A 57,671-nucleotide genomic window follows, 5' to 3' on the forward strand; every position below is an offset into this window, starting at 1 on the left:
GTGTCAGGAAAGGCGTCCCAAACGTGATGTGATGCCCCCAATCGGCGTGCAGCACCGCCGGAGAGAGGTTCGCCGCCTTCTCTCTCAGCCGAAAGCCCGGTTCACCCGACGTCATGACGATGGTCTTCTCGATTAGCAACGGCATCGTGCGCAATCGATTGGCGAATGTAACGGCGATCTCTTCCGGCGTATTTTTGACAATGGCATGCGTCCACCGCGTGAGGCTGACCTCGCCGTAGCTCTCCATCTGGATGCCTTGGTGCATATGCTTGCCCGCCAAATTCGGCAGAATCTCCTGCCAGCCTCCCTCGTATTGCCCTTGAAAATCGTTGAATGCCGCTTCCCTTCCGCGCAACCCCATCCGGGTCAGCCAACAAAAATCCATATCCGTCGGCTTGTACAGCAATTCGATCACGTCGCTCCCTTTGCCAGGAAGCATCATCAGGCGGAAACTCTCGTTCTCCATGATCAGCGCGTCGTAGCCCTTGTACGTCAAATCCGTCTTGATTCTGCACCCATAGTTTCGATCGCTCATACCTTTACTATAGCGTCCCTGGCCGTCTGGCAGGGAGTTGCCTGTATGGCGGGATGCAGCGATTTTCTTGCATGTTCGTCCGCCTGGAACAAACGATTCGCCCCTTTCAGAAATCCTGTACCCCTATCGCGCGCGGCGGTTATTCCGGTTCCGGCGCGGAGGCGATCAGCTCCGCCAGCGCTTGTACCCCCGCGGCACGACTGACTTTGTCCCCCGGAGCCGTACCGATACTCCCCGGAAGGTCAGTGGCAAGGAGAGCACGGCATCGCTGAAGCTGGATCTTGGCGACGCAGGAACTTACACGGAATCCCTAGAGGGAGAAGACGGCGATATCGCGATTTACTACCTCGACATGGCAGAGATGAGCAGCGCCGGTAATCCGCTGACTTTGACGAATCTGATCGATGCGCAACCGTCGGACATCGACGCGTTCTACTTCTACCCTGTGCAGACCGCTGCCGGTATCCGCTTGTCGGACGGACGCGATTACGATCATCACTTGGTGTATGTATCGTGGCGACTTCCAAAACATTTAGATCGGACAAAATGATGTTGGTCATATCCTCTGATTGATATAATTGGAATTGGCCACTCACCTGATCAGCTGCATGTTTTGTCTATATCCGAGTAGCGAATGAGGCTGTTTCGGAGGAACTTCTTGATCGCATTGCGCTGTTTCGTTAAATACAGCTAAATAGAAGCAAGCGTCTGATTCCGTTTATTCTCATTTACTATAACTTTGTGCTTCACAAGTTTGAGCAACGAGAATAGACCGCGTAGAAAACACGCGGTCTCAATTTCGATGATAATGGTATTAATGGATCTATGTATTCTTGACCTCGCAAGAGAGCTCATCCTCGATCGGACCAAGAAACTGTAATGGAACTTGAAGCTGAACAAGTTCGCATTGAAGCACCAAGCTCATGCGCTGCTTCATTAAACCCTCGTCTTATTTCCGTGGCCGTTATATACAAAAGAACGGGAATGGCTGTGAGCCATCCCCGTTTCTGCTTCTTCATCTGAAGTTAAATATGTGCCGGTGTCTTGTTACCCTTATGAACGGCAGCGCCGCCATTCTTGTCTTTCTTATGGAACAGCTTGCGAAGCAGCGGAAGCAGGTAATAGTCGACACCGAACTTGCCGGCATTGAGTCCGCCTGCCAGGATGATTCCGCCAAGCAGGAGCATCCAAGGGTTCGTGCTTACCGTGCCGGCAAACAGGAACATGAAGTTCATGAGCAGTCCGAAGAATGCCGCCGCGGCCGTCAGGCCGCCTAAGATGAGACCTAAGCCAACCAGGGTTTCGCCGATCGGGATGATGAAATTAATCAGCTTCGCGTTCGGCAGTGCGAAGTGTTCGAGGAACCGCGTAAAGGTTGGATAGACGAGTTCATTCGTCGCTTTGTCCATCACCGGATTCGTAACAGCACCCTTCAAATATCCCGTGGCGTCGAAGCCGCCCGTCAGCTTGTGAATCCCCGCCGTCATCCATTCCCATCCCAGATAGACCCGGAGGATAAGCAATAAGCCAGCTGCATACACATTTTCTTTCCAAAATCTCATCATGTTCATACACTCCTTGTATTAGAAAGTCGCATTGCTTGAGCGTTAATATTGGTTCCTGTGATTCTCTTAACCACACTTTCACTATACCCCCGAATACAATTCTTGGATGTGAGATTGATCACAGTGACGTAAATTTATGAGCCTATCTTGTAAATCTGCCCCGCCTGATGGAGTCCGCCATACGACAAAAAAAGCTTCGGAGATGAACATCCATCTCGCGAAGCTGTTTACAACCTACTATTAGCTTGTTCTGCCGGATACCAACAGAATGGGTGATAACCCAGTGGCGTCTCAGCCATCCAGTGCCCTGTTTCCTGCAGCGGCAGTAGAACTCCGGATGACCAGATCCGGCTTTAATACGGTACGCTCCAGCGCCGCTGATTCTCCCTCTGACAATCGTATTAATATCTCCACTGCCATGCTGCCCATCATCTCCGTAGGTTGAGACAGGGTTGTAAGCGCCGGCTCCGTCACCGCTGCCAGTATCGTGTTATCGAAACCGATGATCGACAGCTGCTCAGGCACCCGGATCCCCAGCTCCTTGGCGGCTTGAAGCGTACCGATGGCGATCATGTCGTTACAGCAGAATATGGCCGACGGCGGATTGGAGTCCGTAAGCAGTTCTAGTGCCCGGCTCTTCCCGTCCTTCAATAAATTCTCCCCGGTCTTCTTCACCATCTCATCCGGCAGCTCGAAGCCTCTGGACAGGATAGCATCGCTGTAACCGCGCAGTCTTTCCCGGCTGCTGCTGACTTTAGGCTGCTCCGTAATGATTGCCATACGCTGATGATGAAGCTCCAGCAGATGCTCAGCGGCTTGCTTGCCGCCCGCATAGTCGTCAACAATGACGGTCGGCAGCTGAACACCCGGCATTTCCCTTGCGATCATGACGACTGGAATCGATTTGTTAAGCAGCGGCTTCAAAATGCCGATATCCTCGAGTCCGGTACCGATGATGATTCCATCGACACTCTTTTGCTGAAGCAGCTGCAAATATCCGCTCACTTTGTCATCCTTGTTATCCGTGCTGCAGATGACAAGGCTGTACCTGCTTCGGCTGCCGCAATCCTCGACGGCTCTGGCCAACTCCGCGAAGAAGGGATTCGAAATATCTGGAATTAACAATCCGAGCGTGAACGTTTTTTTACCGGTTAATGCCGATGCGATCACGCTGGGGCGATAATTCAATTCCTCGATGATGCGATAAATTTCTTGACGGCGTTTATCGCTGATTTTTCCTTTACCGTTAATGACCTGCGACACCGTTGCGATCGACACGCCGGCCTTACGGGCTATATCGTATATGGTTGCATCTGACATCTCATCCACCCGTTCATTATTCCAAATCAAAGCATCTTCTCATTATGTGGGGATGGACGCCAAGTTGCAACCCGCCCTTCACCCCCGCGGCTTCATGATCCAGGCATGGTCCGGGTCATTATGGAACTTCCATGTGCGCGTCGGCCCGGCCATTACATTCAAATAATACACTTCATAGCCAGGAGGCGCACATACCGGGTGATAGCCCTTCGGCACCAATACGGCTTCGCCGTCTCTCACAATTAAGGTCTCGTCTAACGTCCGGTCATCGGTATAGACGCGCTGCATAGCAAAACCTTGTTCCGGCTGCACATGATAATAGTAGGTTTCTTCCAACAGGGACTCATCCGGAAGCGCATCCCGGTCATGCTTATGCGGCGGGTAGCTCGACCAATGGCCTTCAGGGGTAAATACCTCTACGACCAGCAAGCTGTCGGCCTGCTCACTCTCCGGCAAAATATTATGAATTTGTCGCTCAATATGGCCGTATCCGCGCATCTCTACACCAACCGCTGCCGGCGGAATCAATCTCGCTTCACCGCCGCTCTGGCCGGGAGCGGTACATACCGCCAGCTCCAGCTCCGTCAATGCGCTTACCTCAAATTGATCGCCCGCAGGGATATAAACGGAATAAGGAGGAATTTTCTCGAACACGCTCATTCGCTGCCCGATATTATTCCACATGGCCTTCGCGGTCTTGATATCCGCTCTGCCGCTTAGCAGCACGAGGCAAACCTCCTGCCCGCCAGTTTCCCGCAGCAGTGACTGTCCTTCCTGCAGTTTCACAACTTGAAAGCCTACATGGTTCCATCCTGCGGTTACTGGAGTCACCGTAAGCACGGCCCCGTCCGGATCAGGACTTACAGACGGCTTAACGATCAAATCTGACATGTCACCCCTCCTAGCTCACTCAATTTGACCGGCCGGTTCGACCGGCTGGACAGCTTGGCCGCCAATGCGATCCGTTCCGCTTGCAAAGCATCGTGGCCTGTTACCGGCAGCGGCTTGCCGCTCAGCAGACTTTCAATAAATAGCCTTGTCTCCAGCACATAGGCTTCATTGTAACGCTCAAGGAAAAAGTGAAGCGGTTTGTCGCGCATGATACCCGCCGACGTACTGATCTCTGCCGTATTCGGATGATCGTTCGTCACGTTGACGCTGCCCTTGGAGCCGAAAACTTCGACGCGCTGATCATAGCCATAGACCGCCTGCCGGCTGTTATCGATGACACCTAACGCGCCTCCCCGAAATTTCAGCGTCACGATCGCCGTATCCACATCGTCATGCTCGGCGAACGCCGGATCGATACGCACCGCACCTTGGGCGAACACCTCTTCCACCTCGTCGCCGGTCAAGAACCTGGCCATGTCGAAGTCGTGAATCATCATGTCCATATAGATGCCGCCGGACACCTTGATGTAATCGGCATGAGGCGGATTCGGATCGCGCGACGTAATCTTCACGATATGCGTATCGCCTACCGCTCCGGTCTCTACAAGCTCGCGCACGCGCCGAAAATTATGGTCGAACCGGCGGTTGAAGCCAACCTGAAGCTGGACGCCCTCTCGTTTGACCGCTTCCATCGCTTCCTCCGTTTGCGTGAGATCCAGACTGACCGGTTTCTCGCAAAAAATATGCTTGCCCGCAGCGGCGGCCTGTATAATAAGCGGTACATGCGTGTCCGTGGAGGAGCAAATAAAGATGGCGTGAATGTCAGGATCCGCAATAATCGAATCGCTATCCCGGGTAACCCGGGTTATTCCCCGGGCGGCTGCCCACGCCGCCAATTCAGGACCTGCGAATAGATCAGTGATGGCTGCGACCTCTGCTTCGGGCAATCGAAGCAAATTATCGGCATGAATTTTACCGATACGGCCGGCTCCGATAATGCCAATTTTGATTTTCTTCATGTCTTTCCCCTCCCGTTTGTCCGGTACTGCCGATGTTGACGCTGCATTACCAGCGGGCGGTCACCATTTTTTTGCGTGTATAAAATTCAACCCCGTCACTGCCATTGGCGTGCAGGTCGCCATAGAATGATTTCTTCCACCCGGAGAACGGGAAGAAGGCCATGGGTGCCGGAACGCCTAGATTGATCCCGAGCATGCCCGCCTCAATCGTTTCACGGAACTGACGAACGCTGCTTCCGCTTGATGTGAACAGGCAGGCCCCATTGGCGAATTCCGACTGATTGGAAATCTCAATGGCTTCCTCCAAGGAATCTGCTCGTACAATAGAAAGTACGGGGGCGAATATTTCATCCTTCCATATTTTCATATCCGTCTGTACATGGTCGAACACGGTCGGCCCGACGAAATAACCTTCGCCGTCAGAAGCCGGGTCCTTACGCCCGTCGCGCAGCAGAAGCGCGCCTTCCTTTTCACCGGTTTCGATGTAGCTCAGCGTCCGCTCTTTATGGGATCCGCGGATAACGGGGCCAAGAAACGTCCCCTCTTCCAGTCCGTTCCCGATCGTAATCCCATCAGCGGCTTCCTTCAGCTTGTTCACCAGCGCATCGCCGATCTCACCAACCGCAACGACGACGGAGCAGGCCATGCAGCGTTCGCCGGCGGATCCGAATGCCGCATTGACGATTTCCTTGACGGTCAGATCCAAATCGGCGTCCGGCATAATGATCGAATGGTTCTTCGCTCCAGCCAGTGCTTGGACGCGTTTGCCATGCGCGGAGGCCGTTGTATATACATATTCCGCAACAGGCTGCGAGCCGACGAAAGAAACGGCTTTAATGTCCTTATGCGCTAGAAGCCCATTCACGACTTCATGTGCGCCGTGTACGATATTCAGCACGCCGCTGGGCAAACCCGCTTCATGGAACAGCTCCGCCAGCCGGCCTGCGAGCAAGGGGGTGCGCTCCGAGGGCTTCAGCACGAATGTATTCCCGCAGGCAATTGCAAGGGGGAACATCCAGCACGGTACCATCATGGGGAAATTGAATGGCGTAATGCCCGCTACAACGCCGATCGGATAGCGGTACATGCCCGATTCCAGATTCGATGCGATATCCGGCAGCTGCTTGCCCATCATAAGGGATGGAGCGCCTGCTGCGAACTCCACGCATTCGATGCCGCGCTGCACTTCGCCATGCGCTTCCGCGTAGCTCTTTCCATTCTCCCGGGTAATCAGCTTCGCGAGCTCTTCCCAATTGTCGACCAGCAGCTGCTGATATTTAAACAAGATGCGCGCGCGGCGCGGAACGGGCGTACGGCTCCAAGTGCGGAAGGCATCCTTCGCCGCTTGAACGGCGCTGTCCACGTCTTCCGATGAAGACAGCGGAACATAGGCGAGTATCTCTTCCGTCGCCGGATTGTACACGGCCTCGGTACGTTCGGACACGGCTTCCGTCCAAGTCCCATTAATCCAGTTTTTCAGTATGGCAGTCATTCGCTTCATCCCCTTATGTTTGTCTGCTTGCTTCAAGATGCTGTAATTTCGCCGCGTTCGCATCGCAGGATGTAATCCTGCACCTGATCGGCACCCGGCATGGCGTCCGAGCAGCTATGGCTGGATATGACGATACTGGCTGCGGCGCTTCCGAAAGACATGCTCCGCTTGATATCCCATCCCTGCATAATGCCGTAGAGGAATCCAGCGGCATAGGAATCTCCCGCTCCGAACGTCTTGACCACTTTAGCCGGATAGCTCTCCGCCCGATGGCTTGCGCCGTCTGGCGTATAGGCGATCGAGCCTTCCTTGCCGTGTTTAATAATGACAATGCCGGCCGCATGATTAAACCACTTCGCAGCCGTCACCTGATCGCTGCGCTCCGGGTTGTGCTCGAAGCGCTCCATCATGTCGAATTCCTCCCGCGTGCCGAGGATGATGTCGCACCATTCTGCCGCGAGATTATAATAGACCGCCGTCTCTTCCGGCGAGACCCACGTATAAGGCCGGTAATCCAGATCGAATGCGATTACGGCTCCATGCTTGCGGGCGTACTGAAGCGATTGAAACACGGCTTCGCGAGAAGGACTCTGTGCCAGAGCCGTGCCGGAGATCAGGAGCACCTTCGTGCCGGCAATGATTTCTTCACTCACTTCCGCTGCCGTCAGCAACAGATCGGCAGCGTTATCGCGGTACATCAATATGCTGCAATCGGTCGGGCTTTTAATTTCGGTGAAGGCCAGCCCCGTTACGGCTCCCGTCCGATCCGTCACAACCCCTGAAGCATCAATGCCGTTCTTATCCAAATAATGGATAATAAAGCGCCCCATCTGATCGTCAGCGATCTTCCCTATGAAAGAGGTCTTCATGCCCAGCCTCGCCATTCCGATCGTTATATTCGCCGGGGAACCGCCGACATATTTCGTGAAGGTCATCGTCTCTTCCATCGGACGGTTAATTTCATTCGCGTTGAGATCAATACATAAGCGGCCGATGGCAGCGAAATCGATCGGCTTGCCCGCCGGAAAAGCAATCGGGTTCATTCCGTCTCGCCCCCATTCCCTCTAACAATCGAATCCATGTAGGCTAGCGACTGCTTCGCATAGTCGTAAGCCGGATGCAGCGCTGGATCCTGCTCTCCCTCCAGCATCGCCCATCCGCTATAACCCCGCTCGATCAGCTCGTTCAGGATCGGGCCGAAATCGAGGCATCCGTCTCCGGGAACCGTGAATACGCCCTCTCGAATACAGGTAACAAAATCCGCGCCATTCGCACGCGCACGGTCCAAGACGTCCTGCCGTATGTCCTTCAGGTGGACATACGCGACACGGTCATAATGCTTGCGCAGCACCGTGAGCGGGTCTGCCCCGCCATAATAAGCGTGGCCTGAATCGAACAGCAGATAGACGAGTGCCGGATCCGTTACATCCATCAGCCGGTCGATTTCCTCCGGACGTTCGATAGCCGTTCCACCGTGATGATGATACGTTAATTTAAGCCCATGCTCGCGAGCGATGGCACCTGCGGCATTCAAGCCTTCGGCCAGACTGCGCCAGCCCTCCTCATCCAGCGGTATAATAACCTTCTCATGCGGAGTACGGCGCGGATCAAAATGGAGCGAGCCGCCGACTTCACATGTGCTGATGACCGTGCTGCCCATCGATTGAAGAAACGCCGCATGCTTCCGATAGGCCTCAAGCTCTGTTTCACGGTAGGACGGATCGGAGAATAATACCGACTTCCACTGGGACACAAGCTGAATCCCCCGCTTGCTGAGCTCTTCCTTAAGAAGGGCAGGATCCTGGGGATATTTGCGACCCATCTCCGTGCCTGTCAGCCCAAGCAAACGGATCTCATCAAGTATTTGTTCGTATGTCGTGTCCGCACCATGTTCTCGTACGTCTTCGCCTACCCAGTTGATGGGATGAATGCCTAATTGGAAAGGAAGCTTTCTCACTTGAATGATCCCCTTTCGAATATTAAATGAGTGTAGTCGCTTTAATCCGTTTATCCATTTCTTCATGGGCCTGCAGCACTTTAGCAGAAACCGAGACTTCCGGGACGCCTACATTCCACCATGATTCATAGCCGTCCGTATTCGTGCCGGGGACGACTGGAATTTCGATCAGCGTCGTGACCGTCTCCTGCTTCGCGGCCTCAAGCGCCTGCTTCAACTCTTCCGCCGACTGCACTTTATATGCGTTCGCACCCAGACTTCGCGCATGTGCCGAGAAGTCGATCGGCAAATATCCGCCCGTCAGCTGCCCGCTCTCTTCCGAGCGGTAACGGAATTCATTGCCGAAGCCGTCACTGCCGTGGCCACGCTGCAGGTTATGAATGCACTGGAAGCCATGATTGTTGAATAAGAGAATCGTAATCTTCCGCTTCTCTTGAAGACTGGTGACCAGCTCGGAATGCATCATCAGATAGCTTCCATCTCCAACGAATGCATACACCTCGCGGTCCGGCTCGGCAATTGCAACTCCGAAGGCTCCTGCAACCTCATAGCCCATGCAGGAAAAACCATATTCCATATGATAGGTCTTCAGCTCAACGGATCTCCATACACGATGCAGGTCACCCGGGAGACTACCTGCGGCACACACAATAACCGAGGAGGGGTCAATGACTTCATTAATGACGCCGATCGCTCGTGTCTGAGCAATCCCAGCCGGATGGTCAAAGGTATACAAACGTTCCACTTCCCGGTCCCACTGCTCCTTCAGCTGTGAAACATCCTGCTCGTATCCGGATTGGTACCCTGTCTCCGTGAGCAGCTCCTGCAGCGATTTCAACCCTTCCCTCGCGTCTGACGTAAGGGCGACGCCATTTAATTTATAGGAATCGAAGCCGCTGATGTTGATATTAATAAATTGAACGTCCGGATTCGCGAACGCCGACTTTGAGGCTGTCGTAAAGTCAGAATAACGCGTTCCTACCCCTATAATCAGGTCGGCCTCCTTGGCGAGCAGGTTCGCGGCGAGCGTTCCCGTTACACCGATCGCGCCAACATGGAGCGGATGGTTCCAAGGCATAGCGGACTTGCCTGCCTGCGTCTCCGCAACGGGAATACCGAATGCTTCAGCGAACGAGGCAAGCTGCTTGGACGCCTCCGAATAGAGAACCCCACCTCCGGCGATAAGGAGCGGCTTGCGTCTGCCGACCATCAGCTCTGCCGCACGGCGAATTGTATCTGCTGCCGGTGGACGCCGATCGATGTAATGCACGCGTTCTTCGAAGAAGGCAAGCGGGTAATCATAAGCTTCCGCCTGGACGTCTTGAGGAAGGGCCAGCGTGACGGCCCCTGTTTCCGCAGGATCGGTCAGCACCCGCATCGCTTGAAGTGCCGCTGTCATGAGCTGTTCCGGGCGAACGATCCGATCCCAGTAGCGGCTTACCGGCTTGAACGGATCCGTAGCGGAAATCGTATAATCGACGGGCGATTCCAGCTGCTGCAGGACCGGGTCAGGCTGGCGGGAGGCAAAGTTGTCACCAGGCAGAAGCAGGACCGGGATCCGGTTAACCGTTGCGGTTGCCGCTGCCGTCACCATATTCAAAGCACCGGGACCGATGGACGACGTGCAGGCGTAAATTTGTTTGCGGTTTGACTGCTTCGCGAAAGCGGTTGCAGCATGAACCATGCCTTGCTCATTCTTGCCTTGGATGTAAGCGAGCGAGCCCGGGCTTCGCTCCAATGCTTCCCCAATCCCCGTTACGTTGCCATGGCCGAATATACCCATAACACCCTTCACAAACTTTGTTTTCTTTCCGTCCATCGAGATGTACTGGTTATCCAAAAACCGAAGCAGGGCTTGAGCCATCGTTAAACGAATGGTATTCATTCAGCAGATTCTCCTTCCGTCCGATAAGTTAGGTTGAGTTGAGTGTTAAGATAAGCAATAAGGTGAAGCGCTTAACCAATGTGCAAATATATGGCGCTCCAACAAGTGAAGCGCTTAACCTTAGCTTACTATGCCACCTATGAATATGCAATCAGAATCTTTCTTATTCATCGGCTTTATTCAGACGGATAAGTGAAATTGTAGTAAGATGGCTTCCCTCACCATTTGCAGCCGGTTTAGGGCAGGAGGGCATGGTGGCCATTGAATATATCGAGGTGCAGGAGAGCCATCGCGGGAACCGGCTAGGTCAAGCTGCCCTGACCGAAGCAAGCCGGTTAATCCAATCGTACGGATTCCATCGTTTCATGCTGTGGACGCAAGACTTACGGATGGATAAACTGGCCGGGCGGACTGGATTTAGAAGAGGACCGACGTTCTTTTGGATCGATTCCATGCTAGGAGAAGTTGAGACTTAGAACAAAATAATACCTGCCAGTCCGGACGCAACAATAATCGTGACCGGATGCATTTTATATTTGATAATCCCAAATAGAGCACCCGCACATATAACCAAGGTCGCCAATGTGGACCAGTCCAGCAGCGGTGCGCTTTTTCCCATAAAGCCGAAATGGATCGCGGCATAAGCGATCAGACTTGCAATAATCGGTCTCAACCCATAGAAGGAGGACTTTACCCATTGGTTGTGATGAATGCGGGACAGGAAGGTTGCGATGATGACAATAATGAAGAAAGATGGGAATACTACACCTAGCGTGGATATAACCGCCCCAGAGATTCCTCCGATATGATAACCGATCAGTGTCGCACTATTCGTCGCAATGGGTCCGGGCGCCATGCCGGCTAAGGCTACGATCTCTTGAAACTCCGGTATGGACATCCAGTTATGCGATTCCACCTCATATTGGATCAAAGTAATGGCAGCATAACCGCCGCCAAAGGAACTAAATCCGATCTTCAGGAAGGCAATGAACAGCTCCCATAACATGATAAATAGCCCCTCCCTCTAAATGTAATATTCCGGATACACAATCTCTTCCTTGGATCGACGCGGCTGCTTCTCCGTAAATACTTTGATGCCAAGCAGCATCTTAATTCGCACAAGTATGATGCCGATGAATAGACCCGAGACGATCGCAATGATCGGATTAATTTCGGTCAACAGCAGCACGGCGAGCGCGCTCAATGCGATCGTGACCGTTGTTTTGTCGAAAACCGAGGATTTTGCCATCTTATATGCGGCTATGAGGATCAGAGCGATAATCGCTCCGTGAATTCCTTTGAGAGCTGCTTCAAGCTTCGGATTATCCCCGAATTGGACATAGAAGAAGCTTAGTATAAACACAATCAGGAAGGTGGGCAGCGTAATACCGATAATCGCAGCGATCGCACCCCCGATTCCTCCGAGCCGGTGTCCGATAAAAGCCGATGCATTCACGCCCACCCCTCCCGGGGCCGAGCCTGCAATCGAGATCAAATCGCTCATTTCCTGCTTGTCAATCCACTTGCGCTTGGTCACAGTTTCCCGCTCGATAAGCGGAATCATTGCATAGCCGCCCCCGAAGGTGGCAGGTCCGATACGAAAAAAAGTCCAAAATAATTGGAGAAGAATCTGTAGTCTGTTCGTTGTTGTTGGCATGCTGTTGTTCTCCTCCCCTTGTCTGCTCTTCTTATTATACCACCTTTATTTCATTTTGGATAAAAGTATTCGAAAAATGGATTATAAATTTTGTTTATGACTGTTTTATGCCAGAATTATATTCATAAAACCAATTAATTCAACAAATTCCGATATTTAAAACCCAAATCGAATTAAAGTATCTTAGCGCTCATGTTTCTGGCAATGAAATACGTACTAGAGTATAATGTAACAATATTTCCTATCTGATTTTGTTGGACAAACGAGGTTATCGCATGGAAAAACGAACGAAATCCATTCCAACGCCCAAGAGGCTTCTATACGATCGTATTGCGGAACAGGGCATAGTCTCCAAAGCGGAGTTATTGTCCGCCTTTTCCATGACCAGCAGCACGCTTACGCGCGTGTTAGACGAAATGTTGTCGGAGCAGCTTCTGCTGGAGTCCGGCCTCGGACATTCCAGCGGCGGAAGAAGACCGATTCTCTATCAAATTAATCCGACGTACGGATATATCTTCGGGCTGGAGATTTCAAGACTTTACTCCTCCCTGGGCTTGTTCGATATGCAGATGAACCCCCGCTCCTTCACGCGCTGGCAGATGGATGAAGCGATGACGCCGGATTTGTTTATTGATCATGTGAACAGCAATATGAAAGCCTTCCTGCGGGACCATCATATCGATCGGGAACAAGTGTTGGGGGTCGGTATTGGAGCGGTGGGACCGCTTAATCGAGATAAAGGCATCATTATGAAGCCGCTTCATTTTCCGGCTAACGGCTGGACGGATCTTCCGATCTGCGAGCTGATGGAAGCAAGAACGGGCTTCAACGCCTATTTGGAGAATGGCGCGAATACCGCGCTTATCGGGGAGCAATGGGCGCATCGGCAAGAGAACGTTCAGCACATGCTCTACGTGCATGCCGGCGCCGGACTTCGGTCTGCCATGATGTCACAAGGCCAGATCGTTCATGGAACGGTTGACATGGAAGGCTCCATCGGCCAGATGATCATCCAGACAGACGGCCCAAGGCTGCAGGATTACGGCAATTACGGGGCTCTTGAGGCCTATGCATCCGTACAAGCCTTGGAGAAGCAGGCACGCTCGCAGTTGAAGCGGGGCAGAGCCGATCTTCCGGACTATTTGCAGGTGCCGCCGGAGCATCTCAATTTCGGCCTTCTTGTCAAAGCATTGGCGCAAGATGATCCCTTCGCGAGAGAGCTGTTCATTCAGTCTGCCACCTATTTCGGGATCGGGCTCGCCAATCTGATCAATGTCTTTCATCCCGAGAAAATCATTATCGGCGGCGCTTTAATCAATCACGATATTTATTACCAAACCGCCATCGAGGTTGCACAGAAAAATACCTATTATGCATCTGAATATCACCCTGTCTTCTCTAAAGGGGAGCTGAAGGAGGATGCCGTTGCGACCGGCGCCGCCATCATGGTTTGGAAGGGTTTGAACCTGTAAGAAACCTCTACCTCCCATCAACTTTATCAATCACTTCTCTCAGAAATCACTCCATTGAACAGTCAAAACAAAAAAAGCCCACGAATTGCATCGTGGGCTTGATGGATACTATGCTGAACATAACGCGACCTCTTCATGTCCGTCTGCAGAGAGCATCCCCTTGATTCTCCAGGTATAACTGCATCCCTCTGACAAAACTATGGACGTTTTAATTCCGGATGCGTGCGGTAAAACTGTGCCCAGCGCTCCAGCTCATTGGTCGTAATGAGCGTCGTCGGGTACTTCTTCGCGATGATCTCCATATCGGCCAGCGAATCTACCGGCCAAGGGCCGACCTCAATCCCATGCTCGATAATCATGCCTGCATACTCCTCCGTCATCATTTTCATCGGCACACCCAGCAGCTCGCATCTGTATGCCTTCATCCACGGGAACACATACGGCAGGCTGTTGCTCGTTGTAATCCCTAACCTGACATCCGGGCTCAAGGCTCTTAGCCGTTGTATGCAGAAATGGTCAAAGCTGATGATGATCGATTGCTCGAAGGTATCGGTTTGCTTCAGAATATCGAGCGCTTTCTGCTCCAGTCCCGGATACAGATCGCCCGCCTGCTTCAGCTCCACCATCACATTCAACTTACCGCGCAGCAGCTTCATCGTTTCTTCCAGCGTCGGAATGGTCTCATGATCGCGAATCTTCATCCGCTTCAGCTCGGCTAACGTATAATCCTTCACATTCCCCCGATGATCACTCATCCGGTCGACCGTATAATCATGAATGACAACCGGCACACCATCCTTGCTTAGCTGCACATCTAGCTCGACGTAGGTGTAGCCCAGATCCACAGCCGCTTGGAACGATGATAACGTATTCTCCGGGTATTTCACCGGGTACCCGCGATGGGCAATTCCTCTAATCTGCATACGAGTTAGCTCCTTTGCCGTTCATGGCTTGATTGAAACGATTGTTCTTGACTGGTTCTGCATGAAGCCGCCCTATTCCTGCATTAATTTCTCTGCTTCCTTCTTGAACGAATCCAATGTTGAACGGATATCGGCGTTGTCGTACATGATCGCTTCCGTCGCTTTCAGGAAGATTTGGTCGACCGCTGCGAATGCCGCATCGTTATTCGTATCGAGCGCATGCTCCAATTGCTCGTAGGCCACCTTACGCGCCGGCACCTTCTCCCACTGGGCTTTCATTTCGGCCGACTCCGCCATTTTCTTCGTGAACGGCACATAGCCCGAATCGAGGATGAACTGCTGGCCGCCCTTCGGATCATTGAATACCCAGTTCATGAAATCCCAGGCCGCTTCTTTATTCTTGGAGCTCTCGAACATCACTAAATTCGCTCCGCCTGTCGGCGAGGAATACTGATCCTTCATCGGCAAATATGCCGTCACATAGTCGAAATCCACCACGCCTGCATGGCGGCCGATAACCCCGGTCGATTCCATCATCATCCCGATCTGCCCGCTTGCGAACATCGAATTGACGATGTTACCGCTATCTTGGGCCGGCGGGTAGTACAGCGCGCCAGTACTCTGCATTTTCTTCAAAAACTCAAACGTCTGGACGCCTTCCTCATCAAAGCCCATTCCGGTTCCTTCTGCATGAAAGAACGCACCCTTCAGCTGTTGAATCATCGCGATCGGATACCAGCTAGCATACGGCATCGAGTAGCCGTAACGCTTGAATTCGCCGTTCTCCTTCACCACGAGAGCATTCGCTACGGCCTCCAGCTCATCCCAAGTTGCAGGCACCTTCAAGTTCTTCTCATCGAGCAGCGTTTTATTAATGTGGAGCAGCGGTGTGGAACGATTGAACGGCAGCGCATTCAGCTGTCCGTTGAATTTCACATTCTCCAGCAGGCCGGGCAAGAAGTCCTCCTCGCTCATCCCCGTGCTCTCCAGCAGCGGGTAGAAGTCCGCAAGCACCTCTGCTTCTGCAAGCAATGGGACAAACGCGCGCTCCAGCATCGAGATGTCCGGCGCTGTGTTCGCCGGTACCGCTTGCTGCAGCTTCGTCAGCGTTTCCTGGTAGCTTCCTTGGAACGTGCCAACGACCTCTACATTGTCTTGCGACTCGTTGTAGGCCTTAATCATTTTGTCGATATACTCACCGTTATTACCGCCCATAGAATGCCAGAACTGAATCTTCGTCTTGCCTGTTTTCCCTTCACCGCCACTTGCACCCGCTGCGGGCTGGTCATTAGCAGGCTGGTTATTATTGGTTGAGCAGCCCATTACCAAACCGAGCAGCATCACCATGACTAGCATTGACCCTACCACGCTCTTCTTCACACGTAACCCCTCCATCATGTTTTTTATCATTCAAGGAATTCATTATTTGATTCCTGAATAAACGAATGCTTTGACAATTTGCTTCGAGCTGAACAGATACGCCAGCAGGATCGGCAGGACAAGCACGACGTTGCCCGCCATAATAATGTTCCAATTGCTGATGCCCTCGGTCTCCCGCAGCATCGCGATCCCGATCGTGAGCGGCCGCACATTCATCGAATCGGTCATGACCAGCGGCCAGAAATAATCGTTCCAGTGGCTGACGAAGCTGAACAAGCCAATCGTCGCAAGGGCCGGCACCGACATCGGCACCATAATTTTCAGCATGATCTTAAACTCGCTCGCATTGTCCAGCCGCGCCGACTCGATGATTTCCGTCGGTACCTGCATAAAGTATTGGCGCAGCAGGAAGATCCCGAAGGCATTCGCGGCAAACGGCAAAATCTGCGGCAGCAGCGTGTGGATGATCCCCCAGTCCGCCAGCATCAAATAAACCGGGATAAACGTGACCTGCCCAGGAATCATGAAAGCGAGCAGCACCAGCGCGAACAGCAGGGGCTGCCCCTTGAACTTATACTTCGCAAAGGCATAGGCGGCCGGTATCATGATGACCATCTGGAGGATGATAATGCTGACCGTAACAATGACCGAGTTGATGGTATAGGTAACAAAGGGGCCGGACTGCATCGCTGTCACAAAATTGCTCCATTGCGGCATGGCCGGCAGCAGCCTCGGCGGAAATACCATCGTTTCCGGAAAGGTCTTCAGCGCCGTCATAATCATCCACAGAAATGGGAATATAAAGATCAGCAGCACAACGCCTTTTAGCGTATAACTGGTTCCAGATTGGATTAAACGCCATTTCGAATGCATCGTTTCCTTCCTTTCTTCACTTTTATTGATAATGAATTTTCTTCGAGAGCATACGGAAGTAGACGAAGGTCAATATGGCGATAATCACCATCAGCACAATCCCCGTTGCAGAGGCATAGCCCAAATTGTTGGAGCGGTATTCATAGATGTGATACACCAGGGTCGAGGTCGAGTTGTTCGGCCCGCCTCCGGTCATAATCCGCACCGTATCGAAAACCTTAAAGGAACCAATCGTCATAATTATCAAAATGAAAAATAATTGCGGTGAGATCATCGGCAGCGTAATCTTGTAAAAGGTTTTAAACCGGCTCGCATTGTCCAGCGCTGCCGCCTCATAAATCGTCGGCGGCACGCTTTTCAGCGCAGCTAGAATAATCAAGGCGTAGTAGCCGACGCCATGCCAGATCGATACCAGAATGACCGACATCATCGACGTGCTGGAGCTTTGCAGCCATTTGGACGGCGGCAAGCCAACTAACTTTAAGAGAAAGTTCAGAATCCCGTGATTCGGATCCATCAGCAGCATCCAGACCAGGGCGATCGAGACGATCGAAATAATATGCGGGGTAAAGATGCCCGCTTGCAGCAGGGCGTTAATCTTCTTCCCCTTCTTCTGGTTGATCCATAGCGCCAATAACAAGGCGATCAGCATCGTCAGGGACACCGTTGCGATTGTGTACCAGACCGTGTTCGTTAAGGCGGTGTAGAATTCATCCTTGGCAAACAGCTGCTCGTAGTTGTCGACGCCCACAAACTTGCTCTTCGCCTTGTTCAGAAGGTTGTATTTGTAGAAGCTCAGCTTCAGCAGGTAGAACACCGGATAGATCACGAAGCATAGAATCGCCAGCATCGCCGGCAGGATCATGACATAGGGACGCAGTGTTTCCCAGATTTTTCTCCTATTCATCGACTTGTCTCCTCAGCCAGTCCAAATACGCCTGATAACCGGGCGCATTCTTGGCTATCCGTTTCTCATCGGCCCCGAAGAAGAACAGCTTGTCTGCCGGCACTCCGACATAGACCGGCTCATCGACGGCGAAGAGGTCTTCATAGCACTTAATCATGAAGGTATAGCGGTCGCCTTTCACGTGGTAGATCGTTTCCGAGCCCAGCATTTCCCGGGTCATGATGACGCCCTTATATTGAAACCAGGCATCTGTGGCCGATCTCGTAAGCGCTGCCGATTCGGGCCGGAAGCCGAAGGAGGCGCCGTCCTTGCCCAGCGGTGCCGTATTCATTGGCGGTACCCCGACAAACTGCGCGGTAAACAGATTGTTAGGCTCACGGTAGATCGTATCGGGCGATGCCTCCTGCTGGATTTCCCCTTTGTTCATCAGGACGATGGTATCGGCCATCGACATCGCTTCGACCTGATCATGCGTGACGTAGACGAAGGTAGAGCCCAGCTTTTTGTGCAGCTCAATCAGCTCGATCCGCATATGCACCCGCAGTTTGGCATCGAGATTCGACAGAGGCTCGTCCATCAAGAACACGGCGGGCTTCTTCACCATTGCTCTTGCAAGCGCCACGCGCTGCCTTTGTCCGCCTGAGAGGGTGGACGGCTTGCGATCCAGATAGTCGCTCAGTCCGACTGTTGCGCTGATGCTCTCCACGAGCTCCTTGCGCTCTTCCTTGCTGACCTTATTGTTCTTGAGCCCGAATTCGATATTCTCGCGCACCGACATCGTCGGGTAGATCGCATAGTTCTGAAACACCAGCGCGACGCCGCGCTGTCCTGGAGCGGTATGGCTCACATCCTTGCCGTCAATGAGAACGGCTCCCGAGGTCTGCGGATCCAGCCCGGCAATCATCCGCAGCAGCGTCGTCTTGCCGCATCCGGACGGCCCGACCAGCACGGTGAACTTGCCGTCTTCAATCATTAAATCCAAATCCTCGATCACCGTACTGTCCCCGAATGATTTCGTTACCTTCTTAAATTCGATTGATGCCAAGAATAATGCCTCCTTTTACGAATCGCGATGATTACCAGTCATTCAATAGATTTCCTTTTTAATGGAAAGCGCTATCATAATGCATCGTAATGTTTCATTGCTCTGCGCATAATAACCAAGCAATAATAAATAACCACGCGTATAAATAATAATTAAAATTCAATAAAAAACAAGCAAACATCACTATTTCCTAATTCGTAACGCGATTCCTTTACATGTATTTCCTGAATGTAATATGCACCCTGCTCTTACTCTCACATCTTACGACTAACGGCGCTGTTACTTCTATCTTGTGCGACTGTTTAAATGTACAGCATGGATGTATAATTTATCTGGCACTGTCTGTACAAAGCCAGCCGCGGTTCGCTATGATGAAACCATTAGATGGTTTGGAGGGGATTCTGAATGGCAGAACTGGAAAACCAAAGCTTATTCGCTGAGCTGCTCTATTCAGGAGTAGCTTCATTAAAGTCACACCCCGATTACAAAACAAAGAGAAAAAAGAGAGAGCTGCAATCCAGCGGACAGCATTTCTCTGAATCCTATATAGATAAAATCGCCAATCAATTAGGCATATCACCGAATACACTTAAGAGCTGGATTGGGCAAATGGGCCATAAATATGTGCCAAGCAGGATCGAAGACGGCAAGCTGTTCGCGATTCTCTGGCTCATTCTGAAGCATAGCGATATGCAGGTCTCTTGGTTTATAGACATTCTAAAAACGACCTCCATCCCGGTGCTGGATCCGCCTTCGCCCCCTTGGATTAAAGCCTGCATGACGAAAGCAAAGCTGCAGTTGGATAATCAAACCTTCGGCTCGCCGGATGAAAGCGATATCGAATGGCTCGTCAATCGGATGTTCGACCAAGAAACGCTTCCTGCGGCCGATTCCGAGCCTTCAGCTTCGAATATAGGAATCAATCTGCTCCTACATCATGCAGCGCATAATTTGCCTACCCGATGGGCGAATATTTTTGTAGGGAGAAGAATGAAGCTTGAGCTTCTAAACAAATGGATGCATTCAGCGTCTCCGATGTGTCTGATAACAGGCTGGGGCGGTATGGGAAAAAGCACGCTTATTCTGGAATCCGCTTATGCATGTCTTGGAGAGGCTAGAGGAGAAGCTGCCAGAATCGGATCGTATTGGCCCCGCTTTGCCAGCATCATATGGGTTAGCGCTGATTTAAAAGGGATGAGCTTTAATTACTTTTTAGATACGATCGCCTATCAGCTGGGCCGTGTGGAGCTGCTGGGGCACGCAATCAATGAAAAGCAGTTCATCGTGAGAAATGCGCTGGCAACCTCATCGTTAAACGGACAAATCTTAATCATTGTCGATAATATCGATGCAAGCAATCTCGACATCCTGTCCTTCTTGTCCAATTTGCCGCAAAAGGTGAAAGTCATTCTAACCTCCCGTGAGCATGAGCAGCAGCTCTACCAGCAAAGCTCGCGCGATCTCTTCGTCATTCAAGTGGATGGCCTGGATAAGGAGGACGCCCTGCATTATCTCGCGCAGGAAACGCAGTACCATCTGTCCACGACACATGATGAATCCAAGAAAAAACATCTTGCAGGCGTCCTTGGAAGCGATCAGGACACATTAATGGAACTGGTGGAGGTTACGGCGGGAAATCCGAAAGCGCTGGCCTTGAGCATCGCTTATATCGCTGACGATGCGGTGCCTCTAGAGATCTTAATTGAGGAGATTCGATCGGCCAGCTATTCGCTTACCTCTATATTTGATTACTTGTTCGGTCATACGTGGAATCGCTGCCTGGAGGATGTACAGAAGGTATGGATGGTTCTCAGCTTCTTTCATACTCCGCCTGATGAATATAGTTTGGCGGCAGCAGCCGGCTTAGACCGCCGCAGATTCCACCTTGCCATCGATCAGATGAGAGCCTACACGCTAATCGCAACGGAGCGATTCGAGAGCGGGCTCTATTATCGCGCGCATCAGACTGTTATCGCGTATGGAGAGCAGAAGCTTCAGGAGAATCAACCGTTTCGAATAGAGGCAGAGAACCGGTGGGGAAGCTATTATATTGCGTTCGTAGACCGGCAGCTGCAGCATGAAGAACTGACTCATCCTTATTGGAAATGCCTGCCTGGCGCCGATCTCACGCTTGTTAAGAAAGAGTGGCCCAATTTATTCAAGCTGCTTCAATGGACCGTAGAGCGGAAGCATCCGGCCGTCTTGATCGAATTGATGCTTCGTCTATCACACTTTCTCAGTCGAGTCAGCCTCCCGCTTCGCATTGAGTATGGATTGAAGGCGGCGGCTGCAGCAAGCGAGGAACAGCAATGGCTTCTCGAAACATTATTTCGAATTGATACGATCGGTTGGGCTTGCTTTGAGCTCGGCGACATGGAGCTTGGACTTCAGCAAATTCATAGGAGTCTGGCAATTCTGGAAGAAAAGCAGCATGATGTGGTTCCATCCCAGAAGACGGAATACCATGATTTGCTTTCTCTTGCCTATCAATCCATAGCCCGCTATTATGTAGCCAAGAACGATATCGGCCATGCGAGCGAATATATTCGGCAGACCTTGTCGATCGAAGCATCGCCGGTCATCTTCCATCGAACCTTATTAATTCAAGGTAATATTGCGATGCTTGAAGAGAAGTATGAGCTGGCGAGCGAAGTATTGGAGGAAGCACATCGGGTCAGTGCCATTTATGGCGGAGAAATGTCGATCGAATCCTTCTATTTCCTTGGCGTTGCCTATTTAAACTGCCGGCAATTCGAGAAAGCCGAGAACGCGTTCAATCAATTGCTGTATTACGAGCATAACGCGAATCAAATCGAATTGATCTACTACCAGTTTGCGAAAGCGCAGCTGCTCTGCAGCAAGGGGAAAATTACGGAAGCCGTGCAGCAGCTGCAGCAGACCCTCTCGCGCATTGACTCTTGGGAGCAAGGGATTCGCATCCGCCGAGAGGTTGAGAATCTTCATAACAAGCTGCTTAGCTCAACTGCGCTCGATAATCAAGCTTAAATACACGGGTCCCTATATAAAAGGATGTGCCGCATCAGTTAAGCATGCGGCACATCCTTTATTTTCTATTATTTCGAAGTTACAAACGCGATTACCTCAGCCAGAGACCGTTCCTCCATCGAATTCATGCGCAGCTTATGCGGACCGAATGTTAATCCTTCCGTAATGGCATTGGGTACAATAACGACATTCAAGCCTGCTGCATGCGCGGCTTTGGCTCCATTCGGAGAGTCTTCGAAGCAGACCGCCTCCTCCGGCTTCAATTCCAGCGCAGCCAGCGCTTGCAGATAGAGCTCCGGATCCGGCTTTACCTTCTGCACAAAGTCTGCTGTTCGGATACAAGAGAAATAGCCTGCAATATCGAACAAATCTACGAATCGCTGCACCCAGGCAAGATGCGAGCTGGAGGCAATGCCGATTCGGAGGCCCAATTGCTGTGCTTCGTTTAAATAGTCCAACACACCAGGCCTTAACACACGCCGCTGCATGAGATAATCATGCTTGACTAAGGCAGTCTTCTTAATCTCCTCTATATTGACCGGTCGGTCTGCGATCTCTGCCAGGTGCAAATACGGATCAAATGCATCATGACTGGTCCCTACGCATTTCGTCCACGTCTCTAATGGAAGATATGCGCCATGCTCATTATAAATCTCTCCAATCGCTTCAAACCAAGCGCTTTCGGTATCAATAATCAATCCATCAAAATCGAAAATAACGCCTTTAATCAATGCTTTCTCCTCATTTCCGGATCATTAGTTTGGGTAAATCATGATCTTCATGCTGCTGTTTTTGTGATGAATCGAGACATCCAGCGCCTCTTGAATATCGTCCAGCTTATATTTATGGGTGATCGTATCTTCGATTCGCACCTTAGATGACCGCAGCGCCCGTATCGCAGCAGGATACGTATTGGCATACCGGAAAACGCCAAGAACATCAAGCTCTCCATCAATGATTTCATTCACATTCATTCCGACGCTGGCGGCGGCAGGCAGCCCGATGAACACGATTTTGCCGCCTCTCTTGATATGAGCGGTCGAAGCGGTAATGACGCCGGCGTTGCCTGATGTCTCAATCAGGACATCGACCCCCTTGCCTTCTGTCCAAGCGCTGACTTGGTGTTGAAGAGACGCTGTCATGGGGTCGCACACATCTGTAATTCCCATTGATTTCGCAAGATCTCTCCGATATTCGACAACATCGCTGCCATACACCTCAGTCACACCGAATAAACGAGCGGCGACTACCGCCATCTGACCAATCGGGCCCAGCCCGGTAACAAGCACGCGATCATGCGGCTGAACTCCGGCACGATGCATCGCATGGAAGCCAACGGATAAGGGCTCCAGGAGAGCTCCTTCCTCAAAGCTCATTTCATCCGGTATCGGAAACAGAAAATCCGACCGGATGGCCGCATATTCCGCCCATGCGCCATTAATGGGAGGCGTAGCCATAAACACAACATCCGGGCAAAGGTTATAACGCCCGCCTTTGCAGTATTCGCAGCGTCCGCATGCTACCCCAGGCTCAACGGCTACACGGTCTCCAACACGAAGATGCTTTACCGCTTCGCCGACCTCAGCTACAACACCGGCAAGCTCATGACCAAGAATAAGGGGCTCCTTCACCTCATAACGCCCAATTTTTCCATGCTCGTAATAATGGACATCTGAACCGCAAATGCCGATACACATCACTTTCACTAATGCTTCGTCCGGCTTCAGCGAAGGAACCGGCACCTCCTTCACCTTCATATGACCTGGGCTTTCTAGGACGGCCGCTTTCATCATGGGCATATCGATTCTCACCTTCTCCTTCTATTATTCGTTATACGTTCATTCTTGCCTGCACTAGAGCACCCTTCAAAGCTGAGAACTTCCCCAGTCCGGGAGGAACGATCCAGTCCTCCGGGAGCTCCAAATAATCTTGCATCAGATGCTTCACCTGCTCGCGAATGTAAGGGAATAATTGCGTCTGATTCATAACGCCGCCGCCCATAATGACTTTTTTCGGCATTAAGACTAGAGCGATGTTAACGAGAGCCTGAGCCAAATAGTAAGCCTCCAATTCCCACAGCTGATCTTCCCGATCCAGCAGCGCGCCCTTTCTCCCGCTTCTCGCTTCGATCGCAGGACCGGCCGCCAAGCCTTCCAGGCAATCGGTGTGAAAGGGGCAATTGCCATTGAAGGTGTCCTCCCGATGCTTGCGAATCAGCAAATGTCCCATCTCCGTATGGGCGAAGCCGTGTACAATTCTGCCCTTCATGATCGCGCCTGCTCCAATGCCCGTCCCGACTGTCATATATAAACAGCTATCGAGGCCAACCGCAGCTCCCCAGGTAGCCTCGCCCAGAGCCGCCATATTCACATCTGTATCGACCACAATCGGCATTTGCAATTGCGTCTTGAGATAGGATAACATAGGAAACCCGGCCCAATGAGGCTTAGGTGTATTCAACATTTGGCCATAATTGGATTTGTTGGGATCTGTCCCAACGGGTCCGAAGCTGCCGAAGCCAATTGATTGAACGTCAAATTGAGCAAAATACTGCATGACATGTCCTAACGTTTGCTCGGGTGTCGTTGTCGGAATCGAAATGGAATCCAGCAGATGGCCGTCAGCGCTTCCAATACCGCAAATAAACTTCGTGCCGCCGCCTTCAATGGCGCCTAGCTTCATCTTCCTTCCTCCCATCCTCTGTTTTCATCTTCATTCCTAGTATAGGGCAAGAGGTTTCAGACATTCTATCCATTCAAATCATTCAAAAGTACGGCGTCACTGTACGTTTATCTCGCATTTCTACTTCTTATAAGGTTCAACAGGATAAATAGGTTAGTCTAAAATGCTTACTTTGAGCTCCTTGCCTGTTGTACAGTTAATTTACAATATCTTAATGAGGAGGTTGAAAGCATTGAAACATATGAAAGCCTTAGTGATAGACGCCCCTTTTCAAGCTTCCATCAAGGAGGTTCCATATCCCGCGCCCGGCAAGGGAGAAGTTACGATAAAGGTTGAACGGGCAGGCATCTGCGGTACCGACGTTCACATCTTTAAGGGAGAGTATCTATCCAGCTACCCGATTATTCCCGGACATGAGTTTTCAGGCAGCATTCATGAAATTGGCGAAGGAGTTGAGGGCCATGCAGCGGGAGACCGCGTAACCGCGGAGCCAAATATCTTTTGCGGGAAATGTGAGTACTGTTTAACGAATCGCGGTAATCATTGTGATCAATGGCAGGCAACTGGCGTTACGCAAAATGGCGCAATGGCTGAATATGTCGTTGTTCCCGCAAGCAATGTATTTCGCATTCCTGATTCCATGAGCTATGGCGTAGGCGCATTTATTGAGCCTATGGCGTGTGTCGTTTATGCGATGAACCGGCTGAAATTAAATGTAGGCGACCGTACGCTCATATTTGGTGCAGGCGCAATGGGACAGCAGCTCATCCAATCGCTCGCGCATGCTGGAGCATCCGAGCTTGTCGTTGTCGATCTAGCCCCTGACAAGCTCCAGCTTGCGAAGCAATGGGGTGCGACCAAGACTGTCCTGAGCCATGAAATTGAACAGCAATTGGGCGCCGAGCACTATCCCCGCGGCTTCGATGTTGTCGTTGACGCCACAGGCATCCCTGCCGTCATTGAACAGGCCCTCCGTTATCTCGGACCTACAGGGAAATACTTGCAATTCGGCGTAACTGCACAAGACAGCAAAATCTCCTTGAGCCCGTTCGATCTTTATCAGAAGGATTGGACCTTAATCGGCTCCATGGCCATCAACCATACCTTCTATCCGGCATTGAATTGGGTGAAGGAGCGTCGGGTCCAGTTGGAACACTTGATTACGAGCGTACTTTCACTGGATGAGGTACCTGCGCTGCTGGCAGAGGGCGCTGACTCCAGCCAGCTGAAGATACAAATCCAGATCACATAGCGATGAATATTATTGATAACTGGCTGAGCTCAACCTTTCAGGATTTTGAATGGCTGCTGCGTATATTTATAAGCGCTTTGCTTGGGTTTTTCATAGGACTAAACCGCACGCATAAGCATAAACCGGCAGGAGTAAAAACCTACATGTATGTCGCTACGGCATCTACGCTCATCACGATCGTCTCGATTCAAAGTGTCCTTCTGTACGCCGGTGTAAGAGAGCACACGATGATGGATCCCATGCGTTTAGCCGCTCAGATTGTTACTGGACTAGGCTTCATAGGCGCAGGAGTTATTTTGAAGGATGGGGCGAGAGTGATCGGCTTAACGTCTGCCGCTATGATTTTTTATGCAGGCGGCATAGGAATTGCGATTGGAGCCGGGCTCTATACCTTTGTTCTTTTTTCATTTATGGTAACCAACCTATTTGTTTGGGTCGGGGAATGGATTGAGAAGCGCCAAACCAAGAAAACGAACACGCCAAGTTCGACTTTGCTGGAAATATCAGAGTAGCGGCCCGGTTATTTATACGAAAAAGCGGCGATGAGGGAGTTGCTCCTGCATCGCCGCTTTTTGTTGATAATCGGGTATTGCTGCATAAGTATGAATCTGCCGACATGACCTACCCGTTAGAAGGCCAGCTTGTTAAACTTGCTATAAGTAATGGTGTTAGGACGAGTTTTTGATGGTTACGTGGCAGACGGCGCTCAAGATAGATAACGCCGCTGGCGAAGCGCTTCATACAGCACTACCGTTGCCGCCATGGCGACGTTGAGCGATTCCGAGCGCCCGTGCATCGGGATGATTATGCTGTCATCAACTTGCACGAGCGTCTGATCTGACAAGCCGCTTGACTCATTGCCGAGCAGCAGCCAGGCTGCCCCGCGCCAATCATAGCTGTAACAGGTATCCGATGCCTGCAGGCTTGTCCCGATCAGCCGAATGCCATGCTGCTTCGCTTCTGGCAGCAGCTCGGCCAGATCGCCTTCCATAATGGGCAGATGGAACAAGGAGCCCATGGTCGAGCGTACCGTCTTCGGGTTGTACAGATCCACGCAGCCCCTGCCAAGAATGACCGCATCCGCACCGACGGCATCCGCGCTCCTGATAATCGTGCCGACGTTGCCCGGATCGCGAACCCCGTCCAAGACAACGACCAATGAATCCTCCCCGTACAAAGTCTGCCTGTCTACATCCGGCTTGGCTACGATGCCGAACACAGGCGGAGGCGTGTCCGTAGCTGTGCATTTAGCCATAACCGAGGGCGATGCTTCCACCAGCTCGCAGCTTGACTCCGCAAGCAGATCCTCCAGTTCATTCGGTATGCCGCGCTCAGCATCGAATACGACCGTCTCCACGGCCGCACCCGCAAGAAGCGCTTCCTGCACCAAATGAACCCCCTCAATCAGGAATTTACCGCTGCGGTCGCGATGCTTCTTCTCCAATAGAGAAGCAAACGCCTTTACTTTCTCATTCTGGACGGAGGTTAAGGTTAGGATACGATGATTACGCACGATATATGTTCAGCCTTCCGCATAAGTTATTTCTAAATTAGACAAATCCTCGTTTTTGCCAACAATAACGAGGGTATCATTCTCATGGATGATATCCTCCGCATACGGGGAGATATTCATTTTATCACCTGTTTTGATGGCCAGGACATTGCATTTGAATCGCGCACGAATATCGAGCTGCTTCAAGTTTTTGCCGACTACTTGGGCAGGCGCTTTAATTTCCAGAATGCTGTAATCGTCTGAAAGCTCGATATAATCGAGTATGTTGGGTGAGATCAAATGATGCGCGACACGCAGTCCCATATCACGTTCGGGGAAGACAACTTTATCCGCTCCGATCTTGCTTAGCACCTTGCCATGAAGCTCATTCTGCGCTTTGACAATCAGCCTCGGTACGCCGAGCTCCTTCAATATGAGCGTCGTGAGGATACTTGCTTGAATATCCGCTCCGATCGCGACAACGACGACATCGAAATTCCGCACCCCAAGCGCGCGAAGCGCTTCCTCGTCCGTGGTATCGGCCGATACCGCATGTGTGACGATATTGGCGATCTCTTGAATCTTCTGCTCGTCCGAATCGATCGCCAGCACCTCGAAGCCAAGGTTGGATAAAGCTGTGGCCACGCTCGAGCCGAAACGTCCCATTCCGATGACTACATACTGCATTTTCCTCATGGGGCGCACATCCTTTCTTGGTTATTCGCAACTTTGTTATTATACCATAATTTCCGCATGCACTTTCGCTCCCGCTATACGGGATGAATGACGGACAGCGGGGACATATTAAACGCGAAAAACGTGTGATGGAGGGATTTTAGTTGAACAATCTCGATTTGCGGCAGGCAATCATTCAGCGCGTACAGAATAAATCCGGCATTGAGCTCACGGAGGTCATTGAAGATTCCATCGGCAATGATGAACGTACTCTGCCTGGGCTTGGCGTGTTGTTTGAGATCATCTGGCAGCACAGCTCAGGACCGGATCAGAACAAAATGGTGAATGCTCTGCACAGTCATCTGCAAGGCGGCGAATCCGCCCCGCCAAGTCCAAGCTAACGCACTCCGCCAGCATATACCAACATTCCGCCAACAAAAGCATGCGTTACCCATGGATGTTTCTCATAGCGATCCACAATAATAAGGTCTGCCGCTTTCCCTTCGGCGATAGTACCCAATCGCCCTTCAATCCCGAGTACCGCTGCCGGATAGAGTGTAGCCATTCGCACCGCTTCAGGCAGTGACAGAATCCGATCGTCCACTAGCTTGAACAAAGACGTCAGCAGTGAGGACGGATGGTAGTCCGAACAGAGAATATTGGCGGCGCCAGCAGCAATCGCATCGGCTGCCCGCAAATTGGAATCGTGGGAGATGCCGCGCACGACATTGGGCGCTCCCACGCATACATACATGCCCCGCCTTGCCGCATATCTGGCTGTCTCGAGCGTGATCGGAAATTCCGATACCGTACAGCCAAGACGTCTGGAACGCTCCGCTCTTTCGGGTGTATCGTCGTCGTGTGAAGCTACTGCGATGCCAAGAGCCGCAGCCATATGGCCGAGCTTCTCGAGCCTCTCCCAATCGACGAGTTGTCTTCGCTCACCAAGCTCGGTAACGATTGTCCGTACCGCCTGGATATCAATCCCTTGATTCTTCATCACATATCGCTCGAAGGAACCGGATTTGCGATACTGCCCTTGTCCAGGTGAATGATCCATGAACGATAAATAGTCAATGAGCCCTTCCCGTACGTAGCGTTCTACAAGCGGTAAGGCGTCCAAGTGCGTAACCTCATAGCGCAGGTGAATGCCGTTGCGAACGACCGCGCGTTTGTCCCGATACGCGTGAATAAGCTCAACCAGCTCGGTTAACAGATGCGTGCCGCGCAAGCTTAGACCGACGCCAAGCGATAGCGAATGATACATGGAGGTGATGCCATGATGCGGCAGCTTGCGTTCAAATTCCAGAAATGCCATTGATAGCGGGAATAATGTATTCGGCCGCGGCTGAACCTCCTTCTCAATAGCATCGCAGTGCAAATCGATCAGGCCGGGCAGCACGTAACACCCTCTTGCGTCCTCTATATCCGCTCCCTCCAGCTCCACCCCATCTGCAGCACGATCAGTAACGATCCTGCTAATGATGCCATTCTCAAGATGCAGATCCCCCTGAACCACACGATCCTCCAGAACGATAGATCCCCCTCGGATAACTTGCTTCATTGCCATGTCCCACCCGTATTCTAGTCTTTCTCTTTATTGTAAACGAAATCCATAACAAAAACAGCTTACCCTCCTGGGCAAGCTGTTTATTCCGATACTTTCATTCTTATGGACAAAACGTGTATTATTGATGCTCCGATTCCAATGCCGGCATCGGTTCAGGCCGCTCGCATGTGCTTGCCATGACGTAATGCTTACCGTCCCGTGAGGCGTCGTGGAAGCCGTGCATCGCTTCCAGCACATGATACGCCATCTCTCCGTTGGCGCGGTGCTGTCCGCCTTCGGCAATGGCGCGCGCCATATCGGCTACCCCGATTCCACGATTGTTGTCGGTATAACCATGAGTAAGCGGAATCTCCTCCCAATCCCCGCCATGACGGCGGAGCTTAACTACGCCGCCGAAGCCGTTGGGATCCGGAACAAGCAAGGTCCCTGCGCTGCCATGAATCTCGATATTCGGCAGGGAGGTCCCTGCCATCGTATCAAAGCTTGTGAGAAGCGTTCCTACAGCGCCGCTATGGAAATCCAATACACCTGCAATATGCGTCGGTGTCTCGACCGTGATCGTCTTGCCGCGCTTCTTCTCACTCGTAATCGTCCGCTCCGGATAAGTGACGACTGCCGATCCCGTTACCCTGCGGATCGGTCCCAGCAGTGTCACGAAAGCCGTTAAATAGTAGGGACCCATATCGAACATCGGGCCGCCGCCGATTTCATAATAAAACTCCGGATCCGGATGCCAGCTCTCATGGCCGCCGCAAAGCATAAAGCCCGTTACCGACACCGGCTGGCCAATGGCTCCCTCGTCGATCAGCTTACGGCAGGTTTGAATACCGCCTCCGAGAAAGGTTTCCGGTGCGCTCGCGACGCGAAGCCCCTTCTCAGCTGCCAGCTTTAAGACCTGCTGCCCTTCCTCACGGGTGACCACGATCGGCTTCTCAACGTATACATGCTTTCCTGCTTCAAGCGCTTGCAAGCAAACGGAAGCATGCGCCTTCGGAAAAGTCAGATTAACGACAATCTCAATTTCCGGATCGGCCAGCAGTTGCTCAACCGTGTAGGCTTTGGGGATACCAAACTCCTCAGCACGCTGCTGCGCACGTTCAATATCCAAATCCGCCGCGGCTACAAGATCGATTTCCGGATATTTCTGTAAGTTCGTAAAATAAATGCGGCTAATATTACCACAGCCAATAATACCGGTTTTAATAGGCTTCATGGGATAATGTCCCTCCGTCTTCCTGCAAGATTTGAACGAATACGTGACTGCTGCTTATTGATTGACTGCACATCACTGACAGGCTTCGAGTTATCCTCTTGCCGCCCATAAGAATCCGCGTCGCATTAATTCGAGGGTTTGCGGCATCTCCACAATATTCGCCTGATGCCCAAGCGAATTGTAATACACGCGGCCTTGTCCCCATGTCTTGGTCCAGACGACCGGCATTTTCACGTTACCGAAGATGGTGGTGGCATGTACTTGAATCGCGGGATCGACATGCATGTAATATTGCTCCGAGCGGACTTCGAAATCGCCGATCCCCTTTGTCAACGGATCCTCGGCATCGGTCATATTCACGTCATAACGGACCCCGTCATTGCCCGGATGCGCGACCCATTGCCCCCCAACCATGAATTGATAGTCGACATCGTTGCGGAAGGAATCCCCCATCCCGCCATGGCAGCCCGCAATTCCGCAGCCGGCTTTCACCGTATCGAGCAGAGTACGAAGCTGATCCTGCTCAATCGTGCCCATCGTCCATACCGGCACGATCAGATCGAGCTGTGCCATGAGCTCCTTGTCGCTATAGGTCGCCAGTGTACTGGAGACCGTTACGTCGAAATTTTCCTTGCGCAGCGTTTTCTCAAAAACCGCCGCCACTTCCTCCGGCTGATGGCCGTCCCATCCACCCCAAACAATCAGTGCTTGTTTCATTCTTTAGCATCGCCCTTCTCAGATTAATGTTTAACGAAGCTCACTGAGGGAAACCCAGCGGCGTTCTTGAATGGACATCTCCACAGCCTCGAGAACAGCCTGACACTGAACCCCATCGGCAAAATTCGGTACCGGCTGCCTGTCCTCGGCGATAGCCAGCATAAGCTCGTGCACCTCATGCGTAAACGTATGCTCGTAGCCAATCGTATGGCCTGGCGGCCACCAGGCATCCATATAAGCATGCGACGGGTCCGTTGTGAGCACGCGGCGGAAGCCTTGTACGTCATCCGCGTCATCGGTAAAGTACACCTCAAGCTCATTCACGCGCTCGAAGTCGAACTTGATGCTGCCCTTGCTCCCATTGATTTCGAATGAGTTCGTACAGCGATGTCCCGGCGCGAAGCGCGTAGCTTCGATGCTCCCAAGGGCGCCGCTCTTGAAACGCGCCAGGAACAGCGTCGCATCATCCACCGTTACTGGACCACGAGGGGCATTCATGTCCCCTTTGGCACTCAATCCCGTCATTGAGGAAGGGAGCGGACGATCCTTGACGAACGTTTCACTCATTCCAATAACTTCATCGAACTCGCCAACCAGGAAGCGGGCCATGTCAATCACATGTGCCCCGATATCGCCATGCGCGCCGGAGCCGGCGATTTCCTTCTGCAGCCGCCATACGAGCGGAAAGCTCGGGTCGACAATCCAATCCTGCAGGAATAAGCCGCGAAAATGATTAATCGTGCCGATTCGTCCTTCAGAAACAAGCTTCTTTGCCAGATGCACCGCAGGCGCAAACCGGTAATTAAAGCCGACCATATGCTTCACTCCGGCCTTCTCGGCGGCTTGGAGCATCTCGACGGAATCCGCATAAGAGAGGGCCAGCGGCTTCTCGCAGAAAATATGCTTGCCGGCTGCCGCGGCGGCCAGCGCAATTTCCTTATGCGCATCGCTTGGAGCGTTGATGTCGATGAGGTCGATATCATCACGTTCGATGAGATTCCGCCAATCCGTCTCCGCGCTCTCCCATCCGAATTGTGCACGCGCTTGCTCAACACCCTGAGGATCACGCCCGCAGATCGCCTTCATCTCGGGTCTCTTCACTTGCGGGAAGAACATAGGCAGCGCACGGTATGCATTGCTGTGCGCCTTTCCCATGAATTTATAACCGACCATGCCGATTCGTACATTGTCCATTGCCGATTCCACCTTTTACGATCAGATAGGTAAAGCTTCTGTTTCTGCTGCCACTGCACCTAACCTATAACAACTCACACCTGAGAGGATGCTCGTACCACAAGGCGAACGGGCAGCTTGGCGGTGAACGGAGCAGTCAGTACAGGCTCCGTCAGTGCCTCTAACATCCGCGAGGTCGCCTCGCAGCCCGCCTCATAGAACGGCACAGCGATAGACGTGAGCGGGGGATCGGTCAGACGTGCCCCGTCGGAATCGTCGCATCCAACAAGCGCATAATCTTCACCCGCTATGAGTCCTCTCTCCTTCAACCCTTGCAGCAGACCTATGGCCATCCGGTCATTGGCCGCGATAACCGCATCCGCTTGACCCGTTCGAATGAGCTCCGCCATAATATCCGCACTCTCGTAACCGCTCTTTCTGCTGTAATTGCCAACTAATACCCGGTTTGGGTCAAAAGGCTCGCCTGCCGTCTCAAGCGCTTGGCAGTAGCCTTCGAGCCGATCCAGACTATTAGAGAATGCTGATGGACCGTTCAAAAACCATATGCGTTGACAGCCCTGCTTCATTAAGTGAACGGTTGCGTCGTAGCTACCCATCCGGTGATCAGCGTCAACGGTGTTGAAGGGCGCTCCTTCGTACTGCTGATTAATGAGACAGAATGGATGGCCTTCTCTCTGAAGCTCCTTTAGCGCATCATAGTCAGAAGGGATATTCTGCGCGCCGAGGATAATGCAAGCGTCGATCTTCTGCGTGCGAAACAAGTGGGCATATTCCCGCGGTTCGCCCGGTTCCCGGAACAGCATGAGCAGGTCGTAACCGCTCTGTTTGGCCGTATGGCCGATTCCACTCAGAATCTCGGAGAAGTAGTACGTGGAGAACACATTCACCTTCGGGAGCAGAGGCAGAATAACGCCCAGGTTTCCGCTCTTCTGCCGGGCAAATTGTTGAGCAAGCGCACTGGGTACATAGTTCAGCTGCTTTGCTGCCTCCATAACCCTTTTGCGCGTCTCTTCCTTTACCGGTCCGACACCGTTCAAAACACGTGATACGGTTGCTTCTGAAACTCCCGCGAGCTGAGCGACTGCTTTTCTGCGAATAAGTCCTTCCTCCAAATCATCCATTATAGAAGCATGAAAAACATTCGTTAATCGTTGTAATGTACACGCGTACATTTTCTCATGATCAGTACCCTCTGTCAACGCTGAATAATGTCGAATGAACCGCATTCTTTGGTTGAACGACTCCTCCTAATGGCCCAAGCTTATGGAAATAAGTGTTGTCGAAACGGTTTGGTTCCATTATACTAGAAACGCAAATGTGGACATTTCATGGCACAAAGGAGACTGTTCCCCTACTATGAGCTACAATATCGCAATGAAGAGTCAGCTTGACGCTCGAGAGCTTCTCATCCTCGAGCAAGAAGTAAAGAACAACGGCAAGAACATGGTTGTGGCCTATATTCTCTGGTACTTCCTCGGACTTTTCGGCGGACACCGTTTCTACATGAAGAAGACGGGCTCAGCCGTCGCTCAATTGATTCTGTCGATCACCGTCATCGGCATGATCGTGACCGGCATCTGGTTGCTTGTCGACGCTTTCCTCCTTCATACATGGGTTAAAGAGCATAACCGCAACGTTGAAGCACAGGTCATGAACGAAATTATGTCGCAGAAACATTTTCATAACGCGATGAATCGATAGGAGCATCACATATGCTCAATAAGCAAGACTTATCATTGAACGAGCTAATGGTGTTATCATCCGAGATGAGATCGGCTGAGAAATCTACCGCAATCGCCTATTTCATGCTTCTTGGCGGTCATCTTGGCCTCCACCGGTTTTATTTGAAGAAGAAGGGCTCCGGCGCTATTCAGCTTATTCTCTTCATTGTCGCTACTTTCTTCTATGTGTTCTCTGCCGTCTCCTCTGCGCTGGAATCCGATGTGCTGACGATTATATCCATGCTCTTATTCGTTCTTCCGGCTATTGCCCTGTTCATCTGGGTCATCGTAGATTTATTCCTGCTGCAGGGGATGATTAGGCAGTACAACGCCGTCATTGAGCAAGAGATTCTGCAGGAAATCGTCCGTCACCGCCATATGGAGCAGCTAATGGGCAGAGGCAAGCCCCTCGAAGGCTGATGGTGAATGGAAGCATGCAGTCCTTCATAGGAATCACTTTACAAGCTGACGCCCCTGTTACCGACAGGCGTCGGCTTGTTTAATTACATACAATAAAGCAGAATATAGAAATAGAACTAACAAGGGGTAATCCGATGAAAAAAGAAAACGTGAAAAACTTTGCGGACGCCTCGCTCGTGGTGTCCTTCCTGGGAACATTGGCTGTTTATCCCTTCCAGCAATCATTTATCGGAGGGTTATTCTTCTCCGGCTTGAGCGCCGCAACTATCGGCGGCATTGCAGATACGTTTGCGGTTAGCGCGCTATTCCGCCACCCGCTGCGCATACCTTGGCCGCGCTTCATGGGAACGCGGATTATTCCAAGAAACCGCGAACGTCTTGTGAATGAAATCGTCTCGATGGTACAGCATGAGCTGCTGTCCATTCCGAATATTCAACGCAAGCTCGGCAACTACCATGTCGCCTCCCTGCTCATGACCTACCTCAAGGAGCGAGGCGGCGAGCAGGATATGGAGCGGCTGGTTCAGCGCTTCGCGTCCGATGTGCTTCATACGGTCGATGTTCGGGAATTGGCGGACAGCGTGCAGAACTTTCTGCTCGATCAAGCCGGTGAGCTGCAAATCTCCGATTTGCTCGCCGATATCGGGGAATGGACGATTCGTAACGGATATGACGATAAACTGATCGAGTTCTTCGTGCATGAGCTCATACGTCTCGTCAAAACTGAAGAATTTCGCGAACTGGCGGAGCGGATCATTAACTCTGCCATTGAAACGTATGAGAACGGCCGCACAAACCGCAAATTTGTAAATTCGGTAGCCGGAATCAGCGGGGATAACCTGAGCAAGATGGTGCAGGAGAAGCTTTCTCTCCTGCTTCTCGAGCTGCTATCTCCAGAGCATCCTAATCACCAGAAGCTGAAGGAACAGGCTGCCTCCTTTGTCCAGCGTCTTCGGGACGATGAAGCACTTCGCGCCCGTGTGGAAGAAGGGAAGCTTACCCTTCTCGCCTTATTGAGAGAACAGCTTGATTTGGGAGCCTATTTGGAAGATTGGATTCAGGCGTATCGTCAGAGGGCCGCCGAACAACCGGATGGTTCCGCTTTGTTTCCATGGCTGCAGCAGAGCATTCACTCCATGATCGGTAAGCTCGATTCGAACGAGGCTGCCATTGACCGGCTGGACGCTTTAATTAAGAAGAATGTTCTCGTATGGATTGAGCGACAGCATAGCAGCATCGGCAAGCTGGTACGCGATGGCCTCAACGCCTTCTCGGAAGAACAGCTTGTACAATTCGTCCATGATAAGGCAGGCCATGATCTCCAGTTTATTCGCCTCAACGGAACCTTCGTTGGTGGATTAATCGGAATCGTCTTGTACTTGGCGACTTTCTGGATAGGCAGGTGATGGACACATGACAAATAAACGAAGAGCCGATCTTATACTGCTTGCTGTCGCCCTCTGCTTCGTCGCATCTGCCTTTGCTCTTCATCTCTATCCGGAGGTGTGGTGGACGCGGCTGCTGTTCTATATGACGGAGGCGGGCTTGGTTGGCGGTTTAGCAGACTGGTATGCCGTCACCGCCTTGTTCCGGCACCCGCTTGGCATTCCGGGCAAGCATACGGCCATTGTCCCTCGCAACCGCGTTAAACTTATCGATGGCGTCGTCACGATGGTAGAAACGCAGCTGCTTCCGCCGAGCAAGCTGAAGGAGAAGCTCGAGGAAGCCTCGATTATGAATACGGTCATTGAGTGGCTGGATGACAGGTTTCCCAGAGGAACGTTGGCCAAGCAGGGCTGGAAGTGGATGGCTGGTCTGCTAAAGCAGCTGGATTTCTCCAAAACCTCGGGAGACTGGGACGAACGACTGAAGCTGCTGCTGGCGAACAAGGATATTACGCCCTATGCCGGCAAAGCGTTAAATGCGATTCTCGAGCACGGGAAGATTCATGTCTGGCTGGACCGGATTGTGGAAGAGATCGCTCTACGGACAGATACGCCAGCAACCAAGGAGCTCATTCTGCAGCTGCTACGTAATGAGCAAGAGAAGCAGTTGAGTCAAGGCAACGCATTTACCCGTTTCTTAAAAAAAGCAGCTTCCATCTTCGCAGAAGAATCCGATGCCCTTAATCTGGACGATGCAGCCGAGGTGTTGTCACGCGATCTCGTTCAGTTCGTGAACGATCTGCGCAGCCATGATCATGAGCTGAGGCTTCTGCTCATCGAGATGCTGCACAGGTTAGCGGCTGACCTGGGTCAGCGGCCCGACCTAACGGCAACGGTGGAATCGTGGAAGCAGGAGGTGCTGGAACGCATTTCGTTCGCGCCTTCCATTGAGGCGCTGCTTGCATCGCTGAACACGCTGCCGGAAGATGATACGGCAGCTAATGAGGACAATAATTCGGGACTAGCCGGATTACGGAATTGGGTAGGGAGCTTCATTGAAGACTACTGGGAGCAATTCAAGCAGGATGAGAGCAAGAAAGCGTGGATCGAACGGTATATCAAGCTCTTTCTGAATAAGGTGATCGATACCGAGCACCGTCTAATCGGCCAGATTGTCCGTGACACGCTGGATGCGTTCACAGAGAAGCGGTTAATCTCCTTTATCGAAGATAAAGTAGGCGAGGATCTGAGCCGGATCCGGATCAACGGCTCCTTAGTCGGCGCAGGCATCGGGGCGCTGCTTTACGGGCTGCTGCACGGCATCTACGAGCCCATCCTCCAAGCACTCGGCCGCTGAGGCGGCTAAGTGTGGGGCGGGCATACTTACGCGGGCTGGGGCGAGACAGCAGCTTATAGGCGGCTGCCTGCGTCGATTGCCCCACCCTGCAGGCTCTTGACCGGGTCAAGCGGCTGAGTGTGTCAGGCGGGGTATACTTACGCGCCCCACCCTGCAGGCACTCGGCCGGGTCAGGCGGCTGAGGTGGGGCGGGACATATTTACGCGGGCTGGGGCGAGACAGCAGCTTATAGGAGCTGCCCGCATCGAGTGCCCACCCTGCAGGTAATCGGCCGGGTCAGACGGCTGAGGTGGGGCGGGGCATACTTATGCGGGCTGGGGCGGGGCATACTTATGCGGGCTGGGGCGAGACAGCAGCTGTATAGGCGCTGCCTGCGTCGATTGCCCCACCCTGCAGGCTCTTGACCGGGTCAAGCGGCTGAGTGTGTCAGGGGGCATACTTACGCGGACTCTGTGGGCAGGAGCTGCTAATGAACCATAAGGCACGTTACATGTGCGCCTATGATACGCTGAGTAAGATGGCGCCAACTTGGAATCGCACCATTTTGACCAACCGCTTCAAAAGCTGTAACGGTAATTTTGGGTCTTACACATCCACTTCCGAACGCGACGCCCTGCTGTAACGCCGTTTATAGGCGTTACAGCTCCAGATTGCGATTGAAAAACTTCGATTCGACCGCTGAAACGGTAATAATTGGCCTTACAGCATTACTTCTGGATGCTATAGCCTGCTGTTAGACCATTTATGGGCGTTACAACGCAGAGAGGGCTATGGTCCGCTGCGGAGTTGACTAAGCTGTTCCGGCTCAGCAAAATAGAATGCCCATCTATAACTAAAGAAAAATGACGTACAAACTGTTGTCAGTTTGTACGTCATTTTGGTGTTTTCCCACTAGATGGGACTTATTACTTTATGGCGCCATCTCCAAAAACTTGGAGGTTGGATTCTTGTCCATTGCGGTACGCATTGCATACTCGTTCTCGAACAAGGCCACGTAGTTATCCTTCTTGTCTTTCACGAGCGTTGAGTTAATCCGATATTTGGTCGGATCGATCTTATCATCGATAATCCAACGCGCGAATTGGAACGGCATCCGCTGCAATTGGATTTCGACGCCGTACTCGGCGCGCATCCGGTATTCGAAGACCTCAAACTGCAGCTGTCCGACAACGCCGAGAATCGTATCGTCGAAGCTCGTCGTCCGGAACACTTGGATCGTGCCTTCCTCGGTCAGCTGGTCGATCCCTTTCTGATACTGCTTATGCTTCAGCGCGTTCTTCACCGTTACCTTCGCGAAGATTTCCGGCGAGAACGTCGGCAGCTCATCGAAGATGATCTCGCTGCCTTGTGCCAAGGAGTCACCGATCCGGAAGATTCCGGGATCGAATAAACCGACAATATCGCCCGGATACGCCGATTCAACGATATCGCGGTCCTGCGCCAGAAATTGCTGCGGCTGGGACAGCTTGATATCCTTGCCTGCCCTCACATGCTTCACGCTCATGCCACGGTCGAAACGGCCGGAGCAAATCCGCATGAAGGCGATCCGGTCGCGGTGTGCAGGATTCATATTCGCTTGAATCTTGAAGATGTAGCCGGAGAATTTCTCATTCGTCGGTTCGATTGCCCCGTTAGTGGTCATGCGTGAAGTCGGTTGTGGCGCAAGCTTGAGAAAGTTCTCAAGGAACGTCTGCACACCGAAATTGTTCACCGCACTGCCGAAAAATACCGGACTCAATTCACCGGCCCGGACTTTATCGAAATCGAACGGATCCCCGGCAACGTCCAGCAGCTCCAAATCCTGAATAAGCTGATCATGCAAATATTCGCCGGCCATCTCGCGAATGATCGGGTCCCTGTAATCGGCAACCTTGCGCACTTCAATCTTGGAATGGTCGTTACCTTGGAACAGCTCCACCTGATTGTTCATCCGGTCGTATACGCCGCACAGCTCACGTCCCATGCCGATCGGCCAGTTCATCGGAACCGAGCGGATCCCCAGCACCTGCTCGATTTCTTCCATCAAATCGAACGGGCTCTGCCCTTCGCGGTCGAGCTTATTAATGAATGTAAAGATCGGGATGCCCCGCTTGCTGCATACTTGGAACAGCTTAATGGTCTGTGCCTCGACACCTTTGGCGACGTCGATCAGCATCACCGCGCTATCCGCAGCTGTCAGCGTCCGGTACGTATCTTCACTGAAGTCTTGGTGACCGGGCGTATCCAGGATATTGATGCGGTGTCCGCTGTAGTCGAACTGCATAACCGATGAAGTAACGGAGATCCCCCGCTGCTTCTCAATTTCCATCCAGTCAGACGTTGCGTGCCGGCTTGCCTTCCGTGCCTTAACCGAACCTGCCTCGCGAATAGCGCCGCCGAAGAGCAGCAGCTTCTCGGTCAGCGTCGTTTTCCCCGCATCCGGGTGGGAGATAATGGCGAATGTACGCCGTTTCTCCACTTCTCGTTTCAATTCATCAGTTAACGTTTTGCTCATCGTAATGTCCCTTCGTTAATTGCATGCCGCCGATTCAGGATTCAGATTTCATCCGAACCGCTGCGGCTCATTCATTTCCTATTAGAATATGCAGAATGCGGGGACGTCTTTACTTCTCATTCCCCGAAATCCAGATCACGTTATCTTCGTCCTGTCCGTTCACCGGCCACCAATGAAAGCCGTCTTCTGCAAGCAGCTCATCCGTTCTCGCCGGTCCCCATGAACCTGCGGCGTAATGATGCAGCTTGGAGCTGTCTTCTTTCCACGCCTCTGCAATCCGGTCAACGAATTGCCAAGCCTGCGCCACCTCATCCCAGCGGGTGAAGTAGGTCGATTCGCCACGGGCCGCATCATAGATCAGGCGCTCATACGCTTCCGGCGTATTCAAGCCGATTTGGCAGCTTTGGCAGAATTCCATCGATACCGGCTGAACCACATTGTCCGCGCCCGGTTTCTTGGCATTGATTTTGATATAGATGCCTTCAATCGGATTAACCCGGATCACAAGCAGGTTCGGCGACAAATCATGGCGGCGCGCGAAGAGAACATTGTCCGGCACGTTCTTAAACTCGATGACCACCTCAGTCGTCTTGACCGGCAGCCGCTTGCCCGTCCGGATATAGAACGGGACGCCCGCCCAACGGAAGTTATCGACAAATACACGCGCCGCAAAATAAGTCTCGGTCGCCGACTCGGGCGAGACCGAGTCCTCTTGGCGATAACCGCGCAGCGGCTTGCCCTTCAAGGAGCCTTCCGCATACTGGCCACGCACGACATGCTGTGCAACTTCATCGCTGTTCGAGAATGGCCGAAGTGAACGGAGCGCCTTCACCTTCTCATCGCGAATATCCTCCGGATGCAAACGGCTAGGCGGCTCCATCGCGATCATGGCCAGCATCTGAAGCATATGATTCTGAGCCATGTCGCGCAGAGCGCCGGATTTATCGTAATAACCGCCGCGTTCTTCGACACCGACCGTCTCGGACAGTGTAATCTGGACATTGGCGATATGCTTGTTGTTCCACAATGGCTCGAAGAAGGCATTCGCAAACCGGATGACTTCAATATTCTGGACCATTTCCTTACCGAGGTAATGATCGATACGGTAAATCTCTTCCTCCTTGAACACCTGGCTAAGCTGCTCGTTCAGCTTGCGCGCGGATTCAAGATTGTAGCCGAACGGCTTCTCGATCACCAGCCGGTTCCAGCCTGTGCTCTCCAATAGACCGCCGTCGCGGAGATTAAAGGACACCGGTCCGAACAGCTCCGGCGCCAGCGCCAAGTAAAACAAACGGTTACCCGGGATGTTGAATTTGGCATCGAGCTCTTCTGTCAACCGGTTCAGCTCACGGAAACCGTCTACATTATTAATATCGAGCGACATATATACAAAGTGCTCGGCAAATTTGTCCCACTTCTCGGCGTCCTCGACCTTGTGACGGCTAAACTCGCCGATTGATTCGTACACGTCCGCACGGAATTGTTCGTTCGTACGGGGCCTGCGGGCAAGTCCGACTACTGCGAAATCCTCCGCCAGTTTGCCTTCCTTGTATAAGTTAAACAGCGCGGGAAACAGCTTCCGTCGCGCCAAATCACCTGTTGCTCCGAACAAGTAATACACCGCTCCCGCTGCGGCAATAGCATCTTGTTTGCTCACGTGGGTTATTCCCTCATTCTTTCATAATGGATTTGTATAGGTTCGGTATGCCCAAATTCTCAACAATCATGTTATGTAGTTTAGCATATTGACCGTTCAGATGCTATTCATAGAACCATAAAAAAATCTAATCAAACCGTCAACGATTCCTAATTCTGTCCCCGATAATCACCGGTTATAAGCGGTACCCCGACGACGATTTGGGCTGCTATGCCGGCATCTCCGTCCACCTCGGCGATTTGCATGTTGATCCGTTTGGATCCGCTCATGATAGAGGTCCTCAGCTTGGAGCTTGCATAGGCAATACTCACCGTGTGGCCGTCGTCGTAGGCCTCCTGCCGGGTTGCCGCAGCCTTCTGTACGATACGCCGAGCGGCAGCTTGATCTTCCGGCTCGCCGCGGACAGCGAAGCTGCCTTCATAATGTCCTCCTGCTTGCTTGGCAGCCTGCTCGATCCTCGCCGCTGCTTCGATCAGCTGCGTTCGCAGAATTCCTGCCGGCGCTTGGAGCAAGAGTACCGCATCCCCATAGGGAGCAGCCTTACCTGAGACTTGGGGTTTACCTTTGCCAGGCGGGTTATCCGCCTCATCCGCTTCTTCAGCGGATTCGTCATCCAACTGCAGCCACATGCTTAGCTTATATGGCTGCTCATCCGAGCGGTCCAATTCACCGCGATAAGTAAGCCGCGGGGCAGCTGTTGCAGCATCTGGCGATAGCTCGAGCGTCAGCCCTAGTTCAGCAGCTGCTCGATTAGCCTGCTCCATCGTCCATTGTCCATTTAACCGTAAGGACCATTCCCCCCGCTTCGAACCACCCGCGAGCTCCGGCTCCATCCAATCCCATACCATGGAAACATCATGCCGGAGCTGCGAAACCTCATTCACGGGAACAATTGAATCCGGTTTGAATTTACTGTTCCACAGCACATAACCAGCAGAAGCAAGCAGTACGATAATGGCCATCACCGTACCTATTTGCTGCTGGGTGCGGGGTCTTTTGGTCACCGCTGTTCGAGGCATGCCGCTCTCTCCCTCTTATCCTTCGTCATTCTGCTTCAAAACAAACGTGAACTGGGTATATAACCATACACATCCGCCTCTGGGAGAATATACTGCTTACTAGATCCTAGAGGAGGTGTCATCGACGAATGCAACAAATATATCCGCTCCATGAGGAGCATATTAATAGGTTTTGCGGCATGCCGGTATGTATCGTCACGAAAGAGGGAGAGCGGCATGTCGGCGTCATATCACGCAGCGTGGGAGGACGTCTTTATCTGAACGAAGGTCCCGAGGAGTCCGGAAACGCCCCCGCATCTCATGAAACCCATGGCGATACGCCTTATTTGCAGGGCAAGGAAAGCAAGAAGGGCCGTAAGTCCAAGAAGAACGAGCCCGTCAAAAAAGCCGAGAAGGCCGAAACGAAAGCATATCCATACGCGCCTTATCCCTATTATCCATTTGGCGGAGCATTCGCAATCGATCTCGCTCTAATCGCCTTCTTGTTCCTTCTGCTGTAGTAGCATAGAAGCCTGCACACCCAGGAAGCGTAATCCGGCATTCTGAGAGGTGCGGGCTTTTGCCCGGCAGCAGCTTGTCTATAGGGCGCCCAGGTATCTATACATATTGGAAACTAATCTTTAAAATGGAAAATAAAGCTTCGAAATCGGAGGTAGATGGTGATGATGAAGGTTCCCCCCTTGACCGGATTAGCCCGGAACAGCCGGATCGATCGGGTCTCCCGTGTGATGCCTTATGCCTATTATCCTTATTTAAACGACGATGCTGAATCGTACCGGGATGGCGGCTTTGACGGTAACGGCTATGGCTGGCCCCAACATAGGGTCCAAACGCTGAAGTACGCCGTCCAGCTGGCCGCCGCATGGCTGGAGGAAAGCCGGCAGCTGAGCAAAGCCGCCTCCGCCATTAGGAATCAGAACAGCTTGGTGCCGGGCGCACCAGGAAGCGGAACCTTGTTCGACTCTGAAGCCGCGATCAAGACGTTGATTCTCCACATGAATCACTTGAATGCAGCTTTTGAAGCAGGGGCTGGCGTATTGGATCCTTCCTTGAAATTCGTCGTTAGTCATGCACTTCGCAGCACCCGCTATGAGCGAATTGGCTTGTCCGAGTTGGCTGATGGTGCCTGGACGCTGCAGGAAAAAGCTTTTCAAGCCGCCTTGGAAGCCCGTCCGGATGATGTACGCAGCTTGATCGCCAGCCGGACGACCGGCATTGCGGCCTCCCTCGTTCACGCGCTGGATCAATATCTTGAATGGCCTGTAAGCCGCCTGCTCAATCTGATGGCCCCGGGCTTTGAAGCTTTAACGGCATACGGTTCCTCCATGGAACCCTATATGCAGCTTCAGCCTTCCGGGCTTGTCGTTAACCATCGGGGTTAACCGGATCACCAAACCCGCACCAAGCTTGGGAGCATGGCGCGGGTTTTCTTGCTGCGGCTGCAGACTCCTGTCAAAGAATCCGGTTGTTCAGCAGGACGACCTCGACCAGCGCGCCGCTCTCCGCGCCGCTCGAGCCTGCCGGAATACGGATGAGTCCATCCGCATCGGGGATGGAAGCCATCATGCTGGATTTGCCGAAAGCAAGCGGATCCGCGTGAATGATACCGCTATGTACATACAGGCGGGTGCGAACGAAACGTTCGTGAGGGCTGCCTTTGTCGAAGTCGGCAGCAAGCTTCGCGGTGACCTGCGCTGGCAGTGACGCCTCCGGTTCGCTGCCCTGCAAACGCTGCAGGGCAGGACGCACGAACAGCTCGAACCCGACGAAGCAAGCGCCCGGATTGCCAGATAAGGCAAACAACAGCTTGCCGTTCATCAGGGCCGCTGATGTCGGGCTCCCCGGCCGCATGGAAACTTTGTCGAAAAGCAGCTTATTCGCGGGCTCCTCATCAGCCTCCACGCCTGTTTCCGAACGGCCTTCGCGAATTCTGCGAATAATGGCCGCCATGACATCATAATCGCCGACGGAGACGCCTCCCGTCGTCACGACGACATCTGCCTGCAGCATCGCCTCCTCAAGCGCGGCCGCGACGGCTTCAGGCTCGTCAGCCAGGCGGCCGAGCTGGATCGGCACGCCGCCGCATTGCTCGATCAGCGCCGCGACCATGGCGCTGTTGCTGTCGCGGATGCAGCCCGGCGCGAGCGGCGCCTCGACGGGCTGCAGCTCTGCGCCCGTCGCGAGCACCGCGACGCGCGGGCGCGCGTACACCGGCACGTCGGCATAGCCGAACGTGCCGAGCAGCGCAGCGTGGCCCGGCCGGAGCAGCGTGCCGGGCGCCGCAATCACGCTGCCGCGGCGGAATTCCTCGCCAGGCTGCGCGATGTTCTGGCCGGGCAGGGCGGCGCGCTTCACCAGCACCGCCGGCAGCCCGGCCTCCAGGGCCTCTGCGGTCTGCTCCAGCATGACGACCGCATCGGCCCCTTCCGGCACTGCCCCGCCGGTCATGATGCGGACGGCAGTGCCCGGCTGGACGGTCGCCGAGGCAAGCTTGCCGGCGGCGACCGTGCCGACAACGCGCAGCCTCGCCGGTTCCTTCGGCGAGGCCTGCGCCGTATCCGCGCTTCGGACGGCATAGCCATCCAATCCGGAGCGCGCGAACGGCGGCCAGTCGCACGTCACCGTCAGCGGCTCCCCAAGCCGCCTGCCGCAAGCCTGTCCGAGCGGAACCATCTCCACACGTCCAGGCAACGCGGCCTCAAGCACGAGCCGCTGCGCCGCGTCCACTTTAATGGCCCGCCGATTGAAGCGTGAAGCCCCTTGCAAATCATCCACGATCTTTCGTCTCCCTTGCCGGCCTCCGCTAGCGAACCATTCGTCGCGTTCGGCTCCATCTCCGGCTTCTGTTACATATATTGTAACAGATCGCCATGAACCGCTCCACTACGAAAGGACAGCCTGCCAGGCAAGAATTGCGCCCTATTTCGCACTCATACCTTCACTTGAGAAGACAATCATCTACAAGCAGGGGTATTCATTACATGATTTCATCTCATGTCATACGGCTCACACCCACATACATAGTAAGGCGGCCTCCTCTGCAGGAGACCGCCTTAATTGGCTTTTGCAATTTACGTTCCAATCTTCAAGCCTATGGTAACGATCTCGCAAGGACCGACCGCCAAGGTCGGTTTGCCGCTGTCCTGTACCAGCGTTGCACCCTGCTGCTCCAGCAGATCGCTCTTGTAGCTTCCCCCGCTCGCCATTGACGAGGTCAGCGCAAGCGCCGACGGCACCGCGTTCATGTTGTACCAACGCAGCATGACATCGCCCGAACCTGCACTCACTTTCATCGAGGAGAAAGCAAGACGGTCGCCGTCCCAGCCAAGCGGTGCATACACCTGCTTAAGCGCTCCTTCGTGCAGCTCCGCCGGGCATACTGTCCAAGGCACCTGGAACTGATACGCTTCCGCATAAGCGCCCGACAGCGAGCCGTCGCCGTTATGCGGCACGATCAACAGGCGGGCCTCATGCTCGCCTAGACACTGCGCCTCCGGCGTTGGGAACAATCCCCAGTCGCCTAGCTCGCCCGTCGACCGAAGCAGCGTTACCGCGATCGAATTGCGCCCGTCACGGAGCACTTCATACTCGTTAAGCCCAAGGTTCGCGACCGTTAGGCCCGCTCCGGTGCCGCTCACATCGACGAACGCTTGCTGATGCTGGCAGTTGCTCGGATTCGTCCACTCGGCCGACGGCATATTGTCGCGTACGGCGACCTCGAAGATCGAGTCCACGGCATGCGAGTCAGCCGCCAGATCGGTCGGGAACAACGCCCGAACGCGGTGATCCTTCGCCTGGTTATTGAAGGATGTGCGAATCTCCACTCCTCTTCCCCCGTGGCTTAAGCTGACCAGCGTGCGAATCGTCATCGGCACCGTCTCGCTGACGCGCTGCGCCTTCCGTTCAGGGAAATAGACCAGCTCCCGCTGTTCTTCTTCCAGCACATCGTCCGCTCCGGCGGGAATCGCCCACTCGTGCACGATTTCAATAGTTGCACGGTAAGCCTCATTCTCCATGACGCGTATATCAGCCGCTAGTCCTTTGGTGGTCAGCGCCTTCTCTCCGTTTGGCTGCTTATACATGTACTCGTTGCCGATATCCCCGGTATCCTCGTACACGCACAAATCACGGAACACGCGTCCCGTCGACTTATCCGTCAATTCGAGCGAGCCGTCTTTGGCAATCTCAACTCGAATCAGCTCGTTCTCCAGTGCGCGATCTCCGCGCAGAAGCGAAATGCTCTCCGAACCTGCAGCAACCGCACTCGACGCGGTGCCGTTCTCCGTCTTACGCACCCAGGCATAGGTCCGATGTCCGAGCGCGGGCACGTGCTCCGCTTCGAACGTCAGGCGAACGCGGCGAGCTTGATAAGGCTGACGAAACTTGTCATCCGGCAGATCATAGCCGAACTGCAAGCCCAAATCCTCCACCTTGCAAGGAATGGTCCGCCCGGCATCATCAACCAGCACACGTCCGGTCAGATCGACCGCCTTCATGCGCCGGTTGATCTCAGGGAGAGGCACCCCGTCGCGGAAGTACAGCCGCTCCGCATCCGCCTCGATCGCAACGACGCCCGATCTCGACCAGCCAGTCGTATTGAACGCGACTACCGGCAGCGCATCTGCCCCATACGCTGCAAAAGCAGTCGTATCGATCCTTGACGCAATCGCATGCTTGCTGGCATCCACAATGGTCTCCGCAACATGGCGGCTCTTCTCGAAGCGCGTCACCATTTCGCGGTGAACCTCGTCCACGCTGCAGCCGCAAATGCTGTCATGCGGATGGTTCTGCATGAGCGTCTTCCACGCATACGTGAATAGATGATGCGGATATTCCTCCCCTAGCAGATAGGCGTAAGCTGCAAGCGGCTCGGCCACTTTCTCCAGCATGGCTTGCCCTGCCTGATTCATCTGCTTCAGATAGACGCGGGAGGAAGCGGTATTCACCAGCGTGGACCAGCCATCCGTCCGCTGGCTGCGCAGCTCGCCCTTAACGACGGACAGCTCACGTCCAAGCGATTCCCGGACCGAAGCCAGATAGTCTGTGAAGTTCGAATGGACAAACTCTGTGTCGGGGTAAATGCGGCGGGCTGTCCGCAGCGCCTCGGCCAAATCCTGCTGAATCGGCTGATGATCGCAGCCGTTCATGTACAGCAGCTGACCGGTCGACGCGTACTTCTCCGCGTCGGCCAGCTTGCGTTCCCAGTACAGCTTCGCTTCCGCCTCGTCCGTCGGGATTTCATTGCCGTTGGAGTACCAGTTCGCAAACAGGATGCCGAGCACCTGCGAGCCGTCCGGACCTTCCCAGATCAGCTCGGAGAACGACGATTCATATTCGGAATCCGCCACTGTATTATTAAAGCCCGTCGGCTTGACGCCCCTGCCGAACACGGCATTGTCGATGCCTGCCTGCCGCATCATCTGCGGCGCCTGGCCGATATTGCCGAACGTGTCCGGAAAATACCCGACCTTCGCGATCGTTCCCCAGCGCGCTGCGTCTTGATGGCCGATCTGCAAATTCCGGGCGTTCGCTTCACTGCTCGTCAGGAACGCATCCTGCAATATATACCACGGGCCGATGAAGATGCGCCCCTCCTTTATCAACGTTGCCAGCCGCTCCCGATTCTCCGGCCGCACCTGCAAATAATCCTCCAGAATAATCGTCTGGCCGTCCAGATAGAAGCTTCTGTATTCCGGATCGTTCTCCAAGGTGTCGATTAGCGTATCCATCAGCTTCACGAGCAAAACGTGGTGCTTCTCATAAGGCAAATACCATTCCCGGTCCCAGTGGGTATGGGAAATAATGTGGGCCTTTCGCTGTTTATCCATGTGTGCGCTGCACTCCTTTCTTGAAAAAAACCGGTCGGCGCCTCCCTTAGGACGGCGCCGCCGGCTCAACACGACTTTAACCCATGTCTGCCAGGCCGATTATTTCACGTTGACGCGAACTTCATGCGGCCGGTAAACGGACTTCAAACGCCCTTGCGCATCCGTCGCGAAGAGCACAGAGCGCTCCCGCTCCAGCAGGAAGGAATAGGTTGCACCCGATTCCGCATCCTTGACTTCAATATCGGCATCGAAGGCGTATTCAGATACGAACACGAACAGAGAGCCGTCTTTGAATGCCAGTTTTCGCCCATATACGCCGGGCAGATCTCCACCCTGCAGCCATTCCAGCGGCTCGTTCACGCCCGCAGCGGCAGCCGCGTGGCGGTACAAAGCGGCAACAGGCTCCGTCCGGTCATTCAGCTCAACCGGCAGCGGACTCCACAGCAGACGCCCCCGGCCGAGCTCCACTTCGACGAGAGCGTCGCCCATGCGGTTCGCTTCGCCTCCCCGTACTTCCTTGAACAGCTGAGCAATCCGGCGGCTGCCGTAGGAAACCGGCCACTGCCGATCGCCAAGTACAAGCGTTTCCTCCCGCAGCACATTGGACAGCATGCCAGCGCCGAGCTCCTGCTCCAGTCGTTCCGTCGGCCGCCAGTATGCGTCGATACCGATCGGACCCGTCACGAGCAAGGTCGCCCCGCTCTTCTTCACATGTTCGATCAGGGCATCGAATGCCGCATCATCCACATTATGTGCGCTAGGGAGCACAATCAGCTTGGCCGGTTCGCGCTCTAACACCCCAAGGTCATATTCCGAAATGCCGCGAATTGGCATATTCAGATCATAAGCCCATACCCGTACGGACCTTGTCGTCGCATCGAATGCCAGCTTGCGATTCGAGAAATCATTCGAATACGGGAAAATAATAACCGTCTCTTCCAGCTTCCGTTCGCGGAACAGATCGCGAATCTCTTCCATGAACTGTCCGAAGTCGTAGGATACGTCCGCTTCCGGTTTCTCTGTTCCGTCGGCCCGAAGCGCCCCGATATGCGATTCATTCGCATTATCCATGTAGAAGTTCGTATTCCAAATCCACTGCACCGCACCGGCGCCGCCTGTTGCGAAGGCATACGCATACTTGCGCTCCAGGATGTTCCGCAGCTCTGCTTCCGACCGTTTCGCACGGCCTTCCGGCGTTTCCACGTACATGATGCCGGTCTCCTGAACCAGATTCGGTTTATCCAATGTTTTGGCAAAGACGCCGTCCCATACAAGCTGGTCGTTCAGCCACCACGAGTGTACAGTCGTATAATCGACCGCTTCCCCATAGAAGAGCGGAGAAGGGCGCTGAGCGCCTAGTCCTTCATCCTGTCCGACCGTAACCATATGATCCGGACATTCCTCCTTGATCGCCTCATAAAGCTGCTTCGCCCAGCGATTATGCATCTCCATCGAGAACAAGCAGTAGTCCAGCCATCGTGTGCCCTTCTTCCCCGAGTGCATATCCTGCACGTCGAAGTTGACCTCACCGGAATCCGGTACTTTCACAGCGTTGAACGAAGGCAGCTGCTCCGGCGTCATATTCCAGCGTTCCTGGAGAAGGGCGATAGACCCATGACGCTTCTCCAGCCATTCCACGTAAGCCGTCTGCTCGAACGGATCACGGCATGACCGCGGCCCGTCGGAGAAGATCTTCTCCGGATCGAACATCGACGGCTCGTTAATCAAGTCCCAATCGACGTTCTTCGTGTCTCTATGGCGAGAAACAATGGAACGGACGAACCGCTTCTGTGCTTCCACGCTGCGCGGATCGAGGTAAGGGTTCGTACCCTCCCATGTCTCCGGCGTAAAGGAGAAGAAGGTGAACGTCAGCTGCAAATCATTCTTCTTCGCCGTCATAATAAAGGCATCGATTGCGCGCAGCGCTTCTTCCGAAGCGTGGCCGTCCACCTGCATCACATTGCGGTAAGCCGTCCATATACCGGTGCGGATCCAGTTGATCCCGGCTTTGCGCATGGCAGCCATATCCCGGTCCCATACATCCGCATTAGGCAGGAACAGAAACTTCCGGGCTACATCCGACGTCATGTAGGTCATGCCAACAACGGGCAGCGGACGTCCATCCTTCTCAAAATAATCCCGTCCGCAGCTTACCGGCTCTCCTTCGCGCAGCATCTGACGGTCAACACCCCAGAAGCCTTGTCGAAGGATGCGCATCTCGCCGTCTTCCGACTCCGCCCTGCATACGAGACGGTAGTAACCGCTCTCGACCTCGACCGGTACCGAAATTCGCTTAATATCCAGCTTGCCGGAAACCTCCGTCGTGAACGGATGGGTCCAGCAAGGCGACGAATCGCCTTCTTTGGTCAGCGCCAAGCTGAACGTCCAGCTCGTTGTGACTGCCTTTGTAGAACGTGCAAGCGATTGCGTCTGCAGTGTCAGCATCGGCCGTTCACCTGGCTCGAATGATGCATAATTCGGCTTCACCCACAGTTCAGTCACGCCGCGCCCGCAATAGCTTGCCCATTGGCTGAGTGCTTCTGCTCCGCTTCCAGCCCAGAAGGCAGAAGTAAGCGGCGTGTTCACCAGCAGCCAGCGGCCGCCGCCGAACGCGCCGTTCGTATTCTCCCATAAGACAGCAGGAGCCGCTACTTCGCGTCCTTCTCCCGTCACACCCTTCAATACTGGATACAAGCGGGCATCCATCGGACCGGCTGATCCCATCTGATGCGGCAGATCACTGGTTTTGGTGACATGCGGCACTAGATTCCATGTGTCCGCACCCGCTTCAAACAACGATTCATACCCCGAGAACAGCGGGATCTCCGCCAGCGCGGCAAGCGTCTCCACCCGTTTCCCATCCACGGGCAGCGTTTCATGAATATTCAGCTGTTGATGATATGCGGTCTGCTCCGCCTCCACCAGCCACTGCCCGTCTTCCATACGAACCGGACGCTTGAATGGCGCCCCGCCTATGCTAACCAAGCCTCCGCCAGCGCGCAAAAAGGCGAGAATCGCTTCCCATGCCGCCTTCGGAAAGTATGGCGCATGCAGGTTGATGAAACACCCGCCCGCACCCTCTCCTTGAACGGCCTGCAGCGATTCCGCCAAACTAGCAGCATCAACTACTGTACCGATGCCAGCCAAGCCCTGTGCGGCTGTTAAATTCGATTTATCGTGATTTCCCCCCGGGAAGGCTGGGTCGCTAAATATGATGATTGGACGGCTCATAGTATCCCTTCCTTCATAGCTCGATAGACGAGAAGTGAAAATAAACTGTTCGACCATGCAAACCACTTTCTTGTGAATGTAGCCGGGTCATCGGCATGAAACCCTTCATGCATATATCCCGTATCTGCGTCCGTCGCTTCCAGCATTGCGATCATCGCCAGCTTCTCATCAGTCGTCGAGGCCGTCAAGCCTTGCATAGACAGCGCCATATGCCAAATATAGTTCGGCGGCGTATGCGGACTGCCGATACCGCGCGCCTGTGTGCCTTCATAATAGAACGGATTTTGTTTGCTGAGCGCGAATCTTCTCGTATTTTGATAAATCGGGTCATCCGCCGTCGTATACCCGAGATACGGGATGGACATCAGTCCAGGGGTCCCCGCATCGTCCATCAGACAGTAATTTCCATACCCGTCTGTTTCATAAGCATAGATTGGGCCGAATTCAGGATGCTTATAAATACCGTACAATTGAATGCCGTGATCGACATCCTCCTCCAGACGCTTAAGCTCTTTGACAAGCGCCAAGTCCCGGAATACCCACTCCGCGATTTCACCCATCTGGCGCAGCGAAACAACAGCAAACATATTATCTGGAATATTGTAATGGAAGTCGCACGCATCGTCGCTTGAACGAAAGCCCGACCAGATCATCCCTGTATAATTAACCGGCATACCTAGACCGTTGTTGCGAAGCGTGTCTGTCGGAACGCCATTGTCGCGCGTAAACCGGTAAGGCGATTGCTCGAAGTGACGCTGCTCGATCCTCCACAGCTCCACAATTCGCAGCATCGCTGCCTTGAATCCCGTATCGAAAATATCCGCCCGTCCCGTCTCCTTCCAATAGTGGTAAGCAAGACGGATGGAGAAGCAAGACGAGTCCAGCTCGAATTTGCGCTCCCACACCCACGGGGACATATCGGTCACGTCGGCAGAATCCCAGTGCCAATCGTTCGCCGTTTCATTAAACGCATTCGCATACGGGTCGTGCAGAATGCACGTCATATGCCGTTTGATCAGCCCGCTGATAATCCGCTGAAGATCGGCATCGTCCTTCGCGAGCGGAACATATTGAATAACCTGCTCCACCGAGTCACGCAGCCACATGGCGGGAATATCTCCCGTAATGACGAAGGTCGTTCCATCCTCCATCAGCTTGGTCGTTGTCTCCAGCGTATTCGGAAAGCAGTTCTTAAACAGCTTCAACAGCTTTGGACGATGCGCCAGCTTCTCTTCCGCTTCCGCGAGTACGTCCTGCACGGCACGCGGCAGGGCGAGCGGCGGCATCGGGATTTTAGGCAGTCTAAATTGCTCCATGTCAGATTGCTCCTTTATTGGTAATCATGATGATAGGGATACAACCTATTTACTTCGATGATCCAACCTAAATCTCCTACTCCGCTGCCATTATTCTTTCACGGCGCCGATCGTCAGGCCTTGGACGAAGTAACGTTGGAAGAAAGGATACGCAAGAATGATCGGCCCGGTAGCTAATACGACCATTGCCATACGCGCTGTATCCTGCGGCATATTTTGAAGCAGACCGGTGCTAAGCGAGCTGTTCTGGGAATTTTGCATAATGAACTGCATACTCGTTTCAATCCGCATCAGCATGGATTGCAGCGGTACCAGATTCGGATCGTCAATGTACAGCAGGGCATTGAACCAATCGTTCCAGTAACCCAGCGTGCTGAACAAGGCAATTGTAGCTAGACCTGGCAATGACAGCGGAAGCACGAGCTTCGTGAAAATCCGCAGCTCTCCTGCGCCGTCCATTTTACCTGACTCAATGATGGCATCCGGAACCATCGTGCTGTAGAAGGTTCGCATGATCATGATATAGAAGGCATTGACAGCCATTGGCAGAATGAGTGCCCAGATGGAATCCTTCAAGCCTAGCAGCTGCGTAGATACGATATAGGTTGGCACGAGCCCGCCGTTGAAGAGCATCGTGAAGAAGGCGAAGAACGAGAAGAAATTACGGAACTTGAAGCTCTTTCTTGAAATCGCATAGGCGAACAACGATATGAAGATCAAGCTGATCAGCGTGCCGACAACCGTGATGAAGACGGTGACACCGTAAGCCCGAAGCAGCGTATCGCCGGTTTGAAACACATACCGGTAGCCCTCAATGCTCCATTTCTCTGGAAACAAATCGTACCCGTTGCGAGCCAGCGTCTTTTCGTCTGTAAAGGAGATGATGGTCACGAAGAGAAACGGAAACACGCATATGAATGCGAATATACCTGCAGTGAGGTTGAAAATTAAGTTCCATGCCGGCGTAAGCTCATGGAAGTCACGGCTTTTTTTTCGTTTAAACACGGCCCAAACTCCTTTCATAATGGGATGGCGCTTGATTTAGAACAAGGCGTTGTCTTTATTGAATCTTCGCACAATATAGTTGGACGTGATCACGAGAATGAAGCCTACAAGCGATTGATATAAGCCGGCTGCCGTAGTCATGCCGATTTCACCTGTAACTTTCAATCCTCTGTACACGTACGTATCGATAACATTGGTAACGGAATACAGCGTCCCTGAGTCGCGAGGAACCTGATAGAACAATCCGAAGTCCGCGTAAAAAATCCGTCCGATTGCCAGCAGCGTCAGAATGGTCATAAGCGGCATGAGCATCGGAATCGTAATTCGGCGGATCTGTTGCCACTTATTTGCTCCATCAATCATAGCTGCTTCGTACAGAGACTTATCGATCCCCATAATGGCTGCCAAATACACGACACTGTTATAGCCGATGATCTTCCAGAAGTTGACCAGCACCAGAATAAGCGGCCAATACTTGGCCTCCGAGTACCACTGGATTGATTCGAGACCAAAGAAGTTCAAGATCTGATTCAGCATCCCACGGTCCATGCTGAGGAATGTGAAGGTGAAATATCCAACGATAACCCAAGATAGGAAGTAGGGCATGAACATTCCGGTCTGGTAAAGCTTCGCCAGCCGTTTGTTCACGATTTGAGATAGAATAATCGCAAATCCAACCGCGATAATAAGGCCGAAGACGATAAAGACCATATTATAAAGCAGCGTATTGCGCGTAATGATATACGCATCTTTCGTCGCAAACAGGAACTTGAAATTATCGAAGCCGACCCATTCGCTATTTATAATACTGGCCAGGAAACCGTCTTTACTGAACCGATATTGCTTGAAGGCAACGATCGTCCCCAGCATCGGCAAATAAGAAAAGAAGAGAAACCATACCGTAGCCGGCAATACAAAGAGGAGCATGGCTCTATTCTTGAAGACGTCTTTCAAAAACCGCCCGATCGCGTTCATAAGGTCCCTCCTAAAAGTTTTTGCGTGGTTCACCCGACTATGTCGAGCAAAAACTTACTTCGTAAGCATATACTCCGTTTTTGCGTGGTATCGCCCGACATGGTCGAGCAAAAACTTACTTCGTAAGCATATACTCCGTTTTTGCGTGGTATCACCCGACTCAAGCCGAGTCTTGGAAGCATCCGATCCACCTGTCATATGCTTCCCAAGCGAGTCCCCGTGCGGACCGAGAACTCGCTTCGGAAGCATACGCTATATTCCCCAAGAAAAAGATCGGGCGAATGCTGCCATTCGCCCAATCTGCTCAATTCTTATTGGGTCGCTTTCCAAGCGTCCACTTGCTTTTGAGCTTCCGCTATGATTTTATCCAAGCCGGCCGCTTTGAATTTCTCAATGGCTTTCGGCAGATATTTGTCTGGATCTACGCTGCCGGTCATTAGAGCCGACCATACTTCCGCTTTCACGTTCTGTACGGATGCAAGCTCCGTGCTTACCTTCGATGTATCGAAGTTGAAACCAAGGAGTGGTGCAGGCTTGCCGGATTCATTGAATTTCTTGAACTCTTCCCATTTGTTCGTTGGGTCGTTCGGGTTCAAGTAAGTCAGCATCACGTTACCAAGAGCGAAGGTTGCCATGTCGTAATTTTTGGATTCTGGCAGGTTCTCCATGACATTCTCGCTAAGCTTCTTGTAGTGCGTACCTTCGATACCCGAGTCAACCATGTTGCGGAGGTATACGTCGGTATTCAACAGGTTCAGGAATTTCATAGCTTCTTCCGGATGATCGGAGTTCGCTGAGATCGCCTGCATCGAACCCATTACCGACCAGTTATAGATGGTTGGGTCATCCGCCGGTGTCGATACAACCGGATAACCATAGCTTTGCGACCAAGAATTGTCTGCGAATGGCTGCGTCGACGCGCGGTCCGCAAACCAAGTGCCGGCTGTCATCAGATCCGATGTCGACGTGATGGTAGCTGCTTCAGGCGATACATATCCAGCTTGATAGTACTTGCGCATTGTCTTCAGCGCTTCTTTCATTTCCGGTGATTCAAGAACGTTTACGACCTTCAGATCCGTGGAATCTAAGTGAACCCCCATCGGAAGACCTTGAATGACGAAATCATAAGGCGTAAGCGGACCGTAATCTTTATGAATCGCGAATGGCGTAATATTCGGCTCGTTTTCTTTAATCGTCTTGAGCAGTGGCTCCAAGCTTTCAAGCGAGCGCACCTTCGTAATGTCCAGCTTGTACTTATCTACCAGATTTTTGTTAAAGCGCCATACTTCTTGGGCCGGCAGCTCTTTGTTCGCCGGGATGCCGTAGTTATGACCATCAACCTTGGAACCGCTCAGGAACGCAGGATCAAGGGTTTCTTTAATGCCTTGTCCATGTTTCTCAAGCAGCTCGTCCAGCTCCATGAATGCGCCTTTACGCGCGTTCTGCACGTAATCGAACGCCCATGACGATGTGAAGAGAATGTCCATCGGTTCGCCGGATGCCGCGTTAACCTGCATTTTTTGGGAATAGTCACCAAAGTCGATCAATTTCATTTTGACCGTGACACCTATTTTTTCTTTCGTATATTTGCTGACCTCTTCCATAACCTTGTCCGTATCCTTCTGCGGCGTACCGATCGTGTACCAGATCAGTTCAACTGGCTCTGCACTGCCGCCTCCGGAAGCATTCGTTCCTTTGTCGCCTGTGTTAGCCGAGCCTGTGTCATTCTTGCCGCCTCCACAAGCGCTCAGTACGAGCGTAAAGGCCAGCAACAACGACAGAACGGATAACATCTTTTTCTTTTGTCTCATGAGTCGATCCTCCTCAGGTTTTACGAAGTTAACCCACCTCGTATGCGTAAGCTTGCTTTCAATCCTGCACCTAATTAGATGGTTTAAGGGCTACATTTAGATTACCTGATGAAACCACTTACAAATAGACGAGGAATTAAAGCTATACGGTACAAAATAAAGAAAAGGGACCGCTCCAAGTACAATCAGAGCAGTCCTTTATAATCCGTTGGCGAAATTCCGACATATTTTTTGAATTGCTTGTTGAAATAACCGGCTTCCCAATAACCTACCTGCCGTGATATTTCATGTACCTTTAACCGCGAATCCTTGAGCAGCTCCTTCGCCTTCTCGATCCGGTATTTATTGATATATTCCGTGAACGTTTCGTTCGTTTCCTTATGAAAGAGCTGACCCAAATAGACGGGATGGATGTTATACTCCTGACCCAGAGCCTTCAAGGAAAGGCTTTCCGCATAGTGGGCATGGATATGGTGGAGGACCTGTTGGATAATCGGGCTCTTGACATCCCTCACCAATGCGTCGATTGTCATGTCTGCCGCCTCTTTCACGGCATCGGCCAGCTCATCGATCGTCTCGGCATTCATGACCCGCTCGAACCCGGCTTTAAACAAATCAGGCTGGTTCACATGGCGAATCTCCTCAAGCTCCATCTTAAAGCGAATTAGAAGCTCCAGCGTAATGCCCTGCACCACCTTCGGTGAGACCACATTCAGGCTTCGCAGGTGTG

General features: G+C 52.8%; 50 protein-coding genes (2 of these 50 running past the window's edge). 13 read left to right on the forward strand and 37 right to left on the reverse strand.

The genetic code is table 11. From position 1 onward, the window contains the following. Positions 1-535: the 5' portion of an aldose epimerase family protein gene (locus NNL21_RS10595; RefSeq protein ID WP_204816925.1), read on the reverse strand. Its footprint begins 395 nt before the window's first position; the window shows 535 of its 930 coding nt (coding positions 1-535); its start codon is at positions 533-535; its stop codon lies off the left edge, out of view. Positions 536-602: 67 nt separating this feature from the next. On the opposite strand from NNL21_RS10595, the gene NNL21_RS10600 reads away from it, so the two are divergent. Next, a complete protein-coding gene (locus NNL21_RS10600) occupies positions 603-1,085 on the forward strand; it encodes a hypothetical protein (RefSeq protein ID WP_256555153.1) in 483 nt (160 codons plus the stop codon). Positions 1,086-1,560: 475 nt separating this feature from the next. Here the strand turns inward: NNL21_RS10600 and NNL21_RS10605 are convergent, their stop codons facing one another. The 8 genes from NNL21_RS10605 to iolD form a co-directional block, all read right to left on the reverse strand. Continuing rightward, entirely contained in the window at positions 1,561-2,100 is a 540-nt protein-coding gene (locus NNL21_RS10605; protein WP_204816921.1) for a DoxX family membrane protein, read from the reverse strand. 291 nt (positions 2,101-2,391) lie between these two features. Beyond that, on the reverse strand, positions 2,392-3,450 hold the full coding sequence (locus NNL21_RS10610; protein ID WP_309145319.1) for a LacI family DNA-binding transcriptional regulator: 1,059 nt from the start codon (positions 3,448-3,450) through the stop codon (positions 2,392-2,394). Positions 3,451-3,498: 48 nt separating this feature from the next. Continuing rightward, entirely contained in the window at positions 3,499-4,311 is an 813-nt protein-coding gene (iolB, locus tag NNL21_RS10615) for a 5-deoxy-glucuronate isomerase (protein ID WP_204816920.1), read from the reverse strand. Next, positions 4,299-5,330, reverse strand: coding sequence for an inositol 2-dehydrogenase (gene iolG, locus NNL21_RS10620; protein WP_204816919.1), 1,032 nt, complete (start codon positions 5,328-5,330; stop codon positions 4,299-4,301). The genes iolB and iolG overlap by 13 nt, the downstream gene beginning before the upstream one ends. Positions 5,331-5,376: 46 nt before the next feature. After that, entirely contained in the window at positions 5,377-6,822 is a 1,446-nt protein-coding gene (locus NNL21_RS10625) for a CoA-acylating methylmalonate-semialdehyde dehydrogenase (protein ID WP_204816918.1), read from the reverse strand. Positions 6,823-6,854: 32 nt separating this feature from the next. Continuing rightward, positions 6,855-7,865, reverse strand: a complete 1,011-nt coding sequence (gene iolC / locus NNL21_RS10630) for a 5-dehydro-2-deoxygluconokinase (RefSeq protein ID WP_204816917.1) — start codon at positions 7,863-7,865, stop codon at positions 6,855-6,857. Continuing rightward, the gene (gene iolE / locus NNL21_RS10635) at positions 7,862-8,779 is read right to left on the reverse strand and encodes a myo-inosose-2 dehydratase (protein WP_204816916.1); all 918 of its coding nucleotides are present in this window, start codon (positions 8,777-8,779) and stop codon (positions 7,862-7,864) included. Before iolE ends, iolC begins: the two co-directional genes overlap by 4 nt. A 22-nt stretch (positions 8,780-8,801) precedes the next feature. Beyond that, positions 8,802-10,664 (reverse strand): 3D-(3,5/4)-trihydroxycyclohexane-1,2-dione acylhydrolase (decyclizing), encoded by a 1,863-nt coding sequence (gene iolD / locus NNL21_RS10640; RefSeq protein WP_204816915.1) that lies wholly within the window; start codon positions 10,662-10,664, stop codon positions 8,802-8,804. A gap of 251 nt (positions 10,665-10,915) precedes the next feature. On the opposite strand from iolD, the gene NNL21_RS10645 reads away from it, so the two are divergent. Further along, positions 10,916-11,140, forward strand: a complete 225-nt coding sequence (locus tag NNL21_RS10645) for a GNAT family N-acetyltransferase (protein WP_204816913.1) — start codon at positions 10,916-10,918, stop codon at positions 11,138-11,140. Here NNL21_RS10645 and NNL21_RS10650 read toward each other — a convergent pair. Continuing rightward, positions 11,137-11,670 carry a chromate transporter gene (locus NNL21_RS10650; protein ID WP_204816912.1) on the reverse strand — a complete coding sequence of 178 codons (534 nt, stop codon included), beginning with the start codon at positions 11,668-11,670 and terminating at the stop codon, positions 11,137-11,139. The genes NNL21_RS10645 and NNL21_RS10650 overlap by 4 nt on opposite strands. Positions 11,671-11,688: 18 nt before the next feature. Further along, positions 11,689-12,321, reverse strand: coding sequence for a chromate transporter (locus NNL21_RS10655; protein WP_204816911.1), 633 nt, complete (start codon positions 12,319-12,321; stop codon positions 11,689-11,691). Between the two features lie 275 nt (positions 12,322-12,596). Here NNL21_RS10655 and NNL21_RS10660 point away from each other — a divergent pair, with 275 nt between their 5' ends. Further along, positions 12,597-13,793 (forward strand): ROK family protein, encoded by a 1,197-nt coding sequence (locus tag NNL21_RS10660; RefSeq protein ID WP_204816910.1) that lies wholly within the window; start codon positions 12,597-12,599, stop codon positions 13,791-13,793. Between the two features lie 197 nt (positions 13,794-13,990). On the opposite strand, the gene NNL21_RS10665 is transcribed toward NNL21_RS10660, so the two are convergent. The 5 genes from NNL21_RS10665 to NNL21_RS10685 form a co-directional block, all read right to left on the reverse strand. Further along, positions 13,991-14,716 (reverse strand): glycerophosphodiester phosphodiesterase, encoded by a 726-nt coding sequence (locus tag NNL21_RS10665; RefSeq protein WP_204816909.1) that lies wholly within the window; start codon positions 14,714-14,716, stop codon positions 13,991-13,993. Between the two features lie 72 nt (positions 14,717-14,788). Beyond that, entirely contained in the window at positions 14,789-16,096 is a 1,308-nt protein-coding gene (locus NNL21_RS10670) for an ABC transporter substrate-binding protein (protein WP_256555154.1), read from the reverse strand. Positions 16,097-16,138: 42 nt separating this feature from the next. Further along, positions 16,139-16,969: a carbohydrate ABC transporter permease gene (locus NNL21_RS10675; RefSeq protein ID WP_204816908.1), complete on the reverse strand. Its 831-nt coding sequence runs from the start codon at positions 16,967-16,969 to the stop codon at positions 16,139-16,141. 22 nt (positions 16,970-16,991) lie between these two features. After that, positions 16,992-17,876, reverse strand: coding sequence for a carbohydrate ABC transporter permease (locus NNL21_RS10680; protein WP_204816907.1), 885 nt, complete (start codon positions 17,874-17,876; stop codon positions 16,992-16,994). After that, positions 17,869-18,921, reverse strand: coding sequence for an ABC transporter ATP-binding protein (locus NNL21_RS10685; RefSeq protein ID WP_204816905.1), 1,053 nt, complete (start codon positions 18,919-18,921; stop codon positions 17,869-17,871). The genes NNL21_RS10680 and NNL21_RS10685 overlap by 8 nt, the downstream gene beginning before the upstream one ends. A 405-nt stretch (positions 18,922-19,326) precedes the next feature. On the opposite strand from NNL21_RS10685, the gene NNL21_RS10690 reads away from it, so the two are divergent. Beyond that, the gene (locus NNL21_RS10690; RefSeq protein WP_204816903.1) at positions 19,327-21,927 is read left to right on the forward strand and encodes a tetratricopeptide repeat protein; all 2,601 of its coding nucleotides are present in this window, start codon (positions 19,327-19,329) and stop codon (positions 21,925-21,927) included. 68 nt (positions 21,928-21,995) lie between these two features. Here the strand turns inward: NNL21_RS10690 and NNL21_RS10695 are convergent, their stop codons facing one another. From NNL21_RS10695 to NNL21_RS10705, 3 genes are read right to left on the reverse strand one after another with little or no spacing between them, the layout of a single operon-like run. After that, positions 21,996-22,658: an HAD family hydrolase gene (locus NNL21_RS10695; protein WP_204816900.1), complete on the reverse strand. Its 663-nt coding sequence runs from the start codon at positions 22,656-22,658 to the stop codon at positions 21,996-21,998. 24 nt (positions 22,659-22,682) lie between these two features. Continuing rightward, the gene (locus tag NNL21_RS10700) at positions 22,683-23,738 is read right to left on the reverse strand and encodes an NAD(P)-dependent alcohol dehydrogenase (RefSeq protein WP_309145320.1); all 1,056 of its coding nucleotides are present in this window, start codon (positions 23,736-23,738) and stop codon (positions 22,683-22,685) included. A gap of 19 nt (positions 23,739-23,757) precedes the next feature. Then, positions 23,758-24,609: an ROK family protein gene (locus NNL21_RS10705; protein ID WP_204816898.1), complete on the reverse strand. Its 852-nt coding sequence runs from the start codon at positions 24,607-24,609 to the stop codon at positions 23,758-23,760. 241 nt (positions 24,610-24,850) lie between these two features. Between NNL21_RS10705 and NNL21_RS10710 the strand changes: the two genes are divergently transcribed. Continuing rightward, positions 24,851-25,861 (forward strand): zinc-dependent alcohol dehydrogenase family protein, encoded by a 1,011-nt coding sequence (locus tag NNL21_RS10710; protein ID WP_204817913.1) that lies wholly within the window; start codon positions 24,851-24,853, stop codon positions 25,859-25,861. Between the two features lie 2 nt (positions 25,862-25,863). Further along, the gene (locus NNL21_RS10715; protein ID WP_204816896.1) at positions 25,864-26,373 is read left to right on the forward strand and encodes an MgtC/SapB family protein; all 510 of its coding nucleotides are present in this window, start codon (positions 25,864-25,866) and stop codon (positions 26,371-26,373) included. 194 nt (positions 26,374-26,567) lie between these two features. Here the strand turns inward: NNL21_RS10715 and NNL21_RS10720 are convergent, their stop codons facing one another. Both NNL21_RS10720 and NNL21_RS10725 read right to left on the reverse strand, forming a co-directional pair. Next, positions 26,568-27,374: a TrmH family RNA methyltransferase gene (locus tag NNL21_RS10720; protein ID WP_204816893.1), complete on the reverse strand. Its 807-nt coding sequence runs from the start codon at positions 27,372-27,374 to the stop codon at positions 26,568-26,570. Positions 27,375-27,383: 9 nt separating this feature from the next. Further along, entirely contained in the window at positions 27,384-28,049 is a 666-nt protein-coding gene (locus NNL21_RS10725; protein ID WP_204816892.1) for a potassium channel family protein, read from the reverse strand. A 143-nt stretch (positions 28,050-28,192) separates the two neighbouring features. Between NNL21_RS10725 and sspI the strand changes: the two genes are divergently transcribed. Further along, positions 28,193-28,429 carry a small acid-soluble spore protein SspI gene (gene sspI / locus NNL21_RS10730; protein WP_204816890.1) on the forward strand — a complete coding sequence of 79 codons (237 nt, stop codon included), beginning with the start codon at positions 28,193-28,195 and terminating at the stop codon, positions 28,427-28,429. Here the strand turns inward: sspI and NNL21_RS10735 are convergent. The 5 genes from NNL21_RS10735 to NNL21_RS10755 all read right to left on the reverse strand — a co-directional run bounded on the left by NNL21_RS10735 (position 28,426) and on the right by NNL21_RS10755 (position 33,843). Further along, on the reverse strand, positions 28,426-29,592 hold the full coding sequence (locus tag NNL21_RS10735; RefSeq protein ID WP_256555155.1) for an alpha-D-ribose 1-methylphosphonate 5-triphosphate diphosphatase: 1,167 nt from the start codon (positions 29,590-29,592) through the stop codon (positions 28,426-28,428). The two genes, sspI and NNL21_RS10735, sit on opposite strands and share 4 nt — an antisense overlap. Before the next feature lie 124 nt (positions 29,593-29,716). Further along, complete coding sequence (locus tag NNL21_RS10740; protein ID WP_204816886.1) at positions 29,717-30,811, reverse strand: Gfo/Idh/MocA family protein; 1,095 nt, start codon at positions 30,809-30,811, stop codon at positions 29,717-29,719. 90 nt (positions 30,812-30,901) lie between these two features. Next, positions 30,902-31,528 carry a ThuA domain-containing protein gene (locus NNL21_RS10745; RefSeq protein WP_204816884.1) on the reverse strand — a complete coding sequence of 209 codons (627 nt, stop codon included), beginning with the start codon at positions 31,526-31,528 and terminating at the stop codon, positions 30,902-30,904. Between the two features lie 30 nt (positions 31,529-31,558). Beyond that, positions 31,559-32,722: a Gfo/Idh/MocA family protein gene (locus NNL21_RS10750; RefSeq protein WP_204816882.1), complete on the reverse strand. Its 1,164-nt coding sequence runs from the start codon at positions 32,720-32,722 to the stop codon at positions 31,559-31,561. 74 nt (positions 32,723-32,796) lie between these two features. Next, positions 32,797-33,843 (reverse strand): LacI family DNA-binding transcriptional regulator, encoded by a 1,047-nt coding sequence (locus tag NNL21_RS10755; RefSeq protein ID WP_204817912.1) that lies wholly within the window; start codon positions 33,841-33,843, stop codon positions 32,797-32,799. A gap of 235 nt (positions 33,844-34,078) precedes the next feature. Here NNL21_RS10755 and NNL21_RS10760 point away from each other — a divergent pair, with 235 nt between their 5' ends. The 4 genes from NNL21_RS10760 (at position 34,079) to NNL21_RS10775 (ending at position 37,605) form a co-directional block, all read left to right on the forward strand. Further along, positions 34,079-34,423, forward strand: coding sequence for a TM2 domain-containing protein (locus NNL21_RS10760; protein WP_204816880.1), 345 nt, complete (start codon positions 34,079-34,081; stop codon positions 34,421-34,423). An 11-nt stretch (positions 34,424-34,434) separates the two neighbouring features. Next, the gene (locus NNL21_RS10765) at positions 34,435-34,863 is read left to right on the forward strand and encodes an NINE protein (protein WP_204816878.1); all 429 of its coding nucleotides are present in this window, start codon (positions 34,435-34,437) and stop codon (positions 34,861-34,863) included. A 134-nt stretch (positions 34,864-34,997) separates the two neighbouring features. Next, entirely contained in the window at positions 34,998-36,269 is a 1,272-nt protein-coding gene (locus NNL21_RS10770) for a DUF445 domain-containing protein (protein WP_204816876.1), read from the forward strand. Positions 36,270-36,276: 7 nt separating this feature from the next. After that, on the forward strand, positions 36,277-37,605 hold the full coding sequence (locus tag NNL21_RS10775; RefSeq protein ID WP_204816874.1) for a DUF445 domain-containing protein: 1,329 nt from the start codon (positions 36,277-36,279) through the stop codon (positions 37,603-37,605). Between the two features lie 910 nt (positions 37,606-38,515). Here NNL21_RS10775 and NNL21_RS10780 read toward each other — a convergent pair. From NNL21_RS10780 to NNL21_RS10790, 3 genes are all read right to left on the reverse strand, one after another. Then, positions 38,516-40,099 (reverse strand): peptide chain release factor 3, encoded by a 1,584-nt coding sequence (locus NNL21_RS10780; RefSeq protein WP_204816873.1) that lies wholly within the window; start codon positions 40,097-40,099, stop codon positions 38,516-38,518. A 109-nt stretch (positions 40,100-40,208) separates the two neighbouring features. Then, entirely contained in the window at positions 40,209-41,756 is a 1,548-nt protein-coding gene (zwf, locus tag NNL21_RS10785) for a glucose-6-phosphate dehydrogenase (RefSeq protein ID WP_256555157.1), read from the reverse strand. 149 nt (positions 41,757-41,905) lie between these two features. Beyond that, complete coding sequence (locus tag NNL21_RS10790) at positions 41,906-42,775, reverse strand: YwmB family TATA-box binding protein (RefSeq protein WP_204816872.1); 870 nt, start codon at positions 42,773-42,775, stop codon at positions 41,906-41,908. Positions 42,776-42,903: 128 nt separating this feature from the next. Here NNL21_RS10790 and NNL21_RS10795 point away from each other — a divergent pair, with 128 nt between their 5' ends. Both NNL21_RS10795 and NNL21_RS10800 read left to right on the forward strand, forming a co-directional pair. Further along, complete coding sequence (locus tag NNL21_RS10795; RefSeq protein WP_204816871.1) at positions 42,904-43,275, forward strand: hypothetical protein; 372 nt, start codon at positions 42,904-42,906, stop codon at positions 43,273-43,275. A 162-nt stretch (positions 43,276-43,437) separates the two neighbouring features. After that, the gene (locus tag NNL21_RS10800; protein WP_204816870.1) at positions 43,438-44,157 is read left to right on the forward strand and encodes a hypothetical protein; all 720 of its coding nucleotides are present in this window, start codon (positions 43,438-43,440) and stop codon (positions 44,155-44,157) included. Positions 44,158-44,227: 70 nt separating this feature from the next. On the opposite strand, the gene NNL21_RS10805 is transcribed toward NNL21_RS10800, so the two are convergent. The 8 genes from NNL21_RS10805 to NNL21_RS10840 form a co-directional block, all read right to left on the reverse strand. Further along, the gene (locus tag NNL21_RS10805; protein WP_256555158.1) at positions 44,228-45,550 is read right to left on the reverse strand and encodes a molybdopterin molybdotransferase MoeA; all 1,323 of its coding nucleotides are present in this window, start codon (positions 45,548-45,550) and stop codon (positions 44,228-44,230) included. 296 nt (positions 45,551-45,846) lie between these two features. Further along, a complete protein-coding gene (locus tag NNL21_RS10810) occupies positions 45,847-48,603 on the reverse strand; it encodes an alpha-mannosidase (RefSeq protein WP_204816869.1) in 2,757 nt (918 codons plus the stop codon). 99 nt (positions 48,604-48,702) lie between these two features. Further along, positions 48,703-51,834, reverse strand: a complete 3,132-nt coding sequence (locus tag NNL21_RS10815) for an alpha-amylase family protein (RefSeq protein WP_204816868.1) — start codon at positions 51,832-51,834, stop codon at positions 48,703-48,705. Further along, positions 51,831-53,150, reverse strand: a complete 1,320-nt coding sequence (locus NNL21_RS10820; RefSeq protein ID WP_204816867.1) for a glycoside hydrolase family 125 protein — start codon at positions 53,148-53,150, stop codon at positions 51,831-51,833. The genes NNL21_RS10815 and NNL21_RS10820 overlap by 4 nt, the downstream gene beginning before the upstream one ends. A gap of 90 nt (positions 53,151-53,240) precedes the next feature. Beyond that, complete coding sequence (locus tag NNL21_RS10825) at positions 53,241-54,155, reverse strand: carbohydrate ABC transporter permease (protein ID WP_256555159.1); 915 nt, start codon at positions 54,153-54,155, stop codon at positions 53,241-53,243. A gap of 36 nt (positions 54,156-54,191) precedes the next feature. Further along, positions 54,192-55,130, reverse strand: a complete 939-nt coding sequence (locus tag NNL21_RS10830) for an ABC transporter permease (RefSeq protein ID WP_204816864.1) — start codon at positions 55,128-55,130, stop codon at positions 54,192-54,194. A 311-nt stretch (positions 55,131-55,441) separates the two neighbouring features. Beyond that, a complete protein-coding gene (locus NNL21_RS10835) occupies positions 55,442-56,941 on the reverse strand; it encodes an ABC transporter substrate-binding protein (protein WP_204816862.1) in 1,500 nt (499 codons plus the stop codon). A gap of 185 nt (positions 56,942-57,126) precedes the next feature. After that, positions 57,127-57,671, reverse strand: partial view of a response regulator transcription factor gene (locus tag NNL21_RS10840; RefSeq protein WP_204816860.1) — the final stretch only. The gene runs 973 nt beyond the window's last position; only the last 545 of its 1,518 coding nucleotides appear in the window; the start codon falls outside the window, past its right edge — the gene reads right to left on this strand; it ends in the stop codon at positions 57,127-57,129.

Origin of the sequence: Paenibacillus mendelii, from assembly GCF_024498075.1 — a bacterium.
In the GTDB taxonomy this organism is placed as follows: domain Bacteria; phylum Bacillota; class Bacilli; order Paenibacillales; family Paenibacillaceae; genus Paenibacillus_Z; species Paenibacillus_Z mendelii.

Bases quoted from the DNA above. Each gene is read 5' to 3' on its own strand.
- NNL21_RS10705 (WP_204816898.1), bottom strand. From the start codon at position 24,609: ATGAAGCTAGGCGCCATTGAAGGCGGCGGCACGAAGTTTATTTGCGGT.
- NNL21_RS10625 (WP_204816918.1), bottom strand. From the start codon at position 6,822: ATGACTGCCATACTGAAAAACTGGATTAATGGGACTTGGACGGAAGCC.
- iolD (WP_204816915.1), bottom strand. From the start codon at position 10,664: ATGAATACCATTCGTTTAACGATGGCTCAAGCCCTGCTTCGGTTTTTG.
- NNL21_RS10725 (WP_204816892.1), bottom strand. From the start codon at position 28,049: ATGAGGAAAATGCAGTATGTAGTCATCGGAATGGGACGTTTCGGCTCG.
- NNL21_RS10755 (WP_204817912.1), bottom strand. From the start codon at position 33,843: ATGGATGATTTGGAGGAAGGACTTATTCGCAGAAAAGCAGTCGCTCAG.
- iolG (WP_204816919.1), bottom strand. From the start codon at position 5,330: ATGAAGAAAATCAAAATTGGCATTATCGGAGCCGGCCGTATCGGTAAA.
- NNL21_RS10790 (WP_204816872.1), bottom strand. From the start codon at position 42,775: ATGCCTCGAACAGCGGTGACCAAAAGACCCCGCACCCAGCAGCAAATA.
- NNL21_RS10810 (WP_204816869.1), bottom strand. From the start codon at position 48,603: ATGGATAAACAGCGAAAGGCCCACATTATTTCCCATACCCACTGGGAC.
- NNL21_RS10690 (WP_204816903.1), top strand. From the start codon at position 19,327: ATGGCAGAACTGGAAAACCAAAGCTTATTCGCTGAGCTGCTCTATTCA.
- NNL21_RS10780 (WP_204816873.1), bottom strand. From the start codon at position 40,099: ATGAGCAAAACGTTAACTGATGAATTGAAACGAGAAGTGGAGAAACGG.
- NNL21_RS10740 (WP_204816886.1), bottom strand. From the start codon at position 30,811: ATGAAGCCTATTAAAACCGGTATTATTGGCTGTGGTAATATTAGCCGC.
- NNL21_RS10710 (WP_204817913.1), top strand. From the start codon at position 24,851: ATGAAAGCCTTAGTGATAGACGCCCCTTTTCAAGCTTCCATCAAGGAG.
- NNL21_RS10795 (WP_204816871.1), top strand. From the start codon at position 42,904: ATGCAACAAATATATCCGCTCCATGAGGAGCATATTAATAGGTTTTGC.
- NNL21_RS10650 (WP_204816912.1), bottom strand. From the start codon at position 11,670: ATGTTATGGGAGCTGTTCATTGCCTTCCTGAAGATCGGATTTAGTTCC.
- NNL21_RS10765 (WP_204816878.1), top strand. From the start codon at position 34,435: ATGCTCAATAAGCAAGACTTATCATTGAACGAGCTAATGGTGTTATCA.
- NNL21_RS10605 (WP_204816921.1), bottom strand. From the start codon at position 2,100: ATGATGAGATTTTGGAAAGAAAATGTGTATGCAGCTGGCTTATTGCTT.
- NNL21_RS10800 (WP_204816870.1), top strand. From the start codon at position 43,438: ATGATGAAGGTTCCCCCCTTGACCGGATTAGCCCGGAACAGCCGGATC.
- NNL21_RS10675 (WP_204816908.1), bottom strand. From the start codon at position 16,969: ATGCATTCGAAATGGCGTTTAATCCAATCTGGAACCAGTTATACGCTA.
- NNL21_RS10760 (WP_204816880.1), top strand. From the start codon at position 34,079: ATGAGCTACAATATCGCAATGAAGAGTCAGCTTGACGCTCGAGAGCTT.
- NNL21_RS10745 (WP_204816884.1), bottom strand. From the start codon at position 31,528: ATGAAACAAGCACTGATTGTTTGGGGTGGATGGGACGGCCATCAGCCG.
- NNL21_RS10665 (WP_204816909.1), bottom strand. From the start codon at position 14,716: ATGCAGATTAGAGGAATTGCCCATCGCGGGTACCCGGTGAAATACCCG.
- NNL21_RS10835 (WP_204816862.1), bottom strand. From the start codon at position 56,941: ATGAGACAAAAGAAAAAGATGTTATCCGTTCTGTCGTTGTTGCTGGCC.
- NNL21_RS10775 (WP_204816874.1), top strand. From the start codon at position 36,277: ATGACAAATAAACGAAGAGCCGATCTTATACTGCTTGCTGTCGCCCTC.
- NNL21_RS10655 (WP_204816911.1), bottom strand. From the start codon at position 12,321: ATGCCAACAACAACGAACAGACTACAGATTCTTCTCCAATTATTTTGG.
- NNL21_RS10735 (WP_256555155.1), bottom strand. From the start codon at position 29,592: ATGAAGCAAGTTATCCGAGGGGGATCTATCGTTCTGGAGGATCGTGTG.
- iolB (WP_204816920.1), bottom strand. From the start codon at position 4,311: ATGTCAGATTTGATCGTTAAGCCGTCTGTAAGTCCTGATCCGGACGGG.
- iolC (WP_204816917.1), bottom strand. From the start codon at position 7,865: ATGAACCCGATTGCTTTTCCGGCGGGCAAGCCGATCGATTTCGCTGCC.
- NNL21_RS10660 (WP_204816910.1), top strand. From the start codon at position 12,597: ATGGAAAAACGAACGAAATCCATTCCAACGCCCAAGAGGCTTCTATAC.
- NNL21_RS10645 (WP_204816913.1), top strand. From the start codon at position 10,916: ATGGTGGCCATTGAATATATCGAGGTGCAGGAGAGCCATCGCGGGAAC.
- NNL21_RS10815 (WP_204816868.1), bottom strand. From the start codon at position 51,834: ATGAGCCGTCCAATCATCATATTTAGCGACCCAGCCTTCCCGGGGGGA.
- NNL21_RS10820 (WP_204816867.1), bottom strand. From the start codon at position 53,150: ATGGAGCAATTTAGACTGCCTAAAATCCCGATGCCGCCGCTCGCCCTG.
- NNL21_RS10750 (WP_204816882.1), bottom strand. From the start codon at position 32,722: ATGGACAATGTACGAATCGGCATGGTCGGTTATAAATTCATGGGAAAG.
- NNL21_RS10770 (WP_204816876.1), top strand. From the start codon at position 34,998: ATGAAAAAAGAAAACGTGAAAAACTTTGCGGACGCCTCGCTCGTGGTG.
- NNL21_RS10715 (WP_204816896.1), top strand. From the start codon at position 25,864: ATGAATATTATTGATAACTGGCTGAGCTCAACCTTTCAGGATTTTGAA.
- NNL21_RS10830 (WP_204816864.1), bottom strand. From the start codon at position 55,130: ATGAACGCGATCGGGCGGTTTTTGAAAGACGTCTTCAAGAATAGAGCC.
- NNL21_RS10680 (WP_204816907.1), bottom strand. From the start codon at position 17,876: ATGAATAGGAGAAAAATCTGGGAAACACTGCGTCCCTATGTCATGATC.